Origin of the sequence: Microbacterium istanbulense (assembly GCF_037204145.1) — a bacterium.
Taxonomy (GTDB): domain Bacteria; phylum Actinomycetota; class Actinomycetes; order Actinomycetales; family Microbacteriaceae; genus Microbacterium; species Microbacterium istanbulense.
This window is the reverse complement of sequence record NZ_JBBDGN010000003.1, coordinates 1-56,873: the sequence shown is the minus strand read 5'-3', so window position 1 is coordinate 56,873 and position 56,873 is coordinate 1. Positions and strand designations below refer to the sequence as shown.

53 protein-coding genes and 2 riboswitches are annotated in these 56,873 nt (G+C 69.3%); of the genes, 22 read left to right on the top strand and 31 right to left on the bottom strand.

Translation table 11 applies throughout. The features are described 5' to 3' along the window. Positions 1-21: 21 nt before the first annotated feature. From WDU93_RS05015 to WDU93_RS05005, 3 genes are read left to right on the top strand one after another with little or no spacing between them, the layout of a single operon-like run. Positions 22-1,434 carry an aminopeptidase P family protein gene (locus tag WDU93_RS05015; RefSeq protein ID WP_337318213.1) on the top strand — a complete coding sequence of 471 codons (1,413 nt, stop codon included), beginning with the start codon at positions 22-24 and terminating at the stop codon, positions 1,432-1,434. Positions 1,435-1,481: 47 nt separating this feature from the next. Next, the gene (locus WDU93_RS05010) at positions 1,482-2,387 is read left to right on the top strand and encodes a phosphotransferase (protein ID WP_337318210.1); all 906 of its coding nucleotides are present in this window, start codon (positions 1,482-1,484) and stop codon (positions 2,385-2,387) included. 38 nt (positions 2,388-2,425) lie between these two features. Further along, the gene (locus tag WDU93_RS05005) at positions 2,426-3,934 is read left to right on the top strand and encodes an HNH endonuclease signature motif containing protein (protein WP_337318208.1); all 1,509 of its coding nucleotides are present in this window, start codon (positions 2,426-2,428) and stop codon (positions 3,932-3,934) included. Positions 3,935-3,956: 22 nt separating this feature from the next. Here the strand turns inward: WDU93_RS05005 and WDU93_RS05000 are convergent, their stop codons facing one another. From WDU93_RS05000 to WDU93_RS04990, 3 genes are read right to left on the bottom strand one after another with little or no spacing between them, the layout of a single operon-like run. Continuing rightward, positions 3,957-4,616, bottom strand: a complete 660-nt coding sequence (locus tag WDU93_RS05000) for an alpha/beta hydrolase family protein (RefSeq protein WP_337318469.1) — start codon at positions 4,614-4,616, stop codon at positions 3,957-3,959. Positions 4,617-4,618: 2 nt separating this feature from the next. Next, on the bottom strand, positions 4,619-5,023 hold the full coding sequence (locus WDU93_RS04995) for a hypothetical protein (protein WP_337318206.1): 405 nt from the start codon (positions 5,021-5,023) through the stop codon (positions 4,619-4,621). Continuing rightward, the gene (locus tag WDU93_RS04990) at positions 5,020-5,811 is read right to left on the bottom strand and encodes a YflT domain-containing protein (RefSeq protein WP_337318204.1); all 792 of its coding nucleotides are present in this window, start codon (positions 5,809-5,811) and stop codon (positions 5,020-5,022) included. The genes WDU93_RS04995 and WDU93_RS04990 overlap by 4 nt, the downstream gene beginning before the upstream one ends. A 98-nt stretch (positions 5,812-5,909) precedes the next feature. On the opposite strand from WDU93_RS04990, the gene WDU93_RS04985 reads away from it, so the two are divergent. Genes WDU93_RS04985 through WDU93_RS04975 form a run of 3 tightly spaced genes read left to right on the top strand, consistent with a single transcriptional unit; the run spans position 5,910 to position 8,805 of the window. Further along, entirely contained in the window at positions 5,910-7,175 is a 1,266-nt protein-coding gene (locus WDU93_RS04985; protein WP_337318202.1) for a magnesium transporter MgtE N-terminal domain-containing protein, read from the top strand. Beyond that, positions 7,175-7,690, top strand: a complete 516-nt coding sequence (locus WDU93_RS04980; protein WP_337318200.1) for a DUF1003 domain-containing protein — start codon at positions 7,175-7,177, stop codon at positions 7,688-7,690. The genes WDU93_RS04985 and WDU93_RS04980 overlap by 1 nt, the downstream gene beginning before the upstream one ends. Then, positions 7,687-8,805: an Mrp/NBP35 family ATP-binding protein gene (locus WDU93_RS04975; RefSeq protein WP_337318198.1), complete on the top strand. Its 1,119-nt coding sequence runs from the start codon at positions 7,687-7,689 to the stop codon at positions 8,803-8,805. The genes WDU93_RS04980 and WDU93_RS04975 overlap by 4 nt, the downstream gene beginning before the upstream one ends. A 1-nt stretch (position 8,806) precedes the next feature. Here WDU93_RS04975 and WDU93_RS04970 read toward each other — a convergent pair whose 3' ends face one another. Then, positions 8,807-9,205 (bottom strand): twin-arginine translocase TatA/TatE family subunit, encoded by a 399-nt coding sequence (locus tag WDU93_RS04970; RefSeq protein WP_337318196.1) that lies wholly within the window; start codon positions 9,203-9,205, stop codon positions 8,807-8,809. An 88-nt stretch (positions 9,206-9,293) separates the two neighbouring features. Here WDU93_RS04970 and WDU93_RS04965 point away from each other — a divergent pair, with 88 nt between their 5' ends. Further along, a complete protein-coding gene (locus WDU93_RS04965) occupies positions 9,294-9,926 on the top strand; it encodes an O-methyltransferase (protein ID WP_337318193.1) in 633 nt (210 codons plus the stop codon). A 72-nt stretch (positions 9,927-9,998) separates the two neighbouring features. Here WDU93_RS04965 and WDU93_RS04960 read toward each other — a convergent pair whose 3' ends face one another. From WDU93_RS04960 to dapE, 3 genes are all read right to left on the bottom strand, one after another. Beyond that, positions 9,999-10,172 (bottom strand): DUF3117 domain-containing protein, encoded by a 174-nt coding sequence (locus WDU93_RS04960; protein ID WP_337318191.1) that lies wholly within the window; start codon positions 10,170-10,172, stop codon positions 9,999-10,001. A 68-nt stretch (positions 10,173-10,240) separates the two neighbouring features. Then, positions 10,241-11,455 (bottom strand): hypothetical protein, encoded by a 1,215-nt coding sequence (locus WDU93_RS04955; RefSeq protein ID WP_337318189.1) that lies wholly within the window; start codon positions 11,453-11,455, stop codon positions 10,241-10,243. Beyond that, positions 11,437-12,510: a succinyl-diaminopimelate desuccinylase gene (gene dapE / locus WDU93_RS04950; protein WP_337318187.1), complete on the bottom strand. Its 1,074-nt coding sequence runs from the start codon at positions 12,508-12,510 to the stop codon at positions 11,437-11,439. The genes WDU93_RS04955 and dapE overlap by 19 nt, the downstream gene beginning before the upstream one ends. A 74-nt stretch (positions 12,511-12,584) precedes the next feature. Here dapE and dapD point away from each other — a divergent pair, with 74 nt between their 5' ends. Continuing rightward, on the top strand, positions 12,585-13,538 hold the full coding sequence (gene dapD / locus WDU93_RS04945; protein WP_337318185.1) for a 2,3,4,5-tetrahydropyridine-2,6-dicarboxylate N-succinyltransferase: 954 nt from the start codon (positions 12,585-12,587) through the stop codon (positions 13,536-13,538). Positions 13,539-13,611: 73 nt separating this feature from the next. Here dapD and WDU93_RS04940 read toward each other — a convergent pair whose 3' ends face one another. Further along, on the bottom strand, positions 13,612-17,631 hold the full coding sequence (locus tag WDU93_RS04940; protein WP_337318183.1) for a S8 family serine peptidase: 4,020 nt from the start codon (positions 17,629-17,631) through the stop codon (positions 13,612-13,614). 150 nt (positions 17,632-17,781) lie between these two features. On the opposite strand from WDU93_RS04940, the gene WDU93_RS04935 reads away from it, so the two are divergent. Both WDU93_RS04935 and WDU93_RS04930 read left to right on the top strand, forming a co-directional pair. Then, positions 17,782-18,750, top strand: a complete 969-nt coding sequence (locus WDU93_RS04935; protein WP_337318182.1) for a helix-turn-helix transcriptional regulator — start codon at positions 17,782-17,784, stop codon at positions 18,748-18,750. 232 nt (positions 18,751-18,982) lie between these two features. Beyond that, positions 18,983-20,527, top strand: coding sequence for a DEAD/DEAH box helicase (locus tag WDU93_RS04930; RefSeq protein ID WP_337318180.1), 1,545 nt, complete (start codon positions 18,983-18,985; stop codon positions 20,525-20,527). A gap of 77 nt (positions 20,528-20,604) precedes the next feature. Here WDU93_RS04930 and WDU93_RS04925 read toward each other — a convergent pair whose 3' ends face one another. From WDU93_RS04925 to WDU93_RS04900, 6 genes are all read right to left on the bottom strand, one after another. Then, on the bottom strand, positions 20,605-21,894 hold the full coding sequence (locus WDU93_RS04925; RefSeq protein ID WP_337318177.1) for a citrate synthase: 1,290 nt from the start codon (positions 21,892-21,894) through the stop codon (positions 20,605-20,607). 146 nt (positions 21,895-22,040) lie between these two features. Beyond that, positions 22,041-23,153, bottom strand: coding sequence for a succinyldiaminopimelate transaminase (dapC, locus tag WDU93_RS04920; RefSeq protein ID WP_337318175.1), 1,113 nt, complete (start codon positions 23,151-23,153; stop codon positions 22,041-22,043). Further along, positions 23,154-23,474 carry a ferredoxin gene (gene fdxA, locus WDU93_RS04915; protein WP_337318173.1) on the bottom strand — a complete coding sequence of 107 codons (321 nt, stop codon included), beginning with the start codon at positions 23,472-23,474 and terminating at the stop codon, positions 23,154-23,156. A gap of 9 nt (positions 23,475-23,483) precedes the next feature. Then, entirely contained in the window at positions 23,484-23,918 is a 435-nt protein-coding gene (locus tag WDU93_RS04910) for a histidinol dehydrogenase (RefSeq protein WP_337318171.1), read from the bottom strand. Positions 23,919-23,952: 34 nt separating this feature from the next. Next, entirely contained in the window at positions 23,953-24,267 is a 315-nt protein-coding gene (locus WDU93_RS04905) for an AzlD domain-containing protein (protein ID WP_337318168.1), read from the bottom strand. Further along, positions 24,267-24,983 (bottom strand): AzlC family ABC transporter permease, encoded by a 717-nt coding sequence (locus WDU93_RS04900; RefSeq protein ID WP_337318166.1) that lies wholly within the window; start codon positions 24,981-24,983, stop codon positions 24,267-24,269. The genes WDU93_RS04905 and WDU93_RS04900 overlap by 1 nt, the downstream gene beginning before the upstream one ends. A gap of 88 nt (positions 24,984-25,071) precedes the next feature. On the opposite strand from WDU93_RS04900, the gene WDU93_RS04895 reads away from it, so the two are divergent. Then, on the top strand, positions 25,072-25,632 hold the full coding sequence (locus WDU93_RS04895; RefSeq protein ID WP_337318164.1) for a helix-turn-helix domain-containing protein: 561 nt from the start codon (positions 25,072-25,074) through the stop codon (positions 25,630-25,632). A gap of 25 nt (positions 25,633-25,657) precedes the next feature. Here the strand turns inward: WDU93_RS04895 and WDU93_RS04890 are convergent, their stop codons facing one another. Then, positions 25,658-26,500 (bottom strand): aggregation-promoting factor C-terminal-like domain-containing protein, encoded by an 843-nt coding sequence (locus WDU93_RS04890; protein WP_337318162.1) that lies wholly within the window; start codon positions 26,498-26,500, stop codon positions 25,658-25,660. A 251-nt stretch (positions 26,501-26,751) separates the two neighbouring features. Next, entirely contained in the window at positions 26,752-28,662 is a 1,911-nt protein-coding gene (gene typA / locus WDU93_RS04885) for a translational GTPase TypA (RefSeq protein WP_337318160.1), read from the bottom strand. 103 nt (positions 28,663-28,765) lie between these two features. Here typA and WDU93_RS04880 point away from each other — a divergent pair, with 103 nt between their 5' ends. Beyond that, positions 28,766-29,572, top strand: coding sequence for a CPBP family intramembrane glutamic endopeptidase (locus WDU93_RS04880; RefSeq protein WP_337318158.1), 807 nt, complete (start codon positions 28,766-28,768; stop codon positions 29,570-29,572). Positions 29,573-29,594: 22 nt separating this feature from the next. Here the strand turns inward: WDU93_RS04880 and WDU93_RS04875 are convergent, their stop codons facing one another. The 8 genes from WDU93_RS04875 to gcvT all read right to left on the bottom strand — a co-directional run bounded on the left by WDU93_RS04875 (position 29,595) and on the right by gcvT (position 40,034). After that, positions 29,595-30,161, bottom strand: coding sequence for a PH domain-containing protein (locus WDU93_RS04875; RefSeq protein ID WP_337318156.1), 567 nt, complete (start codon positions 30,159-30,161; stop codon positions 29,595-29,597). Beyond that, positions 30,158-31,843, bottom strand: coding sequence for an ABC transporter ATP-binding protein (locus WDU93_RS04870; RefSeq protein ID WP_337318153.1), 1,686 nt, complete (start codon positions 31,841-31,843; stop codon positions 30,158-30,160). Before WDU93_RS04870 ends, WDU93_RS04875 begins: the two co-directional genes overlap by 4 nt. Further along, positions 31,840-32,784, bottom strand: coding sequence for an ABC transporter permease (locus tag WDU93_RS04865; protein ID WP_337318150.1), 945 nt, complete (start codon positions 32,782-32,784; stop codon positions 31,840-31,842). Before WDU93_RS04865 ends, WDU93_RS04870 begins: the two co-directional genes overlap by 4 nt. Further along, positions 32,777-33,703, bottom strand: a complete 927-nt coding sequence (locus WDU93_RS04860; RefSeq protein ID WP_337318148.1) for an ABC transporter permease — start codon at positions 33,701-33,703, stop codon at positions 32,777-32,779. Before WDU93_RS04860 ends, WDU93_RS04865 begins: the two co-directional genes overlap by 8 nt. A gap of 102 nt (positions 33,704-33,805) precedes the next feature. Next, positions 33,806-35,440, bottom strand: a complete 1,635-nt coding sequence (locus WDU93_RS04855; protein WP_337318145.1) for a peptide ABC transporter substrate-binding protein — start codon at positions 35,438-35,440, stop codon at positions 33,806-33,808. 193 nt (positions 35,441-35,633) lie between these two features. Next, positions 35,634-38,492 (bottom strand): aminomethyl-transferring glycine dehydrogenase, encoded by a 2,859-nt coding sequence (gene gcvP / locus WDU93_RS04850; protein ID WP_420064041.1) that lies wholly within the window; start codon positions 38,490-38,492, stop codon positions 35,634-35,636. Between the two features lie 61 nt (positions 38,493-38,553). Next, positions 38,554-38,931, bottom strand: a complete 378-nt coding sequence (gcvH, locus tag WDU93_RS04845; protein ID WP_337318141.1) for a glycine cleavage system protein GcvH — start codon at positions 38,929-38,931, stop codon at positions 38,554-38,556. Continuing rightward, positions 38,928-40,034 (bottom strand): glycine cleavage system aminomethyltransferase GcvT, encoded by a 1,107-nt coding sequence (gene gcvT, locus WDU93_RS04840; protein WP_337318138.1) that lies wholly within the window; start codon positions 40,032-40,034, stop codon positions 38,928-38,930. Before gcvT ends, gcvH begins: the two co-directional genes overlap by 4 nt. A gap of 50 nt (positions 40,035-40,084) precedes the next feature. Next, positions 40,085-40,202, bottom strand: a riboswitch (glycine riboswitch). Further along, positions 40,203-40,297: riboswitch (glycine riboswitch) on the bottom strand. It lies immediately after the preceding riboswitch. Between the two features lie 105 nt (positions 40,298-40,402). Between gcvT and WDU93_RS04835 the strand changes: the two genes are divergently transcribed. The 7 genes from WDU93_RS04835 to WDU93_RS04805 all read left to right on the top strand — a co-directional run bounded on the left by WDU93_RS04835 (position 40,403) and on the right by WDU93_RS04805 (position 47,829). After that, entirely contained in the window at positions 40,403-41,026 is a 624-nt protein-coding gene (locus WDU93_RS04835; protein ID WP_337318466.1) for an NUDIX hydrolase, read from the top strand. A 248-nt stretch (positions 41,027-41,274) separates the two neighbouring features. After that, complete coding sequence (gene nadA, locus WDU93_RS04830) at positions 41,275-42,594, top strand: quinolinate synthase NadA (RefSeq protein ID WP_337318136.1); 1,320 nt, start codon at positions 41,275-41,277, stop codon at positions 42,592-42,594. Next, on the top strand, positions 42,594-44,096 hold the full coding sequence (gene nadB / locus WDU93_RS04825; RefSeq protein ID WP_337318133.1) for an L-aspartate oxidase: 1,503 nt from the start codon (positions 42,594-42,596) through the stop codon (positions 44,094-44,096). The genes nadA and nadB overlap by 1 nt, the downstream gene beginning before the upstream one ends. After that, on the top strand, positions 44,096-44,947 hold the full coding sequence (gene nadC / locus WDU93_RS04820) for a carboxylating nicotinate-nucleotide diphosphorylase (protein ID WP_337318131.1): 852 nt from the start codon (positions 44,096-44,098) through the stop codon (positions 44,945-44,947). The genes nadB and nadC overlap by 1 nt, the downstream gene beginning before the upstream one ends. A 1-nt stretch (position 44,948) precedes the next feature. Next, positions 44,949-46,088, top strand: a complete 1,140-nt coding sequence (locus WDU93_RS04815; protein ID WP_337318129.1) for a cysteine desulfurase family protein — start codon at positions 44,949-44,951, stop codon at positions 46,086-46,088. 21 nt (positions 46,089-46,109) lie between these two features. Continuing rightward, entirely contained in the window at positions 46,110-47,051 is a 942-nt protein-coding gene (locus WDU93_RS04810) for a glycosyltransferase family 2 protein (RefSeq protein WP_337318127.1), read from the top strand. Continuing rightward, a complete protein-coding gene (locus tag WDU93_RS04805; RefSeq protein WP_337318125.1) occupies positions 47,008-47,829 on the top strand; it encodes an SDR family NAD(P)-dependent oxidoreductase in 822 nt (273 codons plus the stop codon). Before WDU93_RS04810 ends, WDU93_RS04805 begins: the two co-directional genes overlap by 44 nt. 7 nt (positions 47,830-47,836) lie before the next feature. Here WDU93_RS04805 and WDU93_RS04800 read toward each other — a convergent pair whose 3' ends face one another. Beyond that, entirely contained in the window at positions 47,837-49,855 is a 2,019-nt protein-coding gene (locus WDU93_RS04800; RefSeq protein WP_420064040.1) for an ABC transporter ATP-binding protein, read from the bottom strand. 45 nt (positions 49,856-49,900) lie between these two features. Next, the gene (locus tag WDU93_RS04795; RefSeq protein WP_337318121.1) at positions 49,901-50,542 is read right to left on the bottom strand and encodes a DUF1345 domain-containing protein; all 642 of its coding nucleotides are present in this window, start codon (positions 50,540-50,542) and stop codon (positions 49,901-49,903) included. A 118-nt stretch (positions 50,543-50,660) separates the two neighbouring features. Here WDU93_RS04795 and WDU93_RS04790 point away from each other — a divergent pair, with 118 nt between their 5' ends. Continuing rightward, positions 50,661-52,136: an MDR family MFS transporter gene (locus WDU93_RS04790; protein WP_337318119.1), complete on the top strand. Its 1,476-nt coding sequence runs from the start codon at positions 50,661-50,663 to the stop codon at positions 52,134-52,136. Between the two features lie 55 nt (positions 52,137-52,191). On the opposite strand, the gene WDU93_RS04785 is transcribed toward WDU93_RS04790, so the two are convergent. Further along, positions 52,192-52,359, bottom strand: a complete 168-nt coding sequence (locus WDU93_RS04785) for a hypothetical protein (RefSeq protein ID WP_337318117.1) — start codon at positions 52,357-52,359, stop codon at positions 52,192-52,194. Between the two features lie 171 nt (positions 52,360-52,530). Between WDU93_RS04785 and WDU93_RS04780 the strand changes: the two genes are divergently transcribed. Beyond that, a complete protein-coding gene (locus WDU93_RS04780) occupies positions 52,531-52,827 on the top strand; it encodes a Fe-S cluster assembly protein HesB (protein WP_337318115.1) in 297 nt (98 codons plus the stop codon). A 77-nt stretch (positions 52,828-52,904) separates the two neighbouring features. Then, positions 52,905-53,435, top strand: coding sequence for a GNAT family N-acetyltransferase (locus WDU93_RS04775; RefSeq protein WP_337318113.1), 531 nt, complete (start codon positions 52,905-52,907; stop codon positions 53,433-53,435). A gap of 6 nt (positions 53,436-53,441) precedes the next feature. On the opposite strand, the gene WDU93_RS04770 is transcribed toward WDU93_RS04775, so the two are convergent. From WDU93_RS04770 to WDU93_RS04755, 4 genes are all read right to left on the bottom strand, one after another. Then, the gene (locus tag WDU93_RS04770) at positions 53,442-55,148 is read right to left on the bottom strand and encodes a SulP family inorganic anion transporter (RefSeq protein ID WP_337318111.1); all 1,707 of its coding nucleotides are present in this window, start codon (positions 55,146-55,148) and stop codon (positions 53,442-53,444) included. Between the two features lie 31 nt (positions 55,149-55,179). Continuing rightward, positions 55,180-55,515 carry a hypothetical protein gene (locus WDU93_RS04765; RefSeq protein WP_337318110.1) on the bottom strand — a complete coding sequence of 112 codons (336 nt, stop codon included), beginning with the start codon at positions 55,513-55,515 and terminating at the stop codon, positions 55,180-55,182. Between the two features lie 3 nt (positions 55,516-55,518). Then, a complete protein-coding gene (locus WDU93_RS04760; RefSeq protein WP_337318108.1) occupies positions 55,519-56,085 on the bottom strand; it encodes an alpha/beta fold hydrolase in 567 nt (188 codons plus the stop codon). A 72-nt stretch (positions 56,086-56,157) separates the two neighbouring features. Then, positions 56,158-56,814, bottom strand: a complete 657-nt coding sequence (locus tag WDU93_RS04755) for a hypothetical protein (protein WP_337318107.1) — start codon at positions 56,812-56,814, stop codon at positions 56,158-56,160. Between the last annotated feature and the right edge of the window lie 59 nt (positions 56,815-56,873).

Genomic DNA, 56,873 nt, shown 5'->3' with positions numbered 1-56,873 from the left:
CGCGGGTGAGAGGATGGGGGCATGAGTAGCGCAGAAAACGGCACCGTCGCCGACACCCAGGCGACGCAGACGCAGAACACCAATCGCAAGCAGCCGTTCCCCCAGGGATTCCTCGACACGATCTCGACCGGCTGGGCGGACCGTCCCGAATCACTGCCGGCGCCGCGGGAGCAGGCATCCTATGCCGCGGCGCGTCGTGACGCGGTCTCGAAGGCGTTCCCCGGCCAGCGTCTGGTGGTGCCCGCCGGCTCGCTCAAGCAGCGCAGCAACGACACCGACTACCCGTTCCGCGCTCACTCGGCCTTCCTGCACCTGACCGGGTGGGCCGAAGACAGCGAGCCCGACTCGCTGCTCGTCTTCGAGCCGACCGACGACGGCCACGACGTCACCCTGTACTTCCGTGAGCGCGCCGACCGCACCACCTCGGAGTTCTACTCCGACGCCACGATCGGCGAGTTCTGGATCGGCCCGCGTCCGTCGCTGGCCGGTGTGGCCGCCGATCTCGACCTGGCGACCGCACACATCGACACCTTCGTCGCCGGCGATGACGACCACACGGTCGATGTGGACGACGCACTGACGACGTTCGTCTCGGAGCTGCGCCTCGTCAAGGACGAGTTCGAGATCTCCGAGATGCGCAACGCCGTCGAGGTGACCCGCCTCGGCTTCGACGACGTCATCGCCGACCTCGGCAAGGCGATCGCCCACCCGCGCGGCGAGCGCATCGTCGAGGGCGTCTTCCACCAGCGCGCCCGCAGCGACGGCAACTGGGAGGGCTACGACACGATCGCCGCCTCCGGCCCGCACGCCTGCTACCTGCACTGGACTCGCAACGACGGCGCCGTGGTGCCCGGCGACCTCATCCTCATCGATGCTGGCGTCGAGGTCGACAGCATGTACACCGCCGACATCACCCGCACGCTGCCGGTGAACGGCACGTTCTCCGAGGTGCAGCGTCGCGTGTACGAGACGGTGCTCGAGGCGGCCGATGCCGCGTTCGCCGCCGCGCGCCCCGGGGTGCGGTTCCGTGCCGTGCACGAGGCCGCCATGGCCGTGATCGCGCGCCGCACCGCCGAGTGGGGCCTGCTGCCGGTGACGGCCGAAGAGGCGCTGGATGCCGACAAGGGCGGCCAGCAGCGCCGGTACATGGTGCACGGCACGAGCCACCACCTCGGCATCGACGTGCACGACTGCGCGCAGGCGCGTCGCGAGATGTACTACGACGGCATCCTGGAGCCGGGGATGGTCTTCACGATCGAGCCCGGCCTGTACTTCCAGATCGATGACCAGACCGTGCCCGAGGAGTACCGCGGCATCGGTGTGCGCATCGAAGACGACATCCTGATGACCGAGGACGGCCCGGTGAACCTCTCGGCCGACATCCCGCGCACGGCGGACGACGTCGAGGCGTGGATCGCTCGCCTGAAGGTCTGAGCGACGTCGGCGGATGCGGGCTGAGCGACGCGAGGGAGCGCCTGTCAATGCATGATGGGCAGCTCGAGATCGACGCGCCGCTCGCCCGCATGCTGATCGCAGCGCGCTTTCCCGAATGGGCGGATGCGGCAGTGCTGCCCGTGACAGGCGCGGGCACGGTCAATCGCATCTTCCGTGTGGGCGAGACGGCGGCGGCGCGGTTTCCGCTGTTGCCGGAGTCGGTGGAGGTTCTGCAGGCAGAAGCCGAGGCGCTGAGCGCGTTCGCCGAGCGCTCCCCCGTTGCGGCGCCGCGACCGCTCGGGATCGGGCAGCCGGATGTGCGCTACCCGTCGGCGTGGGCGGTGCAGACCTGGGTGGCGGGCGATGTCGCCGATCCGGTGTCGCTACAGGCATCCGATCGTTTCGCCGATGATCTTGCCGCGCTGATTCGTGCGCTGCGGGCGATGCCAACGGGCGGACGCGGCTTCGATGGGCGAGGGCGTGGCGGCGTCTTGGCAGATCACGATGACTGGGTGGCTCACTGCATCGCACAGAGCTCGGGGCTCGTCGACACGACCCGGGTCGCCGCGCTGTGGCGGATGCTGCGCGAGATCGCCCCCGCCGCGGAACTCGCGATGAGCCATCGCGACCTCACCCCACCCAACCTGCTGGTCGCCGATGGTCGCCTCGTCGGCGTGCTCGACGGCGGCGCATTCGGGCCCGCGGATCCCGCGCTCGATCTCGTCGCCGCCTGGCATCTGCTGGATGCCGACCGTCGCAACCGGTTGCGAAGAGGGCTTGGGATGAGCACGGCGGAATGGTTGCTCGGCGCCGGATGGGCGCTGCAACAAGCGATGGGGCTCATCTGGTACTACCCAGCGACGAACCCGCCTATGGCGCAGCTGGGGCGTACGACGATGGCGCGGCTGCTGGACGACGAGGAGTTGAGCGGGTTGGCACACTCGGTGTCATAGATTTGTACCAATGTCTGAGGTTCATGATTCACTGAATCATGGCAATTTTCACCGATATCGAACGGCAGGTCGCAACGCTGCGCACCCTGCTCGGAGATGATGTCGGTGCCGACGATCTCGCTGCGCGAATGTCGGCCCTGAGCGGCGATCAGCTTGTGGAGACCCTCGAGCACGCGGCGGCCGTCGCGCGCTGCGTCGAACGGATCAGTATCGTCGGCGCGGGAGTGGCCGCCCACAGATCCGGCCGCGGGGCCGGCCACTCTGGCCTCGCGCAGTCGCGAGGACACCGCAGCCCTGCCGCGCTCGTGCAGGAGATCGCGGGCGTGGGGCGCGCAGAGGCGCAGCGACACGTACGCCTCGGCGTCGTCGTGCTCGAGAGCGGCGGATCCGACGAGGCACCCGCGGCGACGGATGACGATGCGGATGCACAGTCGAACGACCAGCAGGAGTCCACACCACTCCCCTGGCACGCTCCGCTCACCTCGGCGCTCCTCGCCGCCGAAATCTCGTCGGTGCAGCACGAGGCGATCCTCCGCGGGCTGGGCGAACCGCCGGCCGAGAGCGACGGCGCCGACGCGGTGGAGGGCGACGCGGGCGCGGATGCGGTGGAGGCCTGGCGGTGCGCGGCAGAGCTGCTGATCACCGAGTCCCACCTGCGCACAGTCGAGGAGCTGCGCCAAGCTGCGCGCACAATGCGCGACCGGCTCGATCCGGATGGCGCGGCACGGCGGTTCCGCGAACGCTTCGAGCGCCGATCGTTTCGCATGTGGGTCGACCCCGACGGCGTGCAGCACGGACATATCACCTTCGACGACGAGGGCGGCGCGTGGATGACCACCATTCGCGACGCCGCGCTGCGACCGCGCCGCGGTGGCCCACGTTTCGTCGACGAAGAAGAACGCGAGCGTGCAGAGGCGCTGGCTACCGACAGCAGAAGCAACGAGCAACTGGGCTATGACCTCTTGCTCGATGTGCTGCGCGCCGGCGCTCTGGCAGACGCCGAATCCGTCTTCGGCACCCGGCAGGCGGGCGTGCGGATCGTGCGGGTCGTCGACAGCACGACCGGAGCCCGCATCTCAGAGCACACCGAGGACTACCTCACGCCCCTTCCCGCTGCCGCCGTCGACCAGCGCGTCTGCGATACCGGCACGATCCAGGTCACCGTTGATCGGAGCGGCAACCCGCTCGACGTGGGGCGCGAGCACCGGTTGTTCACCCCGCGTCAGCGTGTCGCCCTCGCCACCCGCGATGGCGGATGCTGTTGGCGCGGATGCGACCGACCCGCCTCGTTCTGCGAAGCACACCACATCGATGCCTGGACCGCCGAAGGTGGCCGCACCGACGTGGATCGCGGCATCCTGTTGTGCCGCTATCACCACATGCAGCTCCACCACGGCGGGTGGCGCATCACACGCGACGGCCGTGAGGACTTCCGGTTGCACCCTCCCGGAGACGCGCCGCCCGTCCCGCTCCCTCGGCGCACCGCGCTCAGCTACCGGTGGGCTGGCATCGATCCTCCGCCTCGACGATTTCCGCCGACGGGGTGAGCAGTGAACTCGCAGGATGCCGTCAGAGCTGCGCACCCTCGCCGCGAATGAACTCGATGACGATCGGCGCCAACCCGGCGCCCGTCTCAGCGGCCGAACGCTTCTGCCCCTTCACCTCGAACGAATGGCCACCGCCCTCAATCCACTCGATCCGCGCATCCTGACACGAGGCCACCGCCTCTTCCAGCTGCGACAGCGGCTGCACGAACGGATCATTGGTGCCCTCGAGGAACAGCTGCGCGGGAGCGACAGCAGGCAGATGCTCCACCCGCAGGCGATCCGGCTTTCCTGGCGGGTGCAGCGGATACCCGAGATAGACCAGCCCATTCACCGCCAGGCCCTCCGCCGCCGCCATCGACGCCATCCGTCCGCCATACGACTTGCCACACGCCCACACCCGCGCACCCGGCGCCAACTCCCGCACCCGCGCCACGACAGCAGACCAGGTGAGAATCGCGTGCGCGGCGGGCCCCGGCATCCGCCGCCCCGCCTCCACATACGGAAAGTTGAACCGCGCCGTCGCCAATCCATCCGCCCGCAGCGCCTCGGCGAACCCGACGAGGAACGGATGATCCATCCCCGCCCCAGCACCGTGCGCGATCACCACGACATCCGACGGCTCGTCGGGCGCATCCCACGCCAGGGACACCTCCAGCTCACCGGCAGGCAACGCCACAGGCACCTTCACGGCCGCGCTCCGGGCATGCGCATGACCTGCCCTCGCGCAGCGCGCACCGTGCCCACCGTCACCACCACGAGATGGATCAGGCACACGAGCACGTACAGCATGATCGGAATGCCGAGCGGAAAGAACCCCACCGCCGGGCCAGGACTGATCAGCCTCGGGATCGTCAGCGCGAACTGCAGCACCAGCAGCGCGGTCGACACGAGCAGAAAGATCGTGCCCCACCGCTTCGCCGACGCGGCATTCGCCTTCGCAAGCGGCCCCTGCACCGACAGCGTGCCGTACGCGGCGACCATCGCACCACCGGCCGCCAGCGGCCCCAGCAACGGGATCGGCAGCAACACGAGAAAACCCAGCGCCCAGGCCGACGCACCTGTCGCCGGGCGCCCGGCAGACGCCGTCATCGGCCGTCCGGGGACGACCCCGACGGTGCAGCGCCCGCCGCACCCGGGTCCTCAGCGCTCGCATCGTCCAGCGCGGGAGCGGCGCTGGATGCGGCCTGAGGAGCGGATGCGTCGGCGCCGGACGCTTCGGCCAGAGGATGCTCCACAGCGGGCGGCTCCGCGACAGGCGGCTCGGCAGCAGGCGGCTCGGTCGCAGGCGGCTCGGCTGCAGGCGGCTGAGCAGCCGGCGGCTGGGTGCCAGGGGCGGGCACGCCGCCCTGCGGAATCCGCTCGCCATACCGGGGAGGCTCGCTCAGATCCACCGGCGCCCGCGTCGGCGCGGGCCGCGCGGTTCCGAGCAACTGACGCGCCTTCGCCAGCGACGACGGCTGCACGTACACCTCGTAATGGTCGGCGGCCATCTGCGTCACACTCGCGAAATCACGACGGCGCCGCACGATCGAATAGGTCACCAGGCTCATGATCATGCCCAGCGCCACACCGATGAAGATGAACCCGAGGAACAGCGAGATCGGCGCCTCAGGGTTGCCGAACAGCATGATCGCCGAGAGGAAGAGTCCGATGAGCACACCGTTGATCGCGCCCGAACGCGCGGCAGCGGCATAGCCCAGCCGGCCGGTCACCCGCTCGATCGTGCGAACGCTCTGGCCGACGATCGCGATGTCGCGCGCCGGCACCTCACCGGCGATCAGCGTGGACACCGCCTTCTGCGCGGCCTCGTAATCGCGCATCGACACGACCATCTCGCCGACTTCGGCGCCGTTCCCCAACCGATTCAGCATGCTCATGCGCCCATTGTTCCATGCGGTCTGATGACGGGGCTGGGCACCGCGACCGGCGCCGACATAGCGCCGCCGCGCCACGAGCCGCCGACTACGCTGGAGAGGTGAGCACACAACGGGTATTCGTCGCGCGCCTGGCAGGCACCGCCGTCTTCGACCCCGTGGGCGACCGGCTCGGCAAAGTCCGAGATGTCGTCATCGTGTACCGAAGTACCGCCGCTCCGCGCGTCATCGGCCTCGTGGTCGAGATCCCCGGTCGCCGACAGGTCTTCCTCTCGATCGGACGGGTCACCTCGATCCGCGCTGGCCAGGTGATCAGCACCGGGCTGATCAACGTGCGCCGCTTCCAGCCGCGCCCCGGAGAGGTGCGCGTGCTGGCGGAGTTCCTCGGCCGCCGCGTGCGCCTGGTCGACGGCGGCGGCACCGCCGTCATCGAAGACGTCGCGATCGAACAGGACCGGCACGGAGAGTGGGCGATCAGCCAGCTGTTCCTTCGTAAGGCGAAGACCAGCGCCTCCCCGTTCGCGAAGGGACCGACCACCTTCGCGACCTGGAACGAGGTCACCGAGCTGCACGACACCGGCGAGTCGCAGTCGGCCGAGCAGCTCATCGCCAGCTACTCCGAGATGCACGCCGCCGACCTCGCCACCAGCCTGCTCGAACTGCCCCAGCAGCGCCGCATCGAGGTCGCCGAGGAGCTTCCCGATGAGCGTCTCGCCGACGCCCTCGAGGAGATGCCCGAAGATGACCAGCTGAGCATCCTCGACCGCCTCGGCGACGAACGCGCCGCCGACATCCTCGACGAGATGGAACCCGACGACGCGGCCGACCTGCTCGCGCAGCTGCCACCGAAGCGCCTCGAGCACCTGCTGCAGCTGATGGAGCCGGAAGAGGCAGAGGACGTGCGGATGCTGCTGCGCTATGGCGCAGACACCGCCGGCGGTCTGATGACGCCGGAGCCCATCGTGCTCTCTGCCGATGCCACCGTCGCCGAAGCCCTCGCGCTGATCCGCCGGCACGAGCTGCATCCGGCCCTCGCGGCGGCCGTCTTCGTCACGCTGCCCCCGTTCGAGACGCCGACCGGCCGCCTGCTCGGCGTCGTGCACTTCCAGCGGATGCTGCGCTACCCGCCGCACGAGCGCCTCGGGGCGATCCTCGACGACACGCTCGAAGCTGTGTCGGTGACCGCCTCTGCCGCAGAGGTGGCGCGCATGCTCGCCAGCTACGACCTCGTCTCATTGCCCGTGGTGGATGCCGCGCATCGCCTCGTCGGTGTGGTCAGCGTCGACGACGTGCTCGACTACCTGCTGCCGGACGACTGGCGCACGCACGACGCAGAAGAACCGGAACCGACAGGAGGTGCACGCTGATGGCCCGCTCCCCTCGCCTGGACACACCGCTGAGCCGCAGCAGCGCGGTGGGCCGCAGCGCCCCCGCGGCGCCGTCGCGCGACCGCTTCGGCCGCTTCACCGAATGGGTCGCCCGCGCGATGGGCACCCCGGCCTTCCTCGTGCTGCTCACGCTGTTCTGCGTGCTGTGGATCGTCTGGAACAGCACCGCGCCCGACCATCTGCGCTTCGACGACGCCGCGCTCGGCTTCACGGCGCTCACCCTCATGCTGTCGCTGCAGGCCTCATACGCCGCCCCGCTGATCCTGCTCGCCCAGAACCGGCAGGATGACCGCGACCGGGTGCAGATCGAGCAGGACCGCCAGCGCGCCGAGCGCAACCTCGCCGACACCGAGTACCTGGCCCGGGAGATCGTCGCCCTGCGCCTCGCCCTCGAGGAGCGCAGTTCGCAGGCGGTCACCCGCGACGTGCTGCGCAATGAGCTCAAGGCGATCCTCGCCGAGCTCGACCACACTCCCGACGAGAAGCAGCCGTGACCGCTGAGCGGGTGCGGGCAGCCGTCGCGGCGGTCACCGACCCGGAGCTGCGCCGCCCGATCGGTGAGCTCAACATGGTGCGTGAGATCACCGTCGACGGCGAGCGGGCACAGGTCGCGATCGCACTCACGATCGTCGGATGCCCCGCAGCCCAACGCATCGAAGACGACGTGCGACGTGCGGCGGCCTCCGTCGAAGGCATCACCGAGGTGGGTGTGGCCGTCGGTGTGATGACCCCCGAAGAGCGTCGCGCGCTCACGGAGAAGCTGCGTGACGGTCGCCCCGCACGGCAGATGCCCTTCGGACCGGATTCACTGACCCGCGTCATCCTTGTTTCCAGCGGCAAGGGCGGGGTCGGCAAGTCGACCCTCACCGCGAACCTCGCAGTCGCGCTCGCTGGGCGCGGTCTGCGCATCGGTCTGGTGGATGCCGACGTGCATGGCTTCTCCATCCCCGGGCTGCTCGGCATCGCTCCCGGCACCCAGCCCACGCGCATCGACGACCTCATGCTGCCGCCGGTGGCCTACGACGTGAAGACCGTCTCGATCGGCATGTTCCTGCGCGAGGGTGAAGCGGTCGTCGCCTGGCGCGGTCCCATGCTGCACCGCACTGTGCAGCAGTTCCTCACCGACGTGTACTTCGGCGACCTCGACATCCTGCTCATCGACATGCCGCCCGGGACGGGCGACATCGCCATCTCGATCGGTCAGCTGCTGCCGCACGCCGAGGTGCTCGTCGTGACCACGCCGCAGCCCGCCGCGGCTGAGGTCGCGATCCGCAGTGGTCTCGTGGCCCGGCAGACCGGTCAGCGGGTGATTGGCGTGATCGAGAACATGGCGCCGCTGGCGCTGCCCGACGGCACCGTGCTCGACCTGTTCGGCTCGGGTGGCGGCGAGGCGGTCGCCGACGCCCTCTCCGCGGACGGCGATGACGTGCCCCTGCTGGCATCGGTGCCGCTGAGCGCGGCGCTGCGCCACGGCGGTGACGACGGGATCCCGGTGGTCATCGGCGCGCCGGACGATCACTCAGCGCAGGTGATCGACCGCCTCGCAGCGACGGTCGCCAATCGCGGGCGCGGGCTCAGCGGTCGCAGCCTGCCGGTGCGGCTGAGCTGACTCAGGTCGCTTCGGCGTCGAACGGCGGCGGGCTGGTGCGCGAGAACGCGCTGCGGGTGAACGGCGACGACGCGCTGCGCGGCTTCTCAGCCGTCGCGGTGGAGACCGGCTTCTCGGCGGCCGGTGCGGACTCGGTGAACGACGGCTCTTCGAAGAGTGCGTCGCGGATGATCCGTCGGGGGTCGTACTGGCGCGGGTCGAGCTTGCGCCAGTCGACGTCATCGATCTCGGGGCCGAGCTCATCGCGCATCTTGCTGCGGGTGTCGCGCAGGTACTCCCCCGCCCGACGGACGAACTTGGCGAAGGCCTCCGCGGCCTTCGGGAGGCGCTCGGGACCGATGATGAGCATCGCCACCACGCCGATCAGCAGCAGCTTGTCAAAGGTGAGCCCGAACTCCATGCATACAGGCTACTCGCCGCGCCTGCCCGCGTGATCCACTCTGCGCACCTAATCTGGTAACACACCCCCATCCCGCAGGAGAGCAGCGATGAGCGATCACGACGCGAATGCCCGATTCGTCCGCGAGACCACCGTCGAACCGGCGCCGATCGCCCGCGCCCGCGCACACGCCGTCGAGCTCGGCGCCGCCCCCGTCAGCCCGGCCGTCGGCGCGCAGCTGTCCGTGCTCGCGGCAGCGACCGGTGCCCGGTCGATCGTCGAGATCGGTACTGGAGCAGGTGTCTCGGGCCTGTGGCTGCTGCGGGGTGCTCCCCAGGCCGTGCTGACCACGATCGACAACGAACCCGAGCACCTCGCGGCCGCACGCCAGGCGTTCTCCGACGCCAAAGTGCCGCCCGCCCGTGCCCGCTTCATCACGGGTCGCGCCGCCGACGTGCTGCCGCGCATGAACGAGAGCTCCTACGACATCGTCCTGGTCGACGCCGACGCCGAGAATGTCATCGACTACGTGGGGCACGGCCTGCGCCTGGTGCGCCCCGGCGGGCTCGTGCTCGTGCCACGCGTGCTGGCTGGCGGCAAGGTCGCCGATCCCGTGCAGCGGGATGCGGTGACGGCGGCGTATCGCTCGCTCATCCAGGAGACGCAGGAGTCGGCTGCGGTGCTCGCAGCACTGTCGACCACCGGTGAGGGCCTGTTGCAGCTGGCCCGCGTCGCGGAGTAACCGAGACAGCCCAGACAGCCCAGACATGCAAGAAGGGCGACGGATCAGATCCGTCGCCCTTCTTCGGTCGGGTCAGGCCGCGCTCACGACGGCGCTGAGCACGTCGTGAAGCTCCTTCGCTTCATCGTCGTTCACCGACACGACCAGGCGGCCGCCTCCTTCGAGCGGAACCCGCACGATGATGAGTCGCCCCTCCTTCACGGCCTCCATCGGTCCGTCGCCGGTCCTCGGCTTCATCGCTGCCATCGTGGCCCCTTTCCTCGGTGGTATGCATCAAGTTTATCGGTAGGCTTCCGCCCCGGATGTTCGCCTGCTCACGGGACCTGCCAGTACTCCCGGGCGATGCCGTACATGCCGAGGATCCACAGCCACTGCCCGACAAGGCACGCGACGAGCACGCCGATCCGGTACACCCGCGAGCGCGGTACCGCCACCGCTCCCCACAGCGGTGTGAGCGGCAGGAGCAGGCGGAACAGGCTGGACTGGGGGAAGAAGACGGCCAGCAGATAGAGCACGTAGCTCGCGGTCCACAGTCTCAGGTCCGCGCCCAGACGGCGCACGGCGCGGGCCTGCGACAGCACCCAGGCCGTGGCGGTAACGAGCAGCGCGAGCGCGATCCAACCGACCCAGCCGGGCATGCCCCACTGCGTGAACCAGAACTCGGCGCCCTGCACGAACCCCTCGAACGGCACGAACTGTGCGACGGGGTCGGCCAGCCAGTTGCGCCGCCATGACAGTTCGGTCTGCAGGTAGGCATCCGGGGTGCCGGTGACGACGCCCGCAATGATCTGCCACGAGAAGCCGACGGCGGTGGCAAGCGCACCGAGCGCGACGATGTGCACCACCTCGCGGGCCGGCAGCGGATCGCGGCGGCGCTGCGACCAGCGCAGGATGCCGTGCAGGCCGAGGAACAGCGCGAACGCAAGGATGCCGGGCCGGGTGTATCCCATCACCGGAATGAGCAGATACAGCCACCCGTAGCGGCGACGCGAGACGAGGTCGAGCGCGATCAGCAACAGCAGGATGAACAGCGATTCGGCGTACCCGACCTGAAAGAGCGCGGCGAGCGGGCCCATCGCGAAGAAGGTCACCGCCCACATCGATGCCGAACGGCCGATCCGACCGCGCAGCAGCCGGTACAGCGCGAGGCACGCGAGGTAGCCGCAGGTGAGGGAGACGACGAACGCCCCCGCACCCCAGACTCCAAAGCCGACGTACTTGGCGAGGTATGCGAACACGGGCATGAAGGCCCAGGCGTTCTCAGCGACCTCCCCGGATTCGGTTCGCGGCAGCACACTCGGGTAGCCGTTCTCGGCGACGAGCCAGTACCACTGGGCATCCCAGCCGAGCACGAAGTCATCGAGACCCGGGTCCGGGCCGAACCGTGACGCGGCCGTCGACATCGACGCCGCCAGCAGCAGGAAGCCGGTGGTGATCAGCCGGGCGACGAGGTAGATGACCGCGATGCGCGCCGCCACAGGCAGGCGCATCCACGGGCGCACGGCGCCGGTCAGGACGCGGTCAGCCACGCACGCAGCCCGCGCTCGACGTCGTCGATCTGCCGCAGCGGCACCCGCTCCTGGTCGTGGTGCGCGAGATGCGGGTCACCGGGGCCGTAGTTCACTGCGGGGATGCCGAGGGCCGAGAAGCGGGCGACATCGGTCCAGCCGTACTTCGGCTTCGCCTCGGCGCCGACGGCGGCGAGGAACTGCCGGGCGATCGGAGCATCGAGGCCAGGACGCGCGCCGTCTGCGGCATCCGTGATCTCGACCTCGAATCCGGCGAAGACGTTGCGCACGTGCGCTTCTGCCTCCGCACTGTCCTTGCTGGGCGCGAAACGGTAGTTGACCTCGACCTCGCACAGGTCGGGGATGACGTTGCCGGCGACGCCGCCGCTGATCTTCACGGCGCTGAGCCCCTCGCGGTAGTCGAGCCCCTCGACCGCGACCTCACGAGCACGGTACTCGGCAAGGCGCGCGAGCACCGGCGCCGCGCGGTGGATGGCGTTCTCACCCACCCAGGCCCTGGCACTGTGGGCGCGCACGCCGTGGGTGCGCACGACCGCGCGCAGGGTGCCGTTGCATCCCCCCTCGACGGTGCCGTTGGACGGCTCGCCGAGGATGGCGAAGTCGGCCTGGAAGAGATCGGGGCGCGCGGCTGAGAGCAGGTTCAGGCCGTTCTTGGATGCCTCGACCTCCTCGTTGTCGTACCACATCCAGGTGATGTCGACCGCGGGGGCGGTGAGCTCGGCGGCGAGCTTGAGCTGCACGGCCACCCCCGCCTTCATGTCGACGGTGCCCCGACCCCAGAGGAACGGCTCGCCGTCGACGTCGATGTCGCGGGTGGGCACGTTGTCGTTGATCGGGACGGTGTCGATGTGGCCGGCGATGACGACCCGCTGATCGCGACCGAGGGTCGTGCGCGCGACGATGGTGTTGCCGTGGCGGGTCACCTCGAGGTGGGGGTACGCACGCACCGCCGCCTCGATCTCGTCAGCGAGGTGCGTCTCATCGCCCGAGACGCTGGGGATGTCACAGATCGCCCTGGTCAGGTCGACGGAGGACACGGTCAGATCGAGCACCATGGCCCCAGCCTAGACGCGCGTCCGGTTCGTCCGCCCCACGTAACGACGCCGTATCGTCGGCTAGCGTGGAGGGCATGAGCACTGCGCGCATTGCCTGGGGCACCGGCCTGACCACGACCGCCGACGACGGGACCATCCTTGACGCCTGGTTCCCGGAGCTGGGGCTCGGTACGCAGGACCCAGAAGACGCGGATGCCGCCGTCGACAGCCTCACCGCGCAGTCCGGGGCTGACCCGCGCCGGGCCGTCACCGTGCAGCCCGTGCAGCTGGTGATCGACCTGGACTCCCCCGTGTCCTCGACGGCCGACGCGTACCTGCGGCTGCAGCTGCTGTCGCGCCTGTTAGTGCGCCCCAACGAGCTCAGCCTCGACGACATCTTCGGACACCTGCCCACCGTGGCTTGGACCAACGCCGGGCCGATGCTTCCCGCCGACGCCGACCGCCTGCAGCCGGCGCTGCGCCGCGAGGGTATCCAGGTGCAGGGGCTGGACAAGTTCCCGCGGCTGACGGACTACGTCCAGCCTGCGGGTGTGCGCATCGCCGACGCCTCCCGGGTGCGCCTGGGCGCACACCTGGCTCCTGGGACGACGGTCATGCACGAGGGCTTCGTGAACTTCAACGCCGGCACGCTCGGGGCCTCGATGGTCGAGGGGCGCATCTCGCAGGGCGTCGTGGTCGGCGACGGCAGCGACATCGGCGGCGGCGCATCCATCATGGGCACGCTCTCGGGCGGCGGTCAGCACCGCGTCTCGATCGGCGCGCGCACCCTGCTCGGCGCGAACGCCGGTATCGGCATCTCGCTCGGTGACGATTGCATCGTCGAGGCGGGACTGTATGTGACCGCCGGCACGAAGGTGGTGCTGGTCGACGCGGCCCCCACCGCCGACGGCAGCCGCCCCACCGTCAAGGCCGCGGAGCTCTCCGGCCGAAACGGCCTGCTGTTCCGCCGCAACTCGGTCACCGGCGCCGTCGAGGCGAAGTCCCGGGCCGGCGTGGGCGTCACCCTGAACGAGGCGCTGCACGCCTGACAGCGGCATTCCACACATGACAACGCAACGCCGCCGGGCTCTCGCCACGGCGGCGTTGCGTTGAGAGATCGCCTCAGCCTCCGAAGGCGGCCAGCACCTCGTCGAGGGTCACGCCGCGGTGGCTCATCCGCGGGGTCGGCACCTCATCGGCCGTCGGATTGCGCACCAGGAAGTTACGCTCGATGAACGCCAGGTCGGCGGAGTCGACCGTTCCGCTGAGATCGATGTCGGCGGAACGGTTCGCGCTGCCCCGTGCATCACGCACGGCAATCGCGTCCAGGATGTCGACCACGTCATCATTGTTGACGTCTCCGGCGGTGAGCATCGGCAGGATCGACACGGTCGTGCCGGTCGATCGACCGTCCGCGGCGGTGGCGGCGAGATCCAGCGGCTGATTCCAGGTGAGATGCCCGGGCACAGTGATCTTCAGGCGCCAGGGCTCCTCCCGAACCGGAAGTCCGCCCACATCGAGCGCGCCGTCGGCAGAGACATGCAGCTCGGCCGTCGTGCCGTCTGCCGCGGTCACCGTGGCGTCAACGTCGGCCGCTGTGAGGTCGATGTCCGGGTTCAAGGCGCCGTCGGGGCCAAGGAGTCCCTGCGCGTACATGCCGCCGGTCACCCGCGACGTGGGCGCAAGCGCCTCGACCGTATCGAAGTATCGCTGCATCTGCGGAGTCGAGCCGTCCGTGCGCGTGACATAGGTGCTCACGGTCGCGAAGCCCGTGGTCGCGGCGGCGATCGTATCCGGCACCTCGAAGACGAGGTCGATCAGAGGCAGGTCGTCACCGGTGTACTCCTTCGGACCGTCGAACACCACGGGCACGCTGAGTTTGCTCACCGATGCGCTCGTCTTTGTGATCGTCATGTCGCCGGAGATGCGGCCATACTCGGCGAAGGCGTCCTGGGCAACAGCTTTCACGACCCGGGTGTCACGCGGATTGAAGTAGGCCTCGACCCGCATCTGCCCGAATCTGTCGGCGTTGCGCGTCGTGAACGACATCGTCACCTGTTCGCCGGGCGCGGCGACGCGGGCGTCGGTGGCGCCGAGCACGTACGGCTGCGACTCACGGAACCACATCGACTCCACACGGCGGCCGATGTTGCCTGCGGCGTCGGTGCCGAGGAACCGGTGCGACTGCACGGCGCTGGGCAGCAGCGTGATGTCGGTGGAGACCGTCCCGTCGGTTGCGGGGTGCACGGCCTTGTACGGCATGATGTTCGCCGAGAACAGCTGCACGAGGTTGTCGGACTGGTCGATGTCGATGCCGGCGGCACGGATCGCTTCCACGTCCGGATCGACCAGCGATCCGGTCAGCGTGAACCCTGACTGTCCCTGTCGGAACTCGTTCACCGTCGATTCGTCGAACGCCGTCGTGAACGTCGGTGCGGTGGTGTCGACGTAGAAGTCGACGGTGCGGCTGAACTCGGTGCCGCTGTCATCGGTGCCCACCAGGTGCAGGATGTGTGCCCCCGGCGCCACGGTGACCGTCTTGTGCCCGATCGGGAAGTTCTTGTCGCCCGTGAGCGGCAGGTAGTCGCCGTACCAGGCAAACGGGCCGTAGCGCAGGCCATCTCGCATCAGCAGCGGATCGATGCCGCCGAGGTACCCGATGTCCTCCCCTGTCTCGGCATCGGCCAGGAACAGGTCGAGCGTGCGGGTGGGGGTCGCGACGCCGACCGAGAACTTCAGGGCAGGGTCGAACGAGTCGGTCGAGGTGGTCATCACGGGCTTGATCGTGGTGAAGTCCGAGATCTCAGCGTCGTCGATGCGCAGCCCCAGCGGCAGCCGCAGCGGCTCCTTCTCACCCGGTACCGCGACGGCCACGAAAGCGCCGTACGTGCCGTCTGCCACGCCCTCGGGCACGGTGACGGTCACGGTGACCTTCTTCGTCTTGCCCGCTCCGACCTTCACCTGAGAAGGAAGGTCGACTCGGATGCCGGATTCCGCGATGTCTCCGGTGCCCGCACCGTGTTCGGTGTCATATGTCAGCGCGTACGTCTGGCTGGCGGATCCACGGTTGGTGACCTCGATCGTGCGGCTCACCGTGCTCGACGACCGGCTGGGCAGCATGCCCAAGGACAAGGCACCGGTGATGTCGTCCATCGCCGCACTGCCGCGCTGCGCGGGCATCCACAGCTCGTCGATGACCTGCGCGTCAACCGTGCCAGCGATCGCCTGGCGGGGATCGACCTGCCCGGCGCCTGACTCGAAGACGCCGCTGTCGTCGCGGAGATCGTCGGCGGTGTTCATCAGTCGGGTCTTCACGTCGGCCGGCGCCAGTCCGGGTTCCTCCTGGACCATGAGTGCCACCAGCCCGGAGACGAAGGGCGTCGCCATCGAGGTGCCCGACTTGCGACCATAGGCCTCGCTATAGGGAATCTCCGCCTTCGGGTCGACATCCCAGGTTGGCACGCTCGACATCACCGACACCCCGGGTGCAGTGATCTCGGGTTTGATGTCAGTCGTACCGTTCGCCGGGCCGCGCGAGCTGAATCCGGCCAGCCGGTCTGCATCGGTGACGATGCTGTCCAGTGCGCCGAAGGTCACTTCGCCGCTACCCTCGGTGAGGGCCGCTCGAAGGGCAGCGCCGTCGGATGCGGTGGTACCGAACATCGGCACATACGAATCGCTCTCACCGAGGAAGACGTCGATGGGGCCCTCCTCGCGGTTGTTCACCACGATGGCCCCGGCCGCACCGCGGTTCCGCGCGCCGGCGACCATATCGGTGAACGTCGCCGTGCCGCGCTGGATCAGTACGAACTTGCCGGTGACGACCTTGCCTTTGTAGCCGGTCGCGGTGCCGTCCCCGACATCGACGAGGTCGAACGTCTGACCCGCGAGGGACGTGATCGAGGCGTCGTCGCGCTTCTGAGCGATCAGCCGCAGCTCAGCAGCAGCGTGCGCAACGCTCGCCCGCACGGTCGCCAGGGTCAGGGGGCTGTCATTCGCGCCGACGGTGATCGCCAGGGCAGAGGTGCCGGGTGACCCGAGGGTGGCGGCGCCGGCCTCGCCGTCGTTGCCCGCGGCGATCACGGTGATCACCCCCGCGAGGGTGAGGTTGTCGGCGGCGACGCTGAGGGGTGAACGGTGGTCGTTGTACGAGCCGCCCAGCGACATGTTCACGACATCCATGCCGTCCGCCAGCGCACGTTCCATGCCCTCGAGGATGTCTTCCGTGCTGCCGCCGCCATAGGGGCCAAGCACGCGATAGCCGTAGATGTCCGCTCCGGGCGCGATCCCGTACGCGGAGCGTCCGCCGAAGGTGTCGTCCTGTCCCGCGATGATGCCGGCCACGTGCGTGCCGTGACTTGTGTAGTAGGTCGCGCCGCGTACTTTCTCGGGCCGCCCGGACGCCTTCCAGTCGGCGTACGTGCTCTCCATCGGGTCGTCGTCGCCGTCAACGGCGTCGTAGCCGCCCCGGTAGGCGTCCTTCAGCGCCGGGTGGTTGTAGTCGATGCCGGTGTCCAGCACGCCCACCTTGACTCCCCTGCCGTCGACGCCGTCGGCATGCAGTGCGGCGACCTCGTCATAGGTGGCGCCGCCCCCGGTGAGCCCGGTTTCCGCGTCGCCCGCGGGCAAGCTGACCGCGATGGTCTCATTCGGCCAGATCGACGCCACGTCTGGTGCCGCAAGCAGCCCGGCCAACTCGGAGCCCTTGGCCCGCACGACGACGGCATTGAGGGCATCCTCGTAGCGCTGCATCACCTTGAGGCCCTGCTTCTTCGCCGCCGCCTGCAAACGCTTCTGCGAGGCTGCGACCGCCTTCTCGGCGTCCTTCTGCGAGAGGCTCTCGCCGTCGAGAGCCGCCAGAGCGCGGGCAGTCGCCGGCACCGGCTGCCGAAGCAGTACCACGTACTCGGCAACCGTGTCGGATGACAGGTCGACCCCGTCAGCGACGTGGATCTCATCCGGCGCGGCGAGGGAGGTCGCAGCGGCGAGCGCGCGACGCTCTGCTGCGGTGGTGGAGGCGAGCACCTCAGAGGCGTCGGGCAGGGCGGTGGCGAACGCGGATGCCGGCACGAGCAGTGTGCCGAGCATCGCGGTCACCGCGACGGTGACGCCGAACGCGGTGCGGCGGGGATGGGGAGACATGTGGGTGACCTTCTCGTGGGAGTGAATGGGTTCCTGGCATAACTGTGCCACCGCGTCGTTGGCGTATGGTGTCGTATACGCGCCATGGCTACTTGTCGACGCCCGTTCCCTCAGACGGTGCACGGCGCGCGCGGCAGAGTGGAGAGTGTGATGGGACTGGATGTGCTGGGGCTCGGGATCGTCGAGCACCGCGTGTACGAGTACCTCGTGCGACACCGCTCGCGCACGGCCGATGACATCTGCGCCGACCTCAGTCTGCGGCCATCTCAGGTTGCCGCCGCGGTCGCCGCGCTCAGCAATCGCGGTCTCGTGGCGAGGGAGGGCACCGACCGCGGCCATCTCGTCGCCGCACCCCCCGATGTCGCCCTGGGCGCGCTCATCCTCGATCACGAAGACCGGCTGCGGCAGGCCGAGACCGAGATGCTCGCGCTGGAGCAGCTCTATCGCGACGCCGGCACGGGCGAAGCGGACGTCGTGGACATCGTGCGCGGACGCGAGGCGGTGGGCCACCGGTTCAACCAGCTGCAGCGCAGTGCCCGCAGCGAGGTGCTCATGTTCGTCAAAGGCGACATCGTGGCGATCGACCGCGACGAGAACGTCGAGGAGGAACTGGCACGCCAGCGGGGCATCCGCTACCGCTACGTGCTCGAGCGATCGCGACTCGAGGCGCCCGGCATGCTCGAAGCAGTGCGCGGCGCGATCCAGGGCGGGCTTGAGGTGCGCGTCGCGGGCGAGCTGCCGACACGGATGATCGTCGTCGACCGCACCATCGCCATGGTGCCAGCGGCAGCTGACGGCGAGGATCAGTCGACCGGCGCTCTGCTGTTGCACGCCGGCGGCCTTATCGGACTCGCGCTCTCGCTCTTCGAGCGCACATGGCAGTCGGCTGCACACCTCGTAGCCGGCGAGGTGAGCGGTGTCGACGAGGTCGACCTTGATGTCGAGGAGCGCGAGGTCCTCGTGCTCATGGATGCCGGCCTCACCGACCGCGCCATCGGCCAGCGCATGGGCACCTCGGTGCGCACCGTCCAACGTCGGGTGCGCGAACTCATGGATCGCGCTGACGTGGAGACCCGTCTGCAGCTCGGCGTGGCCGCGGTGCGCCGCGGCTGGCTGTGATGCCCCCAACTAGCGCTGAGCGGACTACTCAGGCTCCCCCTGGTAGACTGATGCAGTTGTCCGCCCTGCGGGCAATGCGTCGTCGACACGGAGTCTGCGAAGACTGCAGCGAGCACCAGCTCCCTACCGGCACCTGACCGGCCTTTCGCACGGCGAACCGATGCGCATTCCTGCGCCGTCGCCATCCTCGACCTTCCGCACGACCGACGTCGTGCACCATTGGAGTATTCCTATGCCCACCTTCCTTGAACTCGGCGTGCCCGCCGCCCTCGCCTCTGTACTGGCCGCTGACGGCAAGACCGAGGCGTTCGCGATCCAGCGCGACACGCTCCCCGACTCCCTCGCCGGCCGCGACCTGCTCGGCCGTGGCCGCACCGGCAGCGGCAAGACCATCGCGTTCGCGCTGCCGCTCGTGGCACGCCTGGCGGCATCCACCCGCACCACCCGTCCTGGCCACCCCCGCGGGCTCGTGCTCGCGCCGACCCGCGAGCTGGCCACGCAGATCGCCGCGACCGTGGCACCCCTCGCCAAGGCGGCCGGCCTGCGCGTGACCACCGTGTTCGGCGGCGTCAGCCAGCGCCCCCAGGAGCAGGCGCTGCGTGCCGGCGTCGACATCGTCGTCGCCTGCCCCGGACGCCTCGAAGACCTCATGAAGCAGAAGGTCGTCTCCCTCGATGCCGTCGAGGTGACCGTGCTCGATGAGGCCGACCACATGGCCGATCTCGGCTTCCTGCCCGGCGTCACCCGCATCCTCAGCGCAACGCCCGCCGACGGCCAGCGCCTGCTCTTCAGCGCCACCCTCGACCGCGGCATCGACACCCTCGCTCGCCGCTTCCTCTCGAACGCGGTCAGCCACGAGGTCGACGAGGCCAGCGTGCCCGTGGGTGAGATGACCCACCGCGTGCTGCTCGCGGCCGACGCCGAGAGCAAGAAGACCCTCGTGCAGGATCTCGCGTCCGGCACCGGACGTCGCATCCTCTTCACCCGCACCAAGCACCAGGCCAAGAAGCTCGCCAAGCAGCTGACCGCGGCGGGCATCCCCTCGGTCGACCTGCACGGCAACCTCGGCCAGAACGCGCGTGAGCGCAACCTCGCCGCCTTCTCCGCTGACCCGGCGGATGGTGGCGTGCGGGTGCTCGTGGCGACCGACGTCGCCGCCCGTGGCGTGCACGTCGACGAGGTCGAACTCGTCGTGCACGTCGACCCGCCCGTCGAGCACAAGGCGTACCTGCACCGCTCCGGCCGCACCGCGCGCGCCGGTGCCGCCGGCACCGTCGTCACCGTGGTGATGCCCGAACAGCGCCGCGACGTGAAGGACCTGCTGCGCAAGGCGCAGATCACCGCCGCCCTCGAGCCGGTCACCGACGAGATCGTCGCCGGACTGGTCGGCGAGCGCGCCGCGAAGGTGAAGCCGGCCCCGGCCGCGCGCCCCGCCGCGCAGAAGCAGGGCGGAAATGCTGGCGGCCGCAGCGGCGCCGTGGATGCCTCCGAGGGCGCCACCCGCGCGGGCGGTTCGCGTCGACGTCGCGGCGGCCGCGGCAAGGGCGCGCAGACCGGCGCGCAGGGCACGCAGGGACGTGCCCAGCAGGCATCCCGTGAGGCGCAGCCGGCGCCGCGCGGCGCGCACACCCCGCGTGGTGGCGCGCAGAGCACCACCGGCCGCGGCTCGCAGTCTCCGGCCGGGCACGCCCGTGCCGCGCACGAGTCGCCGCGTCCCGCGCACCACGAGCCGCGCCGTCAGGGCTCGCGTCGCGCCAGCCGCCCGCAGGGCCACTGACACGGGCACCCCGCCGCTCACGCAGAAGGCCGGCCCCGTCCTCGGACGGTGCCGGCCTTCGCGGTATCGGGCGACGCTCAGCGCGTCGGGAAGTCCCGCTCAGCCGAGCCCACGTACAGCTGCTGCGGGCGCCCGATCTTGGTCTGCGGGTCGAGCTGCAGCTCACGCCACTGCGCCAGCCAGCCGGGCAGGCGGCCGATCGCGAACAGCACGGTGAACATGCGCGTCGGGAAGCCCATGGCCTTGTAGATGACGCCGGTGTAGAAGTCGACGTTCGGGTACAGACGACGCTCACGGAAGTAGTCGTCGGCGAGCGCGATCTCCTCGAGCTCCTTGGCGAGATCCAGCAGCGGGTCGCTCACGCCCAGCGAGGCGAGCACCTCGTCTGCGGCCTCCTTGACGAGCTTGGCGCGCGGGTCGTAGTTCTTGTAGACCCGGTGGCCGAAGCCCATCAGCTTGACGCCGTCTTCCTTGTTCTTCACCCGCTCGACGAAGCGCTGCACGCTCTGACCCGACTCACGGATCTGCCCGAGCATGGTGAGCACGGCCTCGTTGGCACCACCGTGCAGCGGGCCCGACAGGGCCTGGATGCCGGCAGAGATCGAGGCGAACTGGTTCGCTCCGGTGGAGCCGACCAGACGCACGGTCGACGTGGAGGCGTTCTGCTCGTGGTCCTCATGCAGGATGAGCAGCAGCTCGAGCGCCTTCGACATGACCGGGTTGACCTCGTAGGGCTCCGAGTGCACACCGAAGTTCAGCTTGAGGAAGTTGTCGACGAAGCTCAGCGAGTTATCCGGGTACAGGAATGCCTGCCCGACGCTCTTCTTGTGCGCGTAGGCCGCGATCACCGGGAGCTTGGCCAGCATGCGCACCATGTTCAGTTCGACATGCTCGGGGTTGTGCGGGTCGGTCTGGCCCTCGTAGTAGGTCGACAGCGCCGCGACGGCAGATGACAGCACCGACATCGGGTGCGCGGTGTGCGGCAGCGCCGAGAAGAAGTGCTTCAGGTCTTCATGCAGCAGTGTGTGGCGACGGATGCGCTCATCGAAGTCGGCGAGCTGGTCGGGAGTCGGCAGCTCACCGTAGATGAGCAGCCAGGCGACCTCGAGGTAGCTGCAGTTCTTCGCGATCTGCTCGATCGGATACCCGCGATAGCGAAGGATGCCCTTGTCGCCGTCGATGAAGGTGATCTCCGACTTCGTGGAGGCGGTGTTCACGAACCCGTAGTCCAGGCCGGTGAAGCCGGTCTGCCGCGTCAGCGTCGAGAAGTCGATGCTGTCGTTGCCGCTCGTCGCGCGCAGCACGGGGAACTCCGCCTTCGTCTCACCGATCGTGAGAGTCGCCTTCTCCGGCTGTCCTGCGCTCACGCGAAGCCTCCTGCTGGGTCGATGTCGGGGGCGATGTTCGGCGCAGGCGCGCCGTGGCCCGCAGGCCACATCGCTTTTACAGCCTAGTGCGCGGGGTGACCTACTGTCACAATCGCCAAGAGATCAGCGACTTCGAAGGAGGAATGCTACAGGGCGTGCGCGTTCAGTCGCTCCGCGGCCGCGCGGATGCGATCGGTCGGCGCGGTCAGCGACAGCCGGATGTGTTCGCCAGAGCTCTGGCCGTAGAAGTGGCCGGGGCCGGCCAGGATGCCGAGGTCGGCCAGGACGCCGAGCGACTCCCACGCATCCTTGCCCTCGGTGGCCCACAGGTACAGCCCCGCCTCGGAGCCGTCGATGCGGAACCCGGCGGCCTCGAGAGCCGGGCGCAGCAGCTCGCGCCGCTCGCGATACAGCGCCTTCTGCGCGGCGACATGCTCGTCGTCGCCGAGCGCGACCGCCATGGCGTGCTGCACCGGTGCGGGAGGCATGAGCCCCAGGTGCTTGCGCGCGGTCAACAGCTCCGCGATGACGCTCTTGCATCCGGCGACGAACGCCGCCCGGTACCCGGCGAGGTTGGACTGCTTGCTCAGCGAGTAGACACTGAGCAGGTTCGCCCGCCTGCCACCCGTGACCCGCGGGTCGAGCACCGACGGCACCGGCTCGTGCGCCCACGGCCCGTCCCAGCCGAGTTCGGCGTAGCACTCGTCGCTGGCGAGCACGGCACCCAGTTCGCGGGCGCGCGTGACGGCCGCGGCGAGTTCGGCGGTCGTCCAGGTGCGGCCATCGGGGTTGCCGGGGGTGTTGATCCAGATGAGCTTGGTGCCCTCCGGCCATGCGGCGGGATCGTCCATGGCGACCGGCGTGGCACCGGCGACCTTCGCACCGACCTCGTAGGTCGGGTAGGCGACGCTCGGGTGCACGACGATGTCGCCCGGACCGAGGCCGAGGAGCGTCGGCAGCAGCGCGACGAGTTCTTTGGATCCGACGGTCGGCAGGACGTTCGCGGTGCTCAGGTCGGGCACGCCACGACGACGCGCATACCAGTCGACGATCGCCTCACGCAGCGCGGGGGTGCCGACGGTCTGCGGGTAGGCGTGCGCGTCGGTCGCCTCGGCGAGCGCGCGCCGGATCACCTCAGGTGTGGGATCGACGGGCGAACCGATCGACAGGTCGACGATGCCGTCAGGATGCTGCGCTGCCCGTTCGCGGTAGGGAACGACCGCGTCCCACGGGTAGTCGTCGAGGTCGCGGACGCCCACTTACTCGCCCTGGGGCGGGAGCGCGGCGACGATCGGGTGGTCGAAGGAGTACACGCCGACCTTGGCTGCGCCACCCGGCGAGCCGATCTCTTCGAAGAACTCGACGTTGGCCTTGTAGTAGTCGGCCCACTCCTCGGGGAGGTCGTCTTCGTAGTAGATGGCCTCGACGGGGCAGACCGGTTCGCAGGCGCCGCAGTCCACGCACTCGTCGGGGTGGATATAGAGCGAACGCTCGCCCTCGTAGATGCAGTCCACGGGACATTCGTCGATGCAGGCGCGGTCCTTGACATCGACGCAGGGAAGAGCGATCACATACGTCACAGTGTCAGTCTACGACCCCTCGTGCGCATGCGGACCTGACGCACCCTGCGCAGACGACGTCGACGCCGCCGACTGCGCCGACAGGCTACGCAGGCGCGAGAAGTCAGGCCAGGCGACGACGAGCACCACGATGCCGCCGATGAGGTACGTCCAGATGTTGCCGAGCGCGGTGTTCGGCACCACGATCGAGCCGCCCGGCCCTCGCTGCGAGATGATCAGCACGAGCGCCACCATGCCCACGCCGGCGGCGAGCGCAGCCCAGCGATCACCGGTGAGCGCGCGGAGTGCCACCAGCAGCGCGGCACAGGCGATCGCGCCGAGGATGAGCCCGACGGGGATCACTCCCCAGGTGTACGCGTGCGCGATCGTGGCGGCCACGCCATACACGCCACCGATCACGGCGGCGGCGAGCCAGGAGACACCACGAGAGAGCGCTGCTTTCACGCTGCTCAGCCTACCGGCCCGGTCGCAGCGACCTTCAGACGGCCCAGCCGAGCAGGCGCAGCACCGCGGCGACGACTGCGGCGGCGATCACGACCACGAGGAACGACTGCCGCAGCCACAACAGGCCGCCCGCGACGAGGACGGCCGGCACACGGGCATCCACGATGATCGCCTGGCCGTCGCCGAGCGACTGCACGGCCACGAGCGCCGACAGCAGCGCGACGGTGAGCAGGTCGGAGATCCGCGCGGGGCGGGGCGCCTCCATGACGGAAGCGGGCACGAGATAGCCGAAGGCCTTCCACGCCACACAGATGCAGGCGGCGAGCAGGACGGCGGTCCACACGGTCATCAGATCTTCTCCTGCCCGGTGCGGGCAGTGCCGAACCAGTTGAACCAGCCCACGATGACGGCCACGAGAGCTGCCACCAGCACGGGCATGCCGGGCATGAGCACCGGGGTCAGGGAGGCGGCGACGACGGCGGCGGCGACACCGACGACGATCGCCTGCCGTTGCTTGAGCCGCGGCCACAGCAGAGCGAGGAAGGCGGCTGCCGCCGCAGCATCCAGGCCCCACTGCTTGGGGTCACCGAGCACGTCGCCGAGGAGCGCGCCGATCAGGGTGGTGGCGTTCCACCCGAGGAAGATGCCGACGCCGGTGACCCAGAAGCCGAGCAGGCGCAGCCGGGGGTCGTCCTGTGAGATCGCGACTGCCGTGGATTCGTCGATCGTGAAGTGCGCGGCGAGCGCACGGCGCCGAAAGCCCCGACCGATGATCGGCGACATCCGCATGCCATACGCGAGATTGCGCACACCCAGCAAAGCCGCCGAAGCGACAGCCGCAGGGAGCGCGGCCACACCCCCGGCGGCGAAGACACCCACGAAGGCGAACTGCGAGCCACCGGTGAACATCAGCAGGCTCAGCACACAGGCCTGCCAGACATCAAGGCCAGCGGCCACCGCGAGCGCCCCGAAGCTGATGCCGTAGGCGCTGGTGGCGACGGCGACGCCGAGCCCCTCGCGCCAGACCTCGCGGCGCGCGTGGGCGTCGATGTCGGCGTCATCCACCGTTCGATTCTCTGAACGCACGTCTATCATTCTGAACAACGGGTGGGATGGCCGTCAAGTCGAACGATCGTTTGGAATACTGAACACCATGGATGATCTCCGCGAACGCATCGCCCGATCCCTGCGCCGCGAACGTGAGGCCCACGGCATCTCGGTCTCCGAGCTCGCCCGGCGGGCAGGTGTGTCGAAGGCGACGGTCTCGCAGCTCGAGAGCGGCGCGGGCAACCCCAGCGTCGAGACGCTGTGGGCGCTGGGCGACGCCCTCGGCGTGCCGTTCGCGACCCTCGTCGACCGACCCGCCGACGGGCCCACCCTCATCCGGGCCGCCGATCTCGCGGCCGGAGCACCGCAGGTGCCGTCCGCCGACGCGCCGTACAGCGCCACCCTGCTCTCGGCTAGCCCTCCGGGGGCCCGCCGAGATCTCTACGTCATCCGCGCCGAGCCGGGCGAGCCACGTCGATCGACGCCGCACCACCAGGGCACGACCGAGCATGTGGTGCTGTTGTCTGGTGAGGCACGGATCGGTCCGGCAGACGCGCCGGAGGTGCTCTCCCCCGGCGACTACCTCAGCTACCGCGGCGATGCACCGCACATCTTCGAGGCTCTCGCACCCGGCACGTCGGCTGTGCTGATCACCGAACTGCGCTGATCGCCGCGCCGGGGCTGGGCGTCGCTCAGTACCAGTTCACGGCCTGCGAGTGCGACCACGCCGCGCACGGCGAGCCGTACACCGAAGAGATGTAGCCCAGGCCCCAGACGATCTGCGTCGTGGCGTTGGTCGCCCAGTCGCTGCCTGCCGAGGCCATCTTGCTGCCGGGCAGCGCCTGCGGGATTCCCGTCGCGCCGGAGGGGTTGAACGCCTGGTAGTTCCAGCCGGACTCCTTGTTCCACAGCGACACGAGGCAGGAGAACTCGCCGGAGCCCCAGCCGTACTGGCTTGAGGCCAGGCGCTGGGCGGTCGCCTTCGCCCCGGCGACGGTGTTTCCCTCTGCCAGCGCAGCCGCGGCGGCAGCGGCCCTCTCCTTCGCCGCCTTCTCCTCGGCGGCACGTTTGGCCTCTGCGGCGGCCTTCTTCTCCTTGGCCACGGTGAAAGCCTTCTTCAGCGCCGCGGTCTCATCCTGGACAGCGGCGATCTCAGCCTCGGTGTCGACGGCCAGAGCGGCCACGACGATGTCGGGCATCCGCATACGCTCCTCGAGCGCATCCAGGTTCGCCTTCACCTCCGCGGTGTCGACCGTGGTCGGCGTCTCGCCCAGGTCGAGATCGGCCTCGGCGACGTCTGCACCGAGCGCCTCGGCCGTCTCCAGCGCGTCGGTGCCCTCGGCGATGGTCAGCGCGGCGCGATCGCTGTAGCGGCCGAGCGGTTCGGTGGCGGCAGCGGCAGCCGCGGTCGAGGCGATTCCGCCGGTGAGGGTCAGGGCGAGTACAGCGCCGGCGACAGCGGTCAGGACCGCGAGGGGACGACGGCCGGAGGCAGCGTCGGAGGCACGCCGAAGTGCGCGGGTGTTCGAATGCATGGGGTTCGACTTTCGGGTCGTCGTACGCCGTCGGGTGGGAGGCCCATCGGGAGCGGCTCCTCGGCGCAAGTCATCGAGTCTGCGCCACGACCCTGAGCGAAATCTTCCCGCCACCTGGATGTTTCATGCGAGCGCACCCAGATCTCTCGCCATCGCCGAGACCCCGGGTACGCGTCGAGACCCCGCCCTGCGGATGACTGCAGGGCGGGGTCTCGACGATAAAACGGGGTCTCGGCGGGGCCGAGGTGGGGTCAGGCGTTGGCGTCCTGACGCTTCAGGCGCGATGCCTCACGGCCACGCGTGGTGGCATCCAGGATCACCTTGCGGATGCGCACCTGCTCCGGCGTCACCTCGACGCATTCGTCGTCGCGGGCGAACTCCAGGCTCTCCTCCAGCGAGAGCTGACGCGGCGGCGTCATCGACTCGAACGTGTCGGCCGTGGAGGAGCGCATGTTGGTGAGCTTCTTCTCCTTGGTGATGTTCACATCCATGTCATCGCTGCGCGAGTTCTCGCCGATGACCATGCCCTCGTAGACCTCCTGCGTGGGCTGCACGAAGAAGCTCATCCGCTCCTGCAGGGCGATGATCGCGAACGGGGTGACCACACCGGAGCGGTCGGCGACGATCGAGCCGTTCTGACGCGTGACGATGTGACCCGCCCACGGCTCGTAGCCGTGCGAGATCGCGTTCGCGATGCCGGTGCCGCGCGTGGTGGTGAGGAACTCGGTGCGGAAGCCGATCAGACCGCGCGAGGGAACGATGAACTCCATGCGCACCCAGCCGGTGCCGTGGTTGATCATGTTGTCCATGCGGCCCTTGCGGTTCGCCAGCAGCTGCGTGATCGCCCCGAGGTATTCCTCCGGGGCGTCCACGGTAAGGTGCTCGAACGGCTCGTAGGTCTTGCCGTCGATCTTCTTCGTGACCACCTGCGGCTTGCCGACAGTCAGCTCGAAGCCCTCGCGACGCATGTTCTCGACGAGGATGGCCAGAGCGAGCTCGCCGCGGCCCTGCACCTCCCAGGCATCCGGGCGTCCGATGTCGACGACCTTGAGCGAGACGTTACCGATCAGCTCACGGTCGAGGCGGTCCTTCACCATGCGGGCGGTGAGCTTGTGCCCCTTGACCTTGCCGACCAGCGGCGAGGTGTTCGTGCCGATCGTCATCGAGATGGCGGGGTCGTCGACCGTGATGGCCGGCAGCGGGCGCACATCCTCGGGGTCGGCGATGGTCTCACCGATGGTGATGTCTTCGAAACCGGCGATGGCGACGATGTCACCGGGGCCGGCGGACTCGGCCGGGTAGCGCTCGAGGGCGCGGGTCTTCAGCAGCTCGGTGATGCGGGCGTTGCTCGTCGTGCCGTCCGAACGCACCCACGCGACGGTCTGGCCCTTCTTCAGCGTGCCGTTGAAGACACGCAGGAGTGCGAGGCGGCCGAGGAAGGGGCTCGAGTCGAGGTTGGTGACCCAGGCCTGCAGCGGCGCCTCATCGTCGTACGAGGGGGCGGGCACGTGCTCGAGGATCGCCTCGAACAGCGGCTCGAGGTCGTCGTTGTCGGGCAGGGCACCGTCGGCGGGACGGGTGCGGGATGCTGCGCCGGCACGGCCAGAGGCGTAGACGACAGGCACGTCGAGCAGGGCGTCGACGTCAAGGTCGGGCACGTCGTCGACGAGGTCGGATGCCAGGCCCAGCAGCAGGTCGTGCGCCTCTTCCTCCACCTCGGCGATGCGGGCGTCGGGGCGGTCGGTCTTGTTGACCAGCAGGATGACCGGAAGCTTCGCCTCCAGCGCCTTGCGCAGCACGAAGCGGGTCTGCGGCAGCGGGCCCTCGGACGCGTCGACGAGCAGCACGACGCCGTCGACCATCGACAGGCCGCGCTCGACCTCACCGCCGAAATCGGCGTGGCCGGGGGTGTCGATCACGTTGATCGTGACCGGCACGTCGGTGTGGGCACCGTTGTACGTGATCGCCGTGTTCTTGGCGAGGATCGTGATGCCCTTCTCGCGCTCGAGGTCGTTGGAGTCCATGGCGCGCTCATCGACGTGAGCGTGCTCACCGAAGGAGCCGGTCTGGCGAAGCATGGCGTCCACGAGCGTGGTCTTGCCGTGGTCGACGTGCGCGACGATTGCGACGTTGCGGAGGTCAGAGCGGAGGGCGTGCGCCATGTACGAAGTCCTAAGCAGGGTGTGGGATGCGCCGGGATGCCGACGTTCCAGGATAACGCACGGTCAGAGCAGGTTCCTGAGCACCCGTCGTACGATCGGGAACGTGACCAGTCGACCCGCCCCGGCATCCGACCCGCTGGATAGCCGCTCCCCCAGCCCGACACGGCTGTGGTGGGAGATCGCGATCGTCCTGGCACTGAGCCTCGGACAGTCCGCCGTCTACTCCATCGTGCAGCTCGCCTACCGGCTCACCGACACGACACCGCTGGCCGAGCAGACCACGACGCTGAACCCCTCGCGAAGCGACCGCGAGCTGTTCGACCTCATCTATCAGGTGCTCTCGATCGGCTTCGCGCTGGTGCCGGTGCTGCTGGTGTGCTTCCTGCTGTGGCGTTCCTCCCGCCCGCACCTGGGCGCACTGGGACTCGACGGCACGAAGCCCGGTCGCGACATCGGCTCGGGCGTGCTGCTCGTGCTCGCCATCGGCATCCCCGGCCTCGGACTGTACCTGGCCGGACGCGCCCTGGGCCTGTTCGTCGCGGTGAACCCCGGCGGGCTCGACGCGCACTGGTGGACGGTGCCGATCCTGCTGCTATCGGCGGCACGCGCCTCGCTCGTCGAGGAGGTCATCGTGCTCGGCTACCTGTTCGCGCGGCTGCGCCTGCTCGGCTGGGGGCCCTGGCCGATCATCATCGCCACGTCGATCCTGCGGGCCAGCTACCACCTGTATCAGGGCCCTGGCGCGTTCATCGGCAACCTCGCGATGGGCCTGCTGTTCGGCTGGTTGTACGCGCGCTCCGGGCGACTACTGCCGTTCCTCGTCGCGCACTTCGTCATCGACGCGACCGCGTTCGTCGGTTACCCGTGGGCGGCGGCGACCTGGCCCGCCCTGTTCGGCCTGCCCGGCTGAACAGACAGCGCGAGAACCCGGTTCAGCGGGTGATGAGGATCGCCGTGATCGCCCAGATCACGATGATCGCGAGTGCTGCCAGCGCCGGCCAGTCCCAGCTGCGGCTGATCGGGGCGTCGGCGTCATCGGGCGCCGCCTGCCAGCGCTCCCGGATCTCGTCCAGCACACGGATGCCACGAGGGACGGATGCTCCCGCATCCTCGTCGCCACGCGGCGCGCGCGCCGGGCGCGAGCGGGCGGGGCCGCCCATGGCGGTCACATCGGTGCCGTCCATGAGGGTGAACACGAGCTGCCACTTCAGGTCGATGTCGCGCACGCGATCCCACCCGAACGACGTCACGCGCAGCAGGTTCGTCACCCGCGCACCGCGGGCATCGACCACCACCGAGGAGACATAACTGAGCTCATAGACGATCCACACCGCCAGCAGCACCCAGGGGGCGATCAGCAGGGTCTGCACGATGCCCGCGCGCACGAGGGCGTCGACGAGCATCACGATCGCCATGATGACGACCAGGACGAGCACCACGCGCCCCGAGACCGGACGGTAGGTCCGGCCCCGGGGCGCGTCGGTGGAGGCGTCGCTCACGCGCCGCGGCCTCCCAGTTCGATGGAGGCACCGGGGATGGCTGCGAGCAGCCGCTCGGTGTACTCCTGCTGCGGGTTGGCGAAGATCTCGTCGACCGTGCCCTGCTCGACGACGCGCCCCTTCTCCATCACGCAGACGAGGTCGCTCGATACGCGCACGACGGCGAGGTCGTGCGTGATGAACAGGTAGGTCAGGCCGAGATCGGACTGCAGATCGGCGAGCAGCTGCAGGATCTGGTCCTGCACCAGCACGTCGAGAGCCGAGACCGCCTCGTCGAGCACGACGATGTCGGGCTTGAGCGCCAGCGCACGGGCGATCGCCACGCGCTGCCGCTGTCCACCGGACAGCTCGTTCGGGTACCGGGTCATCAGCGCGCGCGGCAGCGAGACCTGGTCGAGCAGCTCGCCGACCCGTTCGCGCTGCGCCTTGGCATCGCCGACCTTGTGGATCTGCAGCGGCTCGGCGATCGTGTTGCCGATATTGCGCAGCGGGTCCAGCGAGCCGTACGGGTCCTGGAACACCGGCTGCATCCGCCGCCGCATCCCGAACGCCTGCGCGTTCGACAGCCGCGAGATGTTCGTGCCGTCGATCTCGATCGACCCCGAGGTGGGGTCTTCGAGCTTGAGCACCATCTTCGCCACCGTGGACTTGCCCGAGCCGGACTCGCCGACGAGCGCCAGCGTCTTGCCCCGAGGGATCTCAAACGAGACGTTGTCGACCGCGCGGAACGGCTCGCTGCGGAAGTTGCCCTGGCGGATCTTGTATTCCTTGACCAGGTCGGTCACGCGCACCGTCGGCGGAATGTCGGCGAGATCCTCGATGGTCTCCACACCGCGCTCCTCGACGACCGCCTGGATCCGCTGCGAGGCGAGGCTGGGCGCCGCGGCGACCAGACGCTTCGTGTACGGATGCTGCGGGTCCTCGAGGATCTGCCGGCTGGGACCGGCCTCGACGATGTTGCCGCCGTTCATCACGATGATCTTCTCGGCGCGCTCAGCGGCGAGGCCGAGGTCGTGCGTGATGAGCAGCACGGCAGTGCCGCGCTCACGGGTGAGGCTCGCCATGTGGTCGAGGATCACCCGCTGCACGGTCACGTCGAGCGCCGAGGTCGGCTCGTCGGCGATGAGCAGTTTCGGATCGGCGGCGAGGCCGATACCGATCAACGCGCGCTGACGCATACCGCCGGAGAACTGATGCGGGTACTGGTGCAGACGCTTCTCGGCATCGGCGAGACCGGCCTGCTTGAGCACCTCCACGGCTCGCTCGGTGACGGCTGCCCGCCCCTTGGCGATGCCGTTGGCGCGCACGGCTTCCTTCACCTGGAAGCCGATGCTCCACACCGGGTTGAGGCTCGACATCGGATCCTGCGGCACGAAGCCGATGTCACGGCCGCGCACCTTCTCGATCTCGTGGCGGCTGAGCGTGGTCAGCTCACGTCCATCCAGCGTGACGGACCCGTTCGTGATCGTGCCGGTGCCGGGAAGCAGGTTGACGATGGCGGTGGCCGTCGTCGACTTGCCCGAGCCCGACTCGCCCACGATCGCCAGGGTCTCCCCGGCGTACAGGTCGAACGTGACGCCGTGCAGCACCTCGTTCAGACCCTTCTCGCCGCGGAAGGCGACCTTGAGGTCACGGACGCTGAGGACCGGCGCCTCGCCGGGGTTACGAGTGGTGTCGCTCATCGGCGGGCCCTCGCCTTCGGGTCGATGGCGTCTCGGATGAGCTCGCCGAGGGTCACGAACGCCAGCACCGCGAGGGTCAGGGCGATCGACGGATAGATCAGAGCCATCGGCGCGACGCGGAGCGAGCTCTGCGCCTTGCTGATGTCCAGACCCCACGACATGACGTCACCGGGGAGTCCGACACCGAGGAACGACAACGTCGCCTCCGCCACGATCGATGCCGCAAGGCTCAGCGTGGTGACCACGAGCAGCGGGGCGATCGCGTTGGGGATGACGTGCGTGATCAGCGTGCCGAACTTCGAGCGACCCAGGGCGCGGGAGGCCATGACGTAGTCGGCCTGCCGCACACGCAGGATCTCGGCGCGCACGACACGTGCCGTGGATGCCCAGGCGAAGCCACCGATCGCGAGCGCGAGCACCCACACCGTGCGGTACTCACGGAACACGGTCATCACCACCACGGCGGCGAGGATGTACGGGATCGCGAAGAAGATGTCGCCCACGCGGGAGAGCACCGAGTCGAGCCAGCCGCCGTAGAAGCCGGCCAGGGCGCCCATGATGAGGCCGAGGATCGACGAGATCGCCGTGGCGATGAGGCCAACCGCGAGCGAGGTGCGGGCACCCCACACGATCCGGGCATAGATGTCGCAGCCCTGGAACGTGAAGCCGAGCGGGTGACCGTCGGTCGGGCCGCCGTTGCTGTTGGCCAGCTCACAGCCGTCGTTCGGCGCCACCTGGGTGAACAGCGTGGGCCACAGTGCCATGACGAGGAAGAACAGCGCCAGGACGACCGAGAACCAGAACATGGGGCGGCGGCGCAGGTCGTTCCACGCGTCACGCCACAGGTTGCTGGGCTTCTCGGCGACACGGACGGCGTCGACCGCGATGGACTGGGTCTCGACGGGAGCGACGAAGTGCTTTTGAGTCGAGGGATCAGACATAACGAATCCTTGGATCGAGCAGACCGTAGAGCAGGTCGATGAGCAGGTTCACCAGCACGTAGAGGATCACGAACACGGTGACGAACGACACCACTGTCGGTCCCTCACCGCGACGGATCGCCTCGAACAGCGTGTTGCCGACACCGGGCACGTTGAAGATTCCCTCGGTGACGGTGGCGCCGACCAGCAGCACACCGAAGTTGGTGGCCGAGTTGGTGATGACCGGGATGAGCGAGTTGCGCAGCACGTGCACGGGGATGACGCGGCGACGCGGCAGCCCCTTGCTGTAGGCGGTACGCACCCAGTCCTGGTTGAGCGTGTCGATCACCGAGCTGCGCATGAGCCGCATGCTCACGGCGTACAGGCTGAAGCCGAGCACGATGGCAGGAAGCCACAGGCCTCCCCACCCGTTGTCCGCACCGACCGTGGGCTTGAACCAGCCCCACTGGATGGCGAGGAAGTACTGGGCGAGGAACGCGACGACAAAGATCGGGATGGCGATCGCGATGAGCGCGATGATCAACGACACGTTGTCGAAGAGCTTGCCCTTGCGCAGCGCCGAGATGGTGCCGATGATGATCGCCAGTGTGAACTCGATGCCGATCGCCATGACGGCCAGTCGCCCGGTGACGGGCAGCGTCGCACCGAGCACGTCGGCGACCGAACGGCCGGAGTAGGTGGTGCCGAGATCACCCTGCAGCACACCGGTGATGTAGTACCAGTACTGCACGAGGAACGGCTGGTCGAGGTGGTACTGCTGACGCAGCTGCTCGAGCACGGCGGGGTTGGGGGTGCGCTCGCCGAACAGCGCGAGGAGGGGGTCGCCAGGCATGGCGAACACCAGGAAGTAGATGAGCAGGGTGGCTCCGAAGAAGACCGGAATCACCTGCAGAAGACGTCTCAGGATGTAACCGAGCATCCGCTGTCCCTTCGTCGGGTGGCTGAGAAAGCGTGACAGACACAGCCCTGAGGCGGTGACGGGGTTACCGTCACCGCCTCAGGGGTGAGTTCAGGTCGCTCTTTACTCAGCGGCCTTCGTGATCTCGTGGAACAGCGGCACAGAGTTCCAGCCGAACGTCACGTTGTCGACGTTCTCGCTGAAGCCACCGGTCACGTTCGAGTACCACAGCGGGATGGCGGGCAGGTCCTTGAAGAGAACCTCCTGAGCCTTCGTGAAGTCCTCGAGCTGCGCGGCAGCGTCCGGGTTGCTGATACCGGCCGAGATGAGGTCGTCGAACTCGGCGCTGGAGTAGTCACCGTCGTTCGAGCCGGCACCGGTCGCGTAGAGCGGTCCGAGGAAGTTGTACAGACCCGGGTAGTCTGCCTGCCAGCCGGAGCGAGCCGCGGTGGTGATGGTGCGGTCGTTCACCTTGGTACGCAGGTCCTGGAAGGTCGGGTACGGATCGCCCGATGCCTCGATGCCGAGCGTGTTCTTGATCTGGTTGGTCACCGCGTCGACCCAGGCGTCGTGCCCACCGTCGGCGTTGTAAGCGATCTTGAACTCGCCCTCCCACGGGGAGATGGCGTCGGCCTCGGCCCACAGTTCCTTGGCCTTCTCGGGGTCGTACTGCAGGACCTCGTTGCCCGGGATGGAGTCCGACCAACCGTCGATCACCGGCGAGGTGAAGTCGGATGCCGGGGTGCGGGTGCCGGAGAAGATCGTCTCGGTGATCTCTTCACGGTTGATGGCCATCGACAGCGCCTGGCGACGCAGCTTGCCCTCTTCGCCGTCGAAGTGCGGGAGGAACTGACCGATCGTGTACGACTGGAACACGGCCGCCGGCTGGTTGACAGCGCGGTCGCCGAGCTCGTCCTCGAAGGTGGCCAGCGCGTTGGTCGGGATGGCGTCGATGACGTCGACCTCGTTCGACTGCAGGTCGGCGTATGCGGCCTCCTGCGTGGCGTAGAACTTGATGGTCAGACCACCGTTGGCCGGCTTGCGGTCGCCCTGGTAGTCGTCGTTGCGGACCAGGTCGATCTGCACGTCGTGCTGCCAGGCGTCGGCACCGTCGATCATGTACGGGCCGTTGCCGATCGGGTTCTGACCGAAGGCCTCCATGTCCTCGAACGCGACGTCCGGGAGCGGGTAGAAGGCCGAGTAGCCCAGGCGCAGAGCGAAGTCCGAGGCGGGCTTGTTCAGCGCGATCGTGAAGGTGTAGTCGTCGACGACCTCAAGACCGGTGAGCTCCGAGTCCTCTTCCCAGCTGAAGCCCTCGATGTCCTCGAAGAAGTAGCTCGACAGCTGAGCGTTGGAGAGCTTGGCGCCCTCGTTCCACGCCTTGGTGAAGTTGTCTGCCGTGACCTCTTCACCGTTGGTGAAGGTCTGGCCCTTCTTCAGCTTGACCGTGAGGTGCTGCGGGTCGTCGGTGATGATCTCCTCGGCCATGTCGTTGACCGGAGCGCCGTCGCCGTCGTAGTAGATCAGGCCGGCGAAGATGTTGTCGAGGATCTTGCCGCCGCCGACCTCGTTGGTGTTGGTCGGGATCAGCGGGTTCTCGGGCTCGCTGCCGTTCGTGGTGATGATCGCATCGGGATCGGCTGCAGCTGCATCTCCGGTGTCACCGGTGTTGCCGCCGCCGCTCGTGCAGCCGGCGAGCGCGAGCGCGCCGATTGCGAACAGGCCGACACCCGCGAGGGTGATCTTGTTTCGCTTCACTGTGTTTCCTCCTGTGGGAACAAGGTGGCAGGCGCTCGTCGTCGAACGCACTGTCAATGTGTCGAGGCTAATCGCCACACGGGTAGATGGGGCATCCCGTTAATGAACCGTTACTGAGTCGAGTCCTGAATGCGACAGAAGGCGCCCGTCTGAACTCACTCAGACGGGCGCCTTCGGGTCAGCGCGATTCAGCTCAGGCGAATGCTTCCACCGGAGGGCAGGCGCACACGAGGTTGCGGTCACCGTAGGCCTGGTCGATCCGGCGCACCGGGGGCCAGTACTTGCCGGCGATGAGCGCGTGCACGGGATAGGCGGCCTCTTCCCGGGTGTACGGGTGGGTCCACTCCCCTGCGATGAGCGACACCGCGGTGTGCGGCGCGTTCACGAGCGGGTTGTCGTCGGCGGGCCAGCGGCCCTCGGCGGTGGCATCCGCCTCGGCCTTGATCATGATCATCGCTTCGATGAACCGCTCGATCTCGCCGAGGTCCTCGGATTCGGTGGGTTCGACCATGAGCGTGCCCGCGACCGGGAACGACATGGTCGGTGCGTGGAATCCGAAGTCGATCAGTCGCTTGGCGACGTCGTCGACCGAGATGCCGGTGGCCTCCTTGAGCGGGCGGAGGTCGAGGATGCACTCGTGCGCCACCCGGCCGTTCTCACCGGTGTACAGCACGGGGTAGTGCCCACGCAGACGCTCGGCGATGTAGTTGGCGGAGAGCACTGCGGCAGCGGTCGCGTCGCGCAGGCCGGCCGCGCCCATCATGCGCACGTACGCCCACGAGATCGGCAGGATGCCGGCGGAGCCGTACGGTGCCGCCGACACCGGTCCCCCGGCGAACGTGAAGCCGCCGGCGTGCACGTCGCTCTGCGCGAGCGGGTGCGAGGGCAGGTGCGGTGCGAGGTGCGCCTTGGCCGCCACGGGACCCACACCGGGACCACCACCACCGTGCGGGATGGCGAAGGTCTTGTGCAGGTTGAGGTGCGAGACATCACCGCCGAGGTCACCGAAGCGCGCGAAGCCGAGCAGCGCGTTGAGGTTCGCGCCGTCGACGTACACCTGGCCGCCGGCCTCGTGCACGGCCGAGGTGATCTCGACGACGTCCTGCTCGTACACGCCGTGGGTCGACGGGTAGGTGATCATCAGCGCCGCAAGCTCGTCGGCGTTCGCCGCGATCTTCGCGCGCAGGTCGTCGAGGTCGACGTTGCCCAGGTCATCGCAGGCGACGACGACGACCTTCATGCCGGCCAGCACCGCCGAGGCGGCATTGGTGCCGTGCGCCGACGACGGGATCAGGCACACGGTACGCTGCTCGTCGCCGTTGGCCAGGTGGTAGCCACGGATCGCGAGCAGCCCGGCCAGCTCACCCTGGGAGCCGGCGTTCGGCTGCAGTGAGACGGCGTCGTACCCGGTCACCTCGGCCAGCCACGCCTCGAGCTGGTCGATGAGCTGCAGGTAGCCGCCCACGTCGCTCGCGGGGGCGAAGGGGTGGATGCCTGCGAACTCGGGCCAGGTGATGGCCGCCATCTCGGTGGCGGCGTTGAGCTTCATGGTGCACGAGCCGAGTGGGATCATGCCGCGGTCGAGCGCGTAGTCGCGGTCGGCGAGGCACTTCAGGTACCGCATCATGGCCGTCTCGGAGCGGTGCACGTGGAACACCGGGTGCGTCAGGTACTCGTCCTGTCGCAGCAGCCCCTCCGGGAGCGCCCCGGTGGAACCCGCGCCGAAGAGACCGAAGACGCGCTCCTGCTGGCCGCCGAAGAGCACGGCGACGCGGTGCAGCGTGGTGATGTCGGTGGTCTCGTCGACCGAGATGCCGATGGTGTCGGCGTCGACCTGGCGCAGCAGGATGCCTGCGTCATCGTGCGCGCGGCCCACGATCTCGGCGGCGCGGCCGGGCACGCGCACCTCGATCGTGTCGAAGAACGCCTCGTGGGCGACCTCGACGCCGGCCTCGACCAGCCAGTCGCGCAGCAGCGCCGCGCGCTGCGCGACGCCGGAGGCGATCGCGCGCAGTCCATCCGGGCCGTGGTAGACCGCGTACATCGCGGCCATCACGGCCAGCAGCACCTGAGCGGTGCAGATGTTCGAGGTGGCCTTCTCGCGGCGGATGTGCTGTTCGCGCGTCTGCAGCGACAGCCGGTAGGCGGGCTTGCCGTCGGCATCCACCGAGACACCGACAAGGCGACCGGGCAGCTGACGCTCCAGGCCCGAGCGCACGGCCATGTACCCGGCGTGCGGGCCGCCGAAGCCCATCGGCACGCCGAAGCGCTGCGTGGTGCCCACGGCGACGTCGGCACCGAGCGACCCCGGCGAGGCGATCAGGGTGAGCGCGAGCAGGTCGGCGGCGACGATCGCCAGGCCACCGGCGAGGTGCGCCGCTTCGATCACCGCACTCGGGTCCCAGATGCGACCGGAGGCTGCCGGGTACTGCACGAACACGCCGAACAGCTCGGCCGGCAGCTCCGCGCCGCCGGCAAGGTCACGTTCGAGGAGCTCGATGCCCAGCGCCTCGGCACGGGTGTGCAGCAGCGCCTTGGTCTGCGGGAAGGCCCCGGCATCCACGACGAACACGTTGGTCGTGGCGCGGGATGCCCGGCGGGCGAGCAGCATTCCCTCGGCCACGGCGGTGGACTCGTCGAGCATCGACGCGTTCGCCGTGCTCAGGCCGGTGAGGTCGGCCACCATCGTCTGGAAGTTGATCAGCGCTTCCAGGCGCCCCTGCGAGATCTCGGGCTGATAGGGCGTGTACGCCGTGTACCAGGACGGGTTCTCGAGCACGTTGCGCTGGATCACGCTGGGGGTGATCGTGCCGTAGTAGCCCAGGCCGATCATCGGGGTGTTCACGGTGTTGCATGCGGCGAGCGCACGCAGCTCGGCCAGCGCCTCGGCCTCAGAGGCCGCGACCGGGATGACCGAGTCCTCATTCGCCGACGGGTCGGTGTAGATCGAACCAGGCACAGCCTGACGCATCAGCGATTCCAGCGCGTCCTGGGTCGATGAACCGTCCTCCTGGGTCGCTGAGCCTGTCGAAGCGCCCAGCGCGGACAGCATCCGGTCCTGGTCGGAGGAGGTGATTCCGATGTGACGATCGGCGAAAGAGACCACTGCGGGATCAGCCCTCCGTGAGTGCGACGTAGCCGTCGCGGTCCAACAGTCCGTCGAGGGCGCCCTCGGCGACCTCGACCTTGATCAGCCAGCCGTCCGCGAACGGTGCGGCGTTGACGAGAGCGGGGTCGGCGACGACATCCTCGTTGATCTCGACGACGACGCCGGCGACGGGCGCGTAGAGCTCGCCGACCGACTTCGTCGACTCGATCTCGCCGACGACGGCGCCGGCGGCGATCTCGGTGCCGACGGCGGGCAGCTCGACGAAGACGACGTCACCGAGCTTCTCGGCGGCGTAGTCGGTGATGCCGACGGTCACGACTCCGCCGTCGCCGGCGATCCATTCGTGCTCTTCGGTGTAGCGCAGGGCGGTGAGATCGGTCATTTCTTCCTCCGGTAGAAGGGCAGGGCGGTCACGGTCGCGGGGATCTTCGTCCCCCGCACATCCAGGAATACTGCGGTTCCCTCGTCAGCAGAAGAGGGATCGACGAAGGCCATCGCGATCGGGTGGCCAAGCGTCGGGCTCAGAGCGCCGCTGGTGATCTCACCGAGGGCGGTGCCGTCTTCGGCGACCACGGCGTAGCCGGCGCGGCCCGCGCGGCGCCCCTCGGCGACGAGGCCGACGAGCACCGGCGCGTCGGCGGCGGCATCCGTCGCCCCCTGGCCGACGAAACGCTCCTTGTCGGTCACCACGACGCGACCGAGACCCGCCTGGGCCGGCTTGGTCTCGAGCGACAGCTCGTGGCCGTAGAGCGGCATGCCGGCCTCGAGGCGCAGCGTGTCGCGAGCGGCGAGCCCGGCGGGTACGAGACCGTGCGCGGTGCCGGCGGCGCTGACGGCGTCCCACAGGGCGGTCGCGTCGGCGGCCCGGACGAGCAGCTCGAAGCCGTCCTCGCCGGTGTACCCCGTGCGGGCCAGCAGCAGCGGCTCGCCCTGGAAACGTGCGGATGCCCAGGCGTAGTACTTCTGCTCGGACCACGGGATGCTGACCTCGTCGATGCCCGCGGTGGCCGCGAGGATGGCCTCAGCGGCGGGGCCCTGCACGGCGATGAGCGCATAGTCGTCGGAGACGTCGACGACGGTGACCGCGAAGCCGTCGGTGCGGGCGGCGAGCGCCTCGCGCACCGCGTCGCGGTTGCCGGCGTTCGAGATGATCAAGTAGTCGTCGTCCTGCATCCGGTACACGATGACGTCGTCGACGATGCCGCCGTCTTCGGTGAGCAGGAGCGAGTACTTCGCCTTGCCGACGGTCATCGCCGAGAGGCGGCCGGCCAGCGCGTAGTCGAGGTAGGCGGCGGCGTCGGCGCCGCGCACCGTGAACTCGGCCATGTGCGAGATGTCGAAGATGCCCGCGGCCTCACGCACCGCGTGGTGCTCGGCGAGGTCGGACGTGTAGCGCACCGGCATCTGCCAGCCACCGAAATCGGTGAAGGATGCGCCGAGCGCCTCGTGGCGCTCGCGGAGCGGGGTGTAGCGGTCTTCGGTCACGGAGTTCTCCCGGTCGGATCGGGCGGGGCGGCGGCGGTGCCGTTCCCTGGAACTCCCCCTCTGTCATGGGCCTGAGAGTTTCGCTCCCACGTCGACCGACTCGAGGAGTCGCTGACGCCGGGTGCTTTCACCGTCGGCGGATGCCGGAGCATCACTTTTCAGAGTGGCCTGAGCTTCGCGGTACGCGTACCTGAGAGATTGGCGGGGAGGCTTGCTCCTTCGGTGCCCGGCTGCATTCACCGGAGCTCTCCCGCGAGGCTCGTTTGGCCTGTGTTCGGTTAGGCCTCCAGCATAGCGGCACGCGCCGACCCCCTAGGCTCGTCGGTGTGAAAGGCAGCCAGGGCGAACAGGATGCGATCCGCGTGGCGGTGTCGACCGTGATTTTCTCGCTCCGCTCGGCGGCGGACGGCGACCGGCTGATGCTGCCCCTCGTGCGGCGCACACGCGAACCGCATTTGGGCATGTGGGCCCTGCCTGGCGGGTGGCTGGACGTGGCCGAGAACCTCGATGATGCAGCCGCGCGCACCCTCGCGGAGACCACTGCCCTCGCGCCCAGCTACCTCGAACAGCTGTATACCTTCGGCGACGTGGACCGCGCGCCCAGCCGAACGATCTCGATCGTGTACTGGGCGCTGTTGCGGTCCGACCTCGTGGACGCCCAGCGGGCGGTCGCCGATGCGCCGGAGAACGTCGAATGGTTCGACGTGGATGCCCTCCCCGAGCTCGCCTTCGACCACCGCCGGATCGCCGAGTACGCGTTGTGGCGTCTGCGCAACAAGGTCGGATACAGCCGGATCGCCGCGGGCCTGCTGCCCGACGCCTTCACCCTGACCGAGCTGCGCGAGGTGTACGAGGCGGTACTCGGGCGGCGACTGGACCCGTCGAACTTCCGCCGTCTGCTGGAGGGCTCGGACGAACTCGTGCCAACGGACTCGTTCCGCACCGGCAAGCACCGGCCCGCCCGGCTCTACCGCTACAACGCCGACGCCTGACCCCCGCACGCTCGTCGGTCCCTGAGCGAGGCCGCCGCAGGCGCCCGAGACGAAGGGCCCTGAGCACCCGTTGGGTCCCTGAGCCTGTCGAAGGACCCTGAGCACCCGTTGGGTCCCTGAGCCTGTCGAAGGGCCCTGAGCCTGTCGAAGGTCCCTGAGCCTGTCGAAGGGCATCTTGCACTTCTGGTCAGATCGACATAATCTGATCCCGCACACTAAGTGTCGAAGTGACCAGAAGGCGGCGCCCGATGCCCACGTCCACTCTCCCGTTCCCGACGGTCGACCCGTCGGTCGACCACGCGATCCAGGCGATCGTGGCCGGCGCCTCGACGGACGCCACGTGCAGCACCGACCTCGCGGCCGGCCCCTGGGACTTCGACATCCGCCCGGGGTACGGCCCCGGCTCGTCGATGGGCGACGTGATCCCCACCGGCGCACCGCGCCAGGGCGAGCTCCCCGCCGCGTATCGCGAGGCCGACGAGGCTGAACTGCACGCACGCATCCGCGCCGCCAAGCAGACCCTCGGCGACCGTGTCGTCATCCTCGGCCACTTCTACCAGCGCGATGAGGTGGTCACGCACGCCGACTACGTGGGCGACTCGTTCCAGCTCGCCACTGCGGCCAAGGGACGCACCGACGCCGAGGCGATCGTGTTCTGCGGCGTGCACTTCATGGCCGAGACCGCCGATCTGCTCTCCAGCCCCGACCAGGCAGTGATCCTGCCCAACCTCGCCGCCGGATGCTCGATGGCCGACATGGCCGACATCGACCAGGTCGAGGAGTGCTGGGAGCAGCTCGCCGACGTGCTCGGCGACCTCGACGCACAAGACGCCGACGGCCGCGTCCCGGTGATCCCCGTCACGTACATGAACTCCTCCGCCGCGATCAAGGGCTTCGTCGGCCGCCACGGCGGCATCGTGTGCACGTCGTCGAACGCGGAGACGGTGCTGGAGTGGGCATTCGCCCGCGGCCGCCGCGTGCTCTTCTTCCCCGATCAGCACCTGGGCCGCAACACCGCCAAGGCCATGGGGGTGCCGCTCGAACGGATGCCGATGTGGAACCCCCGCAAGCCGTTGGGCGGATCCACCGCGGAAGAGCTGGCCGACGCCCAGGTCATCCTCTGGCACGGCTTCTGCTCGGTGCACCGCCGGTTCACGGTCGCGCAGATCGACCAGGCGCGGGCCGAGCACCCCGGCGTACGGGTGATCGTGCACCCCGAGTGCCCGATGGAGGTCGTGGATGCTGCCGACGAGGCCGGATCCACCGACTACATCCGCCGCGCCATCGACGCCGCGACCGAGCCCACGACCTTCGCGATCGGCACAGAGATCAACCTCGTGCGGCGCCTGGCGGCCCAGTACCCGCAGCACGAGATCTTCTGCCTCGACCCGGTGGTGTGCCCCTGCTCGACGATGTACCGCATCCACCCCGGGTACCTCGCCTGGGTGCTCGAAGAACTCGTCGCCGGCCGCACACCCAATCGCATCACCGTCAGCGACGACGTCGCCGCGCCCGCCCGCGTGGCGCTGGAGCGGATGCTCGCCGCCAAGCCCCCGGCGGCGAACTGATGGACGTCATCGTCGTCGGCAGCGGCATCGCCGGCCTGACCGCCGCCCTGCATGCCGACGCCGCAGGGCACCGCGTGCGCGTGGTCACCAAGGATGCCCTGGGCGACGGGTGCACCCCGCTCGCCCAGGGCGGGGTCGCCGGCGTCTACGGCCCCGGCGACTCGCCCCGTCTGCACGCCGAGGACACCCTGACCGCCGGCGCTGGCCTGTCTGACCCGGCCGCCGTCGACGCGCTCGTGACCGACGGCGCGGCCCGCATCGCCGAGCTCATCGCCCGCGGCACCGCGTTCGACCGCCGTCCCGACGGTTCCCTGATGCTCGGCCGCGAAGCCGCACACAGCCATCCTCGCATCGTGCACGCGGGCGGCGACGCCACCGGCGCAGCGATCGCCGCGGCCCTCAGTGCACAGACCCGCGCGAGCGGAGCGGAGGTGATCGAGCACGCCTTCCTCATCGACCTGGTGGTCGAGCACGGTGCCGTGCGCGGCATCCGTGTGCTGCGGCATGAGGAGCCCGAGACGCTCCGGGCGGATGCCGTGATCCTGGCGACCGGCGGCGCCGGCATGCTCTACGCACACACCACCAACGCCCCGGGCACCACCGGCGATGGCATCGCCGCCGCGATCCGTGCCGGTGCGGCCGTGGCCGATCTGGAGTTCATGCAGTTCCACCCGACCGTGCTCGCCGATCCCGCCGGTGGCGCGCCGTTCCTCGTCTCCGAGGCCGTCCGCGGCGAGGGCGCGGTGCTGCGCGACGCCGAGGGGCGCCGGTTCTGCTTCGACGCGCATCCCGACGGGGAGCTCGCCCCGCGCGACGTCGTGGCCCGGGCGATCGCCCGTCGCGCGGCCGAGCAGGGCGCGCCCGTGCGACTGGATGCCACCATGCTCGGCGCCGCGCGCCTGGCATCCCGGTTCCCCACGATCGACCGCGTCACCCGGGCGCGCGGGTTCGACTGGGCGAAGGAGACCCTGCCCGTCACGCCGGCCGCGCACTACCTGATGGGTGGCGTGGTGACCGACCTCGACGGCCGCACGACACTGCCCGGCCTCTTCGCCGTCGGCGAGACCGCCCGCACGGGTGTGCACGGCGCGAATCGGTTGGCATCCAACTCCCTGCTGGAGGGTGCTGTCTTCGGTGCGCGGGCTGCCGCGGCGCTCGACGCGCCCCTCACCGACTGGCCCGCGGCGATGCCCCCCGTCGCCGCGGCGCCTCCCCTCACCGCGGCCGTGCTTCCCGTGCGCCGCGCCGACCTGCAGCAGCTCATGTGGGACAAGGTCGGGTTGCTGCGCGACGATGCCGGGCTGCGAGATGCCGTGGCCCAGCTCGCCCGATGGACCGCGGATGCCGCATCCGCCGACACCGCGCGCACCCGTACCGAGTATGAAGACGCGAATCTGCTGCTGGTCGCCCGCGCCACCGCATCCGCCGCCCTCGCCCGCACCACCTCGGTCGGGGCGCACCACCGCGAACCCGCCGCCGCACCTGCCCTGATCGGAGCCTGATGCTCACCCCCGCTACGCTCACCCGCACTGTCGCGGCGGCTTTGGAGGAGGATGCCCCGTGGGGCGACCTCACCAGCACCACACTGCTGCCGGAAGAGGCCCGTGCCACGGCAGACCTCGTCGCGCGCGAGGCGGGCGTGTTCAGCGGCGGCGAGGTGTTCGCGGCCGCATTCACGCTCACCGATCCGCAGGTGACGGTCGACCTGCACGTCGGCGACGGGGATACCTTCGAGCCCGGCGATGTGCTCGCCTCGGTCACGGGGTCCGCGCGCAGCGTGCTGACCGCCGAGCGCGTCGCGTTGAACTTCGCCCAGCGGCTGAGCGGCATCGCCACCCTGACGGCGGCCTACGTTGCGGCCGTGGCCGGCACCGGGGTGCGCATCGCCGACACCAGAAAGACCACGCCCGGCCTGCGTGCCTTCGAGCGGCACGCCGTGGTGTCGGGCGGCGGCAGCAATCACCGGTACTCCCTGTCGGATGCCGTCATGGCCAAGGACAACCACCTGGCGGTGCTGCGCGCCAGCGGCGCCGACCTGGCGACGTCGCTGCGTGCGGCGTTCTCCCGGTTGCCGCACACGACGCACGTCGTCGTCGAGGTCGATCGTCTCGACCAGATCCCCGCGGTGCTCGACGGCGGTGCGCACACGGTGCTGCTCGACAACTTCGCGATCGCCGACCTGCGCACCGCGGTCGCGCTCATCGGGTCCCGCGCGACCGCGGAGGCCTCCGGCGGCGTGAACCTCGACACGGTGCGGGCGATCGCCGAGACGGGCGTCGACGTCATCTCGGTGGGGGCACTCACCCACTCGGCGCGCGCCCTCGATCTCGGGCTGGACGTGCGGATCGACTGACATGCTCTACCTCGACCACGCTGCCACCTCGCCGGTGCGCCCGGAGGTGCTCGAGGCGATGCAACCGTATCTCACCGGCGTGTTCGGCAACCCCTCCAGTCACCACACGGCGGGCGAGGCGGCCGCAGCGGCTCTCTCCGACGCCCGCGCCAGGGTCGCTCGTGTGCTCGGGATGCGCACGGGCGACGTGCTCTTCACCGCGGGCGGCACCGAGGCGAACAACCTGGCGGTGAAGGGCATCATGCTTGCCGCGCTCGGCGATGGCCGACGGCACCTGATCACCACGCCGATCGAGCACGAGTCGATTCTGGAGTCCGCCGCCTTCCTACAGCGATTCCACGGGATCGAGGTGACGCTGGTGCCCGTGGACGACGTGGGCCGCGTCAGCCCCGACCGCGTCGCCGCCGCCCTGCGCCCGGACACGGCGCTGGTCACGATCGGTCACGCGAATAACGAGATCGGCACCGTGCAGGATGCCGCGGGCCTGCGCGCGGTGACCCGCGCCCAGGGTGTTCCCCTGCACCTGGATGCCGTCCAGTCAGCGGGTTGGCTGCCGCTGGCGGGGCTGGGGGCCGACGCGCTGTCGATCGCTGGTCACAAGCTCGGCGCGCCCAAGGGCATCGGGGCGCTGGCCGTGCGCGGCCGCGTGCCGCTGGAGCCGCTGCTGCACGGCGGCGGGCAGGAGCGCGGCCGCCGCTCGGGCACCGAGAACGTCGCGGGGGCGGTGGCGCTGGCCGTCGCCCTCGAACTCGCCGAGGCCGAACGCGAGACGCTCGCCGGGACGGTGGGGGCTGCGACCTCACGGTTCATCGCCTCGGTGCTGCACGACATCCCCACCGCGCAGCTCACCGGCGCGCCCGGGCAGCGGCTGCCGGGAACGGCCAGCTTCACCTTCGCGGGGATCAGCGGTGAGGCCGTCCTGCTCGAACTCGAGCGCCGCGGCGTGATCTCCTCGAGTGGCTCGGCGTGCGCGGCCGGCAGCGATGAGCCCTCGCACGTGCTGCTGGCCTGCGGCATCGCGCCGGACATCGCCCAGAGCGCGGTGCGGTTCACCTTCGGGCGGCATCCTCTGCCGGGCGACGCGCCGGAGCGCCTGGCCGCCGTCGTGGCCGCATCGGTCTCGGCGGCCGGCACTCCCTGACCGCACCCGTAGACTCGCCTCGTGCCCGCTCCCCTCGTCACCGTCGTCGTGCCAGGGCGCGACGTCGCCGCGTTCGCGCACGCCGCGATCGCCTCACTGCAGGCGCAGTCCGAACCGCGCTGGCGCGCGCTCCTGCTCGATGACGGCTCGACCGACGACACGGGCGCGATCTTCGATGCCGCCGCCCGCGACGACCCCCGGTTCACCGTCGTGCACAACCCGGAGCCGCTCGGCCTCGGCGCGGCGCGCAACGTCGGCCTCGCTCGGGTCGACACCCCGTTCGTCGCGTTCCTCGACGGCGACGACGAGTTCACCCCGTTCGCGCTCGCGCGCACCACCCAGACCCTGCAGCGCACGGGCAGCGACTTCGTCGCCGGCGCCTACGTGCGCTCACGTTGGGACGGCGCCGGGTACCGGCCGGGGCGTGTGCAGCCGTGGGTGTCGGCAGCGACCGACCCGGAGCAGCTGCGCACGACGATTCACGAGCATCCGCCGGCATCGGCGAATGTCGTCGCCTGGTCGAAGGTCAGCCGCAGCGACTTCTGGCAACGGCGGCGCTTCCCGGAGGGTGTCGCCTATGAGGATCAGATCCTCGCGCAGGAGATGTACACCCAGGCGCGTGCCTTCGACCTCATCCCCGATGTGCTCGTGCGCTGGCGCCTCCGGGCCGATGGGACCTCGATCACACAGAGCAAGGCCCAGCTTCCGGTGTTGCACGACTACCTGTCTGCGCTGCGCGGCGGTATCGACGTGTTGCGCCGAGCCGAGGCGCACGCCGCGGTCGTCGCCCGCCTCGACCTCATCCTGTCGATGGATGTGCCACCGCTGGAGCGGATCGCGGCGGAGCATCCGGATCCGGCCTATCGCGCAGCGCTCGACGACTTCCTCGGCGAGTTGCGGGCCCTGCCCGAGTTCGCCGATGCCCGCCCCGACCCCGCACTCGCCGCTGCACTCGGATGGTGACCGCATGACCGACTACCTCGACACCCTCTTCTCGCTTACTGGGCGCACCGCCGTCGTCACCGGCGGCTCGTCGGGCATCGGCAAAGGCATCGCTCACGCGCTCGCGCACGCGGGGGCATCGGTGGTGATCGTCGCCCGCGGGGAGGAGCGTGTGACGGCGACCGTGCGCGAACTCACCGATGCCGGATGCCGCGCCGCGGGCGTCATCGGCGACCTGGGCAGCCGCGCCGGCATCCATCAGGTGGCGGATGACGCGACGCTCCCCTTCGGCGAACCCGACATCCTGGTGAACTCGGCCGGCATCAACATCCGTCCACCGTTCGCCGAGATCACCGAGGCCGACTGGGATGCCACGATGACCGTCAACGCGCTCGCGCCGTTCCTGCTGGGCCAGCACTACGCGGCAGGGATGGCAGAGCGCGGGTTCGGTCGGCTGATCCACATCAGCTCCCAGCAGGCGCACCGCGCCTTCGTCGGCAGCGGCGTCTACGGTGCGTCCAAGGGCGCCGTGCAATCGCTCATGCGCTCGGAGGCCGAGGCCTGGGGCGGCACCGGCGTGACCAGCAACGCCCTCGTGCCGGGTTTCGTGCTCACGCCGCTGAACGCCCGGCTGCAGCAGGACACCGCAGCCGTCGAGGCGCTCGCCGCGCGCACCATGATCGGCCGCAACGGGCTGCCGGATGACTTCGCTGCCGCGGCGGTGTTCCTCGCCGGGCCCGGTTCGGGTTACGTCACCGGGCAGTCACTGTTCATCGACGGCGGACTGTCCGTGCACTGACGACGCGTCAGTCGTCCGACGGGGCCCCGGCAGCGCGGGTCTCGAGCAGCGGAATCGGCGCGGTGAGCGCGGCGACCGCATCCGCTCCGGCAGCGCCCCCCGGTGCCTGGTCCGCCCGGCGCGCGGCGAATGCGGCGGGTGCCCCGGCCGGGGCGAGCGCCGCTTCGGTTCCGGCGATGCGTGAGGCAGCGACCTGCTGGGCGGCGAGTTCGGCGTAGAGGCCGTCGGCGGCGAGCAATTCGGCGTGGGTGCCGGATTCGATGATCCGACCGGCATCGAGCACGTGGATCATGTCGGCGCCCATCACCGTCGACAGGCGGTGTGCGATCGAGAGCACGGTACGGCCGCGGGCTGCCTCATCGAGCGCCTCTTGCACCACGCGCTCTGACACCGTGTCCAACGCCGACGTCGCCTCGTCGAGCAGCAGCACCGGCGGATCCTTCAGCAGCACGCGCGCGATCGCGATGCGCTGCTTCTCGCCGCCAGAGAGGCGGTAGCCGCGCTCGCCGACGACCGTGTCGTAGCCTCGCTCAAAGCCCGCGATGATGTGGTGGATGTTGGCCGCGGTGCAGGCCGCGATCAGTTCGTCGTCGGTGGCGTCGGGTTTGGCGTACAGCAGGTTCTCGCGGATCGTGGCATGGAACAGGTAGGTCTCCTGCGACACGATGCCGATGTCGTCGATGATCGACTCCTGGGTGAGCGAGCGCACATCGGCCCCGGCGAACAGGACGGCGCCGCCCGACACCTCGTACAGGCGCGGCGCGAGATAGAGCACGGTGGTCTTGCCGGCACCCGACGGCCCGACGAACGCGACGTGCTGCCCGGGCTCGGCGTCGAACGAGACGCCGTCGAGCGTGGGGCGGGCATCGGGTGCGGCATCCGGGTAGCGGAACACGACGTCGCGGAACTCGATCCGCCCGCGCGGCCCTGGGGCCTGCGCGACGGTGATGGGGTCGGGGGCGTCGGTGATCTCGGGAACGAGGTCGAGGTACTCGAAGATGCGGGCGAACAGGGCCGCCGAGGTCTGCAGGTCGAGCGCCACCCGCATCAGGCCCATGAGCGGCATGAGCAGTCGTGCTTGCACGGTGGTGAAGGCGACAACGGTTCCGGCGGTGAGCGCATCGGCGGAACCAGTGATGAGGAACCCCGCCACGAGGTAGATGATCGCCGGCACCGACGACATCATCACCTGCACGACGGCGAAGAATCCCTGACCGCTCATCGCCCGGCGCACCTGCAGGCGCACCTGGTTGCGGTTCTCCTGCTGGTAGCGCTCCGATTCGGTGCGCTGCCGGTTGAACGACTTCGACAACAGCATTCCCGAGACGCTGAGCGTCTCTTGCGTGATCGAGGTGAGCTCAGACAGCGACTCCTGCGTCTCCCCCGCGATGCGTGCACGCACCTGCCCGACGCGACGCTGCACGATCACGAGCACCGGCATCATGAACACGGCGATGAGCGTGAGTCGCCAGTCGATGAGGATCATCGCCACGAGCGAGGCGATGACCGTGACGATGTTGCCCAGGATGCTGGTGACGGTGTTGGTCAGCACACCGGAGACACCGCCGACGTCGTTCTGCAGCCGCGACTGGATGACACCGGTCTTGGTGCGCGTGAAGAAGCCCAGCTCCATCGCCTGCAGGTGCTCGAACAGCCGCACCCGCAGGTCACCGGTGACACTGTTCCCCACCGTGGAGGTGAGCCAGGTCTGCGCGACCCCGAGCGCGGCCGACAACAGGAACAGCCCGATCATCGCCGCGACCAGCTGCACGAGCAGGCCCAGCTGGGGCGACCCGCCATCGGTGGGGAACAGGGCGTCGTCGAAGATGCGCTGCACGAGCAGCGGGGGGATGACGGCGATGCCGGCGCCGAGGATCACCAGCACGACCGTGAGCACGAGCCGTGCTCGGTACGGGCGGAACAGCGCGACCACGCGGCGACCGAGGCCCTCGACCCGCGGCGCCTCGGCGTTCTGACGGCGCTGCGCGCGTTCGTCCACTCCTCGGAATGCCGGTCGTCCGCCCATGCTCATCCCGCCAGGCTACTGCGCGGACCAGACGTCGGGCCGCGCTCAGCCCAGCCCGACGACGAGATTGATGATCGAGGCGAGGATCACCGTGCCGAACAGGTAGCCGAGGGTCGTCTGCGCGATCACCACGCGGCGGATGCCGTTGCCGGTGAGGTTCGTGTCGGAGATCTGATAGGTCATGCCCAGGCCGACCGAGACGTAGACGAAGTCGGTGTACTCGGGGTCTTCGTGCTGGTTGAAGTCGATGCCGCCCAGCGGCTCGGCGTAGAAGATGCGGGCGTAGCGCAGCACGTACTCGAGCTGGATGAGCACCCACGACGCGGCGACGCTGAGCACGGCGATGCCGGCGAGCACGTACTTCTGCGGATCGGGGGCGCGCTGGGCCTCGAAGATCACCGCGAGCACGGCGCCGAGGCTCACCAGGCTGCCCGCGATCGAGATCAGGCGCGCCGCCTGGCGACCGGGCGCCTCGAGTGTCGCGTGGGCGCGGGTGGCAGCAGCATCCATCGGCCAGATCAGCAGCAGCAGCCAGACGACGTTGACGAGCGCGAAGGCGCCCCAACCGGCGAGGATGCCTGCGGTCACCGTGAGGGCCGGGGCGACGAGGATGCCGACGGCGACGCCGACCACGATGGAGATCACGGTGCGTGGGCGCAGCAGCGCGTGCACAGACGGAGGGGTCACCCGAGGATGCTACCGGGCACGAGTTCTCCGGGAGCGGAATGAAGTACCCGCCCCACCGGTTACTCTGTAACGCTGCGTGCGCGACCGTACGCCGGCCCCCTTTCCTCCGAGGAGAAGAATGCCCACTGCCGACACCGGCTCGGTGCCCCAGGCATCCCCCGCACCCCTGATCCCCCGTAAGGACATGGCGGTGATCTGGGTGCTGCTCATCGCGGCCTTCGTCGCGATCCTGAACGAGACGACGATGGGCATGGCGATCCCGCACCTCATCGACGATCTCGGAATCGATGCGCTCGCCGCCCAGTGGGTGACGAGCGCGTTCATGCTCACCATGGCGGTGGTCATCCCCACCACCGGCTTCCTGCTGCGGCGCTTCACCACGCGGCAGATGTTCCTGGGGGCAATGACCCTGTTCTCCGCCGGCACCCTGTTGGCGATCCTCGCGTCCGGCTTCCCGATGCTGCTGGTCGCCCGCGTCGTGCAGGCCTCCGGCACCGCGATTCTCATGCCGCTGCTCATGACGACGATCATGAACCTCGTGCCGCCTGCCGCTCGCGGGCGCATGATGGGCCGGGTCAGCATCGTGATCTCGCTGGCCCCCGCGATCGGTCCGACGCTGTCGGGCTTCCTGCTGGACCACTTCAACTGGCGTTCGATCTTCGTCGTCGTGCTGCCGATCGCGCTGGTCGCGCTGGTCATCGGCTGGCGCCGACTGACCAACGTGGGCGAGACCACGCACGCTCCGATCGACATCCTCTCGGTGATCCTGTCGGCGTTCGGTTTCGGCGGCCTCGTGTTCGGGCTCAGCCAGATCGGCTCGATCGCCGAATCGGGCGGATCGACCACTCCCCTGTTCGTCTCGCTCGCGGTCGGTGTGGTCGCTCTCGCGCTGTTCCTCGCCCGCCAGGTCGTGCTGCAGCGCGAGGACGACGCGCTGCTCGATCTGCGGATCTTCCGGTCGCGGGACTTCTCGCTGTCGATGGTGCAGATGTTCCTGCTGTCGCTGGCGTTCTTCGGCACCCTCACGGTCGTGCCCCTGTACCTGCAGAAGGCACTCGGTTTGCCGTCAGCGGAGGCCGGTCTGATCGTGCTGCCCGGCGCGCTTGCGATGGGACTGCTCGGCCCGGTGATCGGGCGCATCTACGACTCGCACGGCACACGCGTGCTGCTCGTGCCTGGCGCGATTCTCGCGGCATCCATGCTGTGGGTGTTCTCCACCGTGACGGTGAACACGCCGATCTGGCTGATCGTGATCGCGCAGACCCTGCTGTCGATCGGTCTTGCCCTGTCGTTCACGCCGCTGTTCACGGCGGCGCTCGCCTCGCTGACGCCGAAGTTCTACTCCTACGGCAGCGCGGTCATCGGTACCGTGCAGCAGGTGGCGGGAGCCGCAGGCATCGCGGTGATGATGGCGGTCTTCACGGCCATCGTGGCCGCGTCCGGTGGCACCGAGGTGCCCACGGCTGTGGCGTCGGGTTCACGCGTGGCGTTCCTCATCGGCGCCGTGATCGCCTCGATCACGGTCGTGGGGGCGTTCTTCATCCGCAAGCCCGTCGATGACTCGGCCGAGGCGCCGGCACACGCCGGCCACTGACGTCCAGACAGACGAAACGGCGCCTCCCGCGACAGCGGTGGGGCGCCGTTCTCGTTCAGTCCTCGGAGGCGTCCTTCTCTGGCGCGGAACCAGTGGATGACTGGCCGGGCATCACGCAGAAGCCGCCCACGCACATGCCGGCCTGCGCATCGGCACCGAGCAGCTGCAGCCCCGGCACGGCGGCGAGGGCATCCGTGGTCTGGGGTGTCTGTGATTCGGTCATTCCTCGATGCTACGCCTGCCGCAGGGTGTGGGGGTCGTTATGCGCGGCCCATCCGTCCGGTGTGAAACCCCTCCGAGAATCGCTGTCAGGTTGATCCTCGAGTCGAGGTGCGGAAACGTGGCCCGGACATCGCGTCGCCCGGCGCGGTGGACGCAACCGGAAGGAGAGCGCATGCTCACCCTCACCGAGAACGCAGACACCATCGCGACGACCATCGTCGCCCAGCAGAGCGATGACCCCACCGCGGGTCTTCGCATCCAGGCCTCCAGCGCGGATGCCCCCGAGCAGCCGCGCTTCGCCGTCACCGTGGCCCCCGCACCCCAACCCGGTGACGACGTCGTGGAGGGTGTCGGATGCCGCGTGTTCCTCGAACACGACGCGTCGACCGCCCTCAGCGACAAGGTGCTCGACGCCGACGTCGACGCACAGGGTGGCGTCTCGTTCACGCTGCTGCCGCAGAGCGCCTGACGCCGCTCACCGTCGCCCACTCCGCTCCCCCAGGCGGAGTGGGCGACTGCTCTCTCGCGGCGAGGCAGAATGGGCGGATGACCCTCGAAACCCCGCGCCTGCGGCTGCGCGAGCTCACCGAGGCGGATCTGCCGGCGCTGCGCGCCATTCTGCAGAATCCGCAGGCGATGGTGGCGTATGAGGGGCCGATGTCGGATGCCGAGGTGCACGGCTGGCTCGAACGCCAGCAGCAGCGGTATGCGGCCGACGGCTTCGGGTTGTGGGCTGCCGTCTCGCGCGAGACGGACGAGATGATCGGACAGTGCGGGCTCACCCTGCAGTCCGGCTCCGGCGAAGAGGTGGTCGAGGTGGGGTATCTGTTCCGCCCCGACGTCTGGCACCGCGGCTACGCGACCGAGGCGGCGTCGGGAGCGGTCGCCCACGCGTTCGCGACGCTGGATACCGCTGCCGTGCACGCGCAGATCCGCGACATCAACCTCGCGTCGATGAACGTCGCGATCCGCCTGGGGATGACCGTGCGGGGACGCTTCGTGAAGCACTACCGCGGCGTGACGATGCCGCACCTCGACTTCGCGGTCACCCGAGAGGCGTGGGCCGCGCACAGCTGACGGGCGTCACTCTTCGCGTGCGGCGGCGAGCGCGGCTCGGTTCGTGGGGTAGACGGCGTCGCCGTCGAGCACACCCCAGCGCCGCATCCGGTCGACGACGCGTCCGTGTCCGCGGCTGCACCGGAACTGCACGTCACGCTCGGCCAACCAGTCCCGCAGAGCACTCAGCGCATCGGCGGCGGTGATGTCGATGTCGCTGATGGCCTCGAGGTCGAGGATGAGCCAGCGCACCGGCTGAGCTCTCGTCGTGACCAGCCGTTTGAGGTTGTCGACCACGACCGCACTGTTGGCGAAGAACAAAGGCCCTGCCACGCGCACCAACAGGATGCCGGGTGCCGACTGCACCGTGGGAGCGAAAGGCGCCCGCTGGGTGCTGCCCTCGGCGCCGTCATCGATCAGGATGTCCACCGCGGGGCGCGCGGCGCGCCTGGCCACGTTGATCAGGGCCAGCACGAACGAGACGAAGATTCCCGAGATGGCGCCGACGAACAGGGTGACGATGAAGCAGACCGCGCCGATGACGAACTCGAACCGGTCGCGGCGCCAGAGCGATCCGAACTCGGGCAAGCCGAGCAGCGGCACGATCGCGACAGCGACGACGGCGCCGATCGCCGGCATCGGGATGTCTTCGAGCAGTGCGGTTCCGAACAGCAGGAGCAGCAGCACGCCGGCGGCCATCACGATCGTCGGCAGCTGTGTGCGCGACCCGGCCTGGTCCATCGCGGCGGTGCGGGAGGTGGAGGATCCGACGGCGAAACTGCCGGAGGCGCCCGAGGCGATGTTGGCGATCCCGAAGGCGAACAGGTCTTGGTCGGGCCGGTGCTCCACGCCCTGTTTCTCGGCATAGGCGCGGGCGACAAGGAGCCCCTCGGCGGTGGTCACGAGCGTCAGCGCCAGCGCGGTCGGCACGAGGGCGATCCAGGTCGCGAGATCGAGCATCGGCCAGCGGGGCGCCGGCAAACCCGCCTCGACCGGGCCGAGCACGGCGACCCCGGCGTCGGCGAGCCCGGTACTCGCGACGAGGACGGTCGCGCCGACGAGCACGATGAGCGCCCACGGCACGGCTCGCGCCAGGCGTCGCCCGATCAGCAGCACGGCGACCCCGACGACCGAGATGCCGGTCGCCGCGAGCGATGCGGTGCCGAGACCGGAGATGAGGTCGAAGATCTTCTCGGTGAATGACCCGCCGGAGTCGATCTTCACGCCCAGCATCTTCGCCACCTGCGAGACGAGGATGTCGAGGGCGAGACCGCCCACGAAGCCGATCAGGATCGGGGTCGAGAGGAAGCTGGCCAGATACCCGAGGCGGAAGACGGATGCCGCGATGAAGAACAGCCCGGAGAGGATGGCCTGGGCCATCGCCATGGCGACGTAGTCAGCGCTGCCGGCGATCGCAAGCCCGCCGACGGACGAGGCGACGAGGGCAGCCGCTGCGGCATCCGGCGAGGCGACGAGCTGCCGTGACGAAACGAGCAGTGCGTAGAGGACGACGGGGACGATGAGGGCGTACAGGCCCGCTGTGGGCGGCAGGCCGGCAATCTGCGCGTAGCCGATGTTGAGCGGCACGGCGATCGCCAGCAGCGTGATCCCGGCCATGACCTCGCGCAGCGCGTTGTGACGCGTGAGGCCCGCGAACGGATGCCACCGGACCGCACCGCGCGCCGCGCCATCGTGCCGACCCCCACCGGTCTTTGCCCCACCCCGCGATGTCACCCGACAAATGTACCGAGCGCGCCGCCGCCGTCTAGGGGGTCAGGCCACTCACAGGCCACGGCTCGTAGACCACGTCTGCGAACGCGTGCACTTCCGTGCGAAGCCGGGCGACAACGGCGTCGCCGTCAGCGGCCCACTGCCTGCGGCTGTGGGCATCCGTCCAGCCCAAGACAGGATCGAAGTGGGTGTTCCACAGCTCGTTCCACGCGGCAAGATCGCGCGTCAGAGCGGCCGAGAGACCGTACATCTCCGGGGTTGTCGCGTACCCGACATCCCACGTCGGAGTGGAGTCCTCCCACAACGGCCAGGCGCGCCCGTACTCGGGGAACACCCTGATCTGTCGCCGTGCGGGCGAGGCAGGTGACATGGGTCAGTCCCAGTCGAGGTACTCCTCGATGATCACCGCGGTCTCGATCGGCTGATGCATCGGGAACAGGTGATCACCGGCGACCGTCTTGATGCTGGCCCGCTCGGGGATCGAGGACTGCAGCGCCTCGGCGGTCGCCGCCGTCGTCACCGTGTCGTCGGTGCCCTGAACGATCAGCACCGGGATCGCCGGTGCGACGGGCAGGTCGACGTCTTCGACACCGAGCATGAGCAGACCGTTGGCGCGATCGGGGTGCGCGGCAGTGAGCGCTCGGGCGATGGTTCCGCCGTAACCGTGGCCGCCCACCCAGGTGTGCTCGAGGCCCGCATGGTCGATGACCGCGAGCGCGTCGGCAACCTGCTCGTCCAGCGAGAGCTCGCTGTCGCCGGCGCGGTAACCGATGCGCAGCACGTGGAAGCCGGCTTCCTCTGCCAGGTAGTGGCCGACGACACCCAACACATCGCCTTCGAGACCGCGCTCCTGAATCAGCACGAGCTTGACGGGCCCTTCCCCCTCGTCGACAAAGGGGATCGCGCGGCCTTCGGGCTCGAAGATCTGGGTCTCGGTCATGGGCGCACGGCTCCTCGGTCAGCGATCGTGGGTCGGCATCCAGCGTAGTCTGTGCTGCTGGGCGTCACACGTTCAGCCGGCGGCATCGGCAGTGCGCGTGGACGGATTCTGCTGGGCGAACGCGACGACGTCCTCCCACGACCACTGCAGATCGGTGGGCGGCATGCCACCCATCGTCTCGCTCCCCCAGTTGTCCCAGACCCAGTCTCTCGGCACGATATGTACCGCGGTGCCTCGGTGCGGTGCCGGCAGCGGATCGCCGTACACCACGAGCACGATCGCGTAGGCACCCTCGGTCCACCAGTCTGCGCGACGGACGCCCGTGCGCACGAGTTCATCGGCGTACGGTCGGAGTTGCCCCTCTGCCCCGGCAAGATCCACCGCGAAATAGTTGCCATGGTGGTAGTTGCCGGCGCCGCGGATGTCTAGCCAGAGTTTGCTGGCCTGATGCCGGCGGGTGTCGAGAGCACCAGCATCGCCGTCCGCGGGCGATGGCAGCCAGGCGAGCGGCACGATCCAAGCTTTACCGCGCGCGAGCATCGGGTAGGCACCTCCCAGCCACACGCTCGGCGCGGACTCGGCCGCTGTGGCGTCCGCGCGCAACAGATCGTGGATGGCGTCGACAAGACCCCGGCCACCCTCCCCCGCGCCGACGACCGCACCGCTGCGAACGGAGTCAGCCTCAAACGCGTGGTCTGCGAGGCGAGACTGCTGTGTGTGATCGGTCACGAAGCGAGTGTAAGACGAGGCGGACGACAAGCGTCGCGCGGGCACGCGCGCGGTCTAGT

Excerpts from the sequence above, each read along its gene's own strand:
- WDU93_RS05015 (WP_337318213.1), top strand. The coding sequence starts at position 22 with ATGAGTAGCGCAGAAAACGGCACCGTCGCCGACACCCAGGCGACGCAG.
- WDU93_RS05010 (WP_337318210.1), top strand. The coding sequence starts at position 1,482 with ATGCATGATGGGCAGCTCGAGATCGACGCGCCGCTCGCCCGCATGCTG.
- WDU93_RS05005 (WP_337318208.1), top strand. The coding sequence starts at position 2,426 with ATGGCAATTTTCACCGATATCGAACGGCAGGTCGCAACGCTGCGCACC.
- WDU93_RS04995 (WP_337318206.1), bottom strand. The coding sequence starts at position 5,023 with ATGACGGCGTCTGCCGGGCGCCCGGCGACAGGTGCGTCGGCCTGGGCG.
- WDU93_RS04990 (WP_337318204.1), bottom strand. The coding sequence starts at position 5,811 with ATGAGCATGCTGAATCGGTTGGGGAACGGCGCCGAAGTCGGCGAGATG.
- WDU93_RS04980 (WP_337318200.1), top strand. The coding sequence starts at position 7,175 with ATGGCCCGCTCCCCTCGCCTGGACACACCGCTGAGCCGCAGCAGCGCG.
- WDU93_RS04970 (WP_337318196.1), bottom strand. The coding sequence starts at position 9,205 with ATGGAGTTCGGGCTCACCTTTGACAAGCTGCTGCTGATCGGCGTGGTG.
- WDU93_RS04965 (WP_337318193.1), top strand. The coding sequence starts at position 9,294 with ATGAGCGATCACGACGCGAATGCCCGATTCGTCCGCGAGACCACCGTC.
- WDU93_RS04960 (WP_337318191.1), bottom strand. The coding sequence starts at position 10,172 with ATGGCAGCGATGAAGCCGAGGACCGGCGACGGACCGATGGAGGCCGTG.
- dapE (WP_337318187.1), bottom strand. The coding sequence starts at position 12,510 with ATGGTGCTCGATCTGACCGTGTCCTCCGTCGACCTGACCAGGGCGATC.
- dapD (WP_337318185.1), top strand. The coding sequence starts at position 12,585 with ATGAGCACTGCGCGCATTGCCTGGGGCACCGGCCTGACCACGACCGCC.
- WDU93_RS04940 (WP_337318183.1), bottom strand. The coding sequence starts at position 17,631 with ATGTCTCCCCATCCCCGCCGCACCGCGTTCGGCGTCACCGTCGCGGTG.
- WDU93_RS04935 (WP_337318182.1), top strand. The coding sequence starts at position 17,782 with ATGGGACTGGATGTGCTGGGGCTCGGGATCGTCGAGCACCGCGTGTAC.
- WDU93_RS04930 (WP_337318180.1), top strand. The coding sequence starts at position 18,983 with ATGCCCACCTTCCTTGAACTCGGCGTGCCCGCCGCCCTCGCCTCTGTA.
- WDU93_RS04905 (WP_337318168.1), bottom strand. The coding sequence starts at position 24,267 with ATGACCGTGTGGACCGCCGTCCTGCTCGCCGCCTGCATCTGTGTGGCG.
- WDU93_RS04895 (WP_337318164.1), top strand. The coding sequence starts at position 25,072 with ATGGATGATCTCCGCGAACGCATCGCCCGATCCCTGCGCCGCGAACGT.
- WDU93_RS04890 (WP_337318162.1), bottom strand. The coding sequence starts at position 26,500 with ATGCATTCGAACACCCGCGCACTTCGGCGTGCCTCCGACGCTGCCTCC.
- typA (WP_337318160.1), bottom strand. The coding sequence starts at position 28,662 with ATGGCGCACGCCCTCCGCTCTGACCTCCGCAACGTCGCAATCGTCGCG.
- WDU93_RS04870 (WP_337318153.1), bottom strand. The coding sequence starts at position 31,843 with ATGAGCGACACCACTCGTAACCCCGGCGAGGCGCCGGTCCTCAGCGTC.
- WDU93_RS04865 (WP_337318150.1), bottom strand. The coding sequence starts at position 32,784 with ATGTCTGATCCCTCGACTCAAAAGCACTTCGTCGCTCCCGTCGAGACC.
- WDU93_RS04860 (WP_337318148.1), bottom strand. The coding sequence starts at position 33,703 with ATGCTCGGTTACATCCTGAGACGTCTTCTGCAGGTGATTCCGGTCTTC.
- gcvP (WP_420064041.1), bottom strand. The coding sequence starts at position 38,492 with ATGCTGTCCGCGCTGGGCGCTTCGACAGGCTCAGCGACCCAGGAGGAC.
- gcvH (WP_337318141.1), bottom strand. The coding sequence starts at position 38,931 with ATGACCGATCTCACCGCCCTGCGCTACACCGAAGAGCACGAATGGATC.
- nadA (WP_337318136.1), top strand. The coding sequence starts at position 41,275 with ATGCCCACGTCCACTCTCCCGTTCCCGACGGTCGACCCGTCGGTCGAC.
- nadB (WP_337318133.1), top strand. The coding sequence starts at position 42,594 with ATGGACGTCATCGTCGTCGGCAGCGGCATCGCCGGCCTGACCGCCGCC.
- nadC (WP_337318131.1), top strand. The coding sequence starts at position 44,096 with ATGCTCACCCCCGCTACGCTCACCCGCACTGTCGCGGCGGCTTTGGAG.
- WDU93_RS04815 (WP_337318129.1), top strand. The coding sequence starts at position 44,949 with ATGCTCTACCTCGACCACGCTGCCACCTCGCCGGTGCGCCCGGAGGTG.
- WDU93_RS04805 (WP_337318125.1), top strand. The coding sequence starts at position 47,008 with ATGCCCGCCCCGACCCCGCACTCGCCGCTGCACTCGGATGGTGACCGC.
- WDU93_RS04800 (WP_420064040.1), bottom strand. The coding sequence starts at position 49,855 with ATGGGCGGACGACCGGCATTCCGAGGAGTGGACGAACGCGCGCAGCGC.
- WDU93_RS04790 (WP_337318119.1), top strand. The coding sequence starts at position 50,661 with ATGCCCACTGCCGACACCGGCTCGGTGCCCCAGGCATCCCCCGCACCC.
- WDU93_RS04785 (WP_337318117.1), bottom strand. The coding sequence starts at position 52,359 with ATGACCGAATCACAGACACCCCAGACCACGGATGCCCTCGCCGCCGTG.
- WDU93_RS04780 (WP_337318115.1), top strand. The coding sequence starts at position 52,531 with ATGCTCACCCTCACCGAGAACGCAGACACCATCGCGACGACCATCGTC.
- WDU93_RS04775 (WP_337318113.1), top strand. The coding sequence starts at position 52,905 with ATGACCCTCGAAACCCCGCGCCTGCGGCTGCGCGAGCTCACCGAGGCG.
- WDU93_RS04765 (WP_337318110.1), bottom strand. The coding sequence starts at position 55,515 with ATGTCACCTGCCTCGCCCGCACGGCGACAGATCAGGGTGTTCCCCGAG.
- WDU93_RS04760 (WP_337318108.1), bottom strand. The coding sequence starts at position 56,085 with ATGACCGAGACCCAGATCTTCGAGCCCGAAGGCCGCGCGATCCCCTTT.